The sequence below is a fragment of the Vibrio xiamenensis genome (assembly GCF_900100015.1).
In the GTDB taxonomy this organism is placed as follows: Bacteria; Pseudomonadota; Gammaproteobacteria; order Enterobacterales; family Vibrionaceae; genus Vibrio; species Vibrio xiamenensis.
Genome location: NZ_FNDD01000023.1, coordinates 1 through 57671 on the forward strand (window position 1 = coordinate 1; position 57671 = coordinate 57671).

Consider the following 57671-nt stretch of genomic DNA (forward strand, 5'->3'; position numbering starts at 1 on the left):
CCGCGGTCGCTGCCGCCGTTGCACGCGCCAAAGCCCGTAAAGCAGAGAAACAGCAAAGCGCCGCCGACGCTGAGCCGCAATCGGAAGAGCAAGACGCCGACCCGAAAAAAGCCGCGGTCGCTGCTGCCGTTGCACGCGCCAAAGCCCGTAAAGCAGAAAAGCAGCAAAGCGCCGCCGACGCTGAGCCGCAATCGGAAGACCAAGAAACCGATCCGAAAAAAGCCGCGGTCGCTGCCGCCGTTGCGCGCGCTAAAGCGCGCAAAGCAGAAAAGCAGCAAGGCGCTACCGAAGCTGAGCCGCAAGCAGAAACTCAAGACACTGACCCGAAAAAAGCCGCGGTCGCTGCTGCGGTTGCCCGCGCCAAAGCGCGTAAAGCGGCACAACAACAAGCTAAACAACAACCTAATGATCAGCCTGAGGAGAATAAGTAGTGGCTTTTTTCATCGCGAGTTCCCCGCACGCGCATAATCGCCGTAGCACCGCCGATCTGATGAAATGGGTCGCTCTTGCCGCCCTACCTGGTTTGGCAACCCAAACCTACTTTTTTGGTTGGGGCACGATTATTCAGTTGCTGTTCGCCATCGTACTGGCAATGACGCTGGAAGGTTTAGTCATGCTACTGCGCAGACGTCATCCAATGTCGGCGCTGCGCGATAACAGCGCATTGGTCACCGCTTGGCTACTCGCTGTCGCGATACCACCACTGTCACCTTGGTGGCTGGTCACCATTGGTCTTATTTTCGCCATCTTGATTGCCAAACACCTCTATGGCGGTATTGGACAAAACCTGTTTAACCCTGCGATGGTCGCATACGTGGTGCTGCTGGTATCCTTTCCTGTTCAAATGACCAGTTGGGTCGCGCCAGCAGATCTTCAGCCTGCGCATATTTCTCTTGGCGATTCATTCTCGCTCATTTTTAGCGGTTTCAACCTTGATGGCATGTCTTTGCAGCAGGTACGCACCGGCATCGATGGCGTGACCATGGCAACACCACTCGACAGTTTTAAAACTGGCATTAAGGCCGGCCATACCGCGCAAGAAGTGTTAGCGAAACCGCAATACTCCGGGCTTGCCGGGGTCGGTTGGGAGTGGGTCAACCTTGCCTACTTACTTGGCGGGCTATTACTGCTGCGCCTGCGAGTCATTCATTGGCACATTCCGGTCAGTTTCTTAGTCAGCCTTGGCCTGTTTAGCTGCGCATTTTTCTTGTTTACGCCTGGTGAAACCGCATCGCCGGTGATTCACATGTTGTCGGGTGCGACCATGATTGGCGCGTTTTTTATTGCTACCGACCCGGTCTCGGCTTCAACCACCAATAAAGGGCGCTTAGTATATGGCGCTTTGATTGGCGCTTTGGTGTTTATCATTCGCAGCTGGGGCGGGTTCCCCGATGGCGTAGCGTTTGCAGTATTATTGGCAAACATGTGCGTTCCGATGATCGACTACTACACCAAACCTCGCACTTACGGACACTAAACGATGTTGAAAGCAATTCGAAAAAATGGTCTTACTTTGGCGCTGTTTGCTTGCGCCTCAACTGGGCTGGTTGCAATAACCAACGCGTTAACCGAAGATCAAATCGACCACCAGCAACAGCTGCAACTTAAGTCGATTTTGAGCCAAGTGATTCCTGAGTCGATGCACGATAATGATCTAACCAAATCATGTACACTGGTTGCAGACCCCATGCTTGGCACTCACCAAGTGATGCCGGTTTATATTGCAACCCGTAACGGCGAACCGACTGGGCTTGCGATCGAGTCAATCGCACCGGATGGTTATAACGGTGCCATCAAATTGATTACTGGCATTCGCGTCGACGGCACGATTTCAGGCACTCGCGTGTTATCTCATGCTGAAACTCCGGGATTGGGCGATAAAATCGACCTTAGAATCACCGATTGGATTTTAAGTTTTACCGGAAAAACCGTTACCAAAGATAACGAAGACAGCTGGAAAGTACGCAAAGACGGCGGGCAATTTGACCAGTTCACTGGCGCAACCATTACCCCACGCGCGGTCGTCAAAGCGGTGAAGAAAACGGTACAATACGTTCAAGCCAACCAGCAAAACATACTCAATCAACCTCTCGACTGTGGGAATGACCATGAGTGAAAATAGACAGCTTTTAAAAAATGGCATGTGGAACAATAACCCAGCGCTGGTACAGCTCCTTGGGTTGTGTCCATTATTGGCCGTTTCTTCAACTCTCACCAATGCGTTAGGGCTTGGTATTGCCACCACTTTGGTCCTGGTCAGCTCTAATGTGATTGTCTCTTTAGTACGCGATTATGTGCCAAAAGAAGTGCGTATTCCGGTATTTGTGATGATCATTGCCGCGCTGGTAACGTGCGTTCAACTGCTGATGAATGCCTACGCCTACGGGCTATTTTTGTCGCTCGGCATCTTCATTCCGCTGATCGTGACCAACTGTATCATCATTGGCCGCGCCGAAGCTTACGCATCGAAAAACGATCCGCTGCCTTCAGCCTTAGATGGCCTTTGGATGGGACTTGGCATGACCAGCGTCCTTGTAGTACTTGGCGCAATGCGTGAGATCATCGGCCAAGGCACCTTGTTTGATGGCGCCGATCTGTTACTTGGCGATTGGGCCTCAGCTCTACGCATCGAAGTGTTCCATTTCGATACCAGTTTTCTGCTGGCACTGATGCCACCGGGTGCCTTTATCGGCGTCGGTCTGTTGATTGCGCTGAAAAACGTTATCGACAAGCAAATTGCAGCCAGACAGCCAAAGGCAGAAAAACCCAATATCGAGCGGGTGCGGGTCACTAACTAGATTCGCTCGCACCTTTCACTCGCCATAATAAAAACACGGAAGCAGCCTTAAAAATGAACAACACCAAACGCGTTCAAATATTAGAGCGACTGAGAGAAAACAACCCGAATCCACAAACTGAGCTGAACTGGAACTCACCGTTTGAGCTTTTGATTGCCGTGCTGTTGTCAGCTCAGGCAACCGATGTTAGCGTCAATAAAGCGACCGATAAACTCTACGCCGTCGCTAATACGCCACAAGCGATTTACGATCTCGGTGTTGAGGGTGTGAAGGAGTACATAAAAACCATCGGCCTTTTCAACTCAAAAGCTGAAAATGTCATTAAAACCTGTAAAATTCTGCTGGAACAACACGGTGGCGAAGTGCCTGAAAATCGCGAAGCGTTAGAAGCTCTGCCAGGTGTTGGACGTAAAACCGCCAATGTGGTGCTCAATACTGCATTTGGCTGGCCAACCATTGCGGTCGATACCCATATTTTTCGGGTTTCAAACCGTACCAAATTTGCCATGGGCAAAAATGTTGACGACGTAGAAGAAAAATTACTTAAAGTCGTCCCGAAAGAATTTAAGCTCGACGTACACCACTGGTTAATTCTGCATGGCCGCTATACCTGCGTGGCACGTAAGCCTCGCTGCGGTAGCTGTATTATCGAAGACTTGTGTGAGTACAAAGAGAAAATTTATCCAGAAAACTAGGAGCAAATCATGTCAAACGGTCGTGTTCTACATACTATGTTACGTGTGGGTGATCTTGAGCAATCCATCAAGTTCTATACCGATGTCATGGGTATGAACCTTCTTCGTACCAGTGAGAACAAAGAGTACAAATACACCCTTGCGTTTGTTGGATATGGCGATGAGTCTGAAGGCGCAGTTATCGAGCTAACGTACAACTGGGGCACCTCAGAATATGACTTAGGCAATGCCTTTGGCCATATCGCGATTGGTGTTGACGATATTTACGCGACTTGTGACGCGATTAAAGCGGCAGGCGGTAACGTGACTCGTGAACCAGGCCCTGTCAAAGGTGGCACAACACATATTGCTTTCGTTAAAGATCCTAACGGTTATATGATTGAATTGATTCAAAACCGCCAAGCATCTGCCGGTTTAGAAGGGTAATTTCCCTTTACGAGCCTATAGAGAATTAAGAAAAGGATGGTTGAACCATCCTTTTCTTTTATGCTTTACTTGATAATAATTATCATTTAACATGTTTCCAACTTGCTTCACACGGAGTGGCAAATATGGGAATCCAAAACTGGGAAAAGCACACATTACTGGCTGATATCGCGCGTAAAGAGAATGACCATCTACGCAGTATCCTTCACTATCAACAAGCGTTGGCGGTCAGCGAAGAGTTGTCGGAATCGGTTGATATAGATATCGAAGATCGCTTGATGATTTCGGTCATTTCATGTCATAACCTAGCCAACTTTTGGCGCGGAGTCGGTGACAGCAGTTATGAGCTCAAGTACCTGCAACTCGCCTCGGAAAAAGTCTTAACCGTCGTGCCACAATGTCCAAATAACCAATGTAGCGCATTCATTGATTCCGTTGGCTGCTGCAAAAAAGCGCTGATTGAATTTATGAAGCGCCACCCAAACCCAACGATTGCTCGTTTGGTGCAAGACATTGATACCGCCACCAACTGCAACCTGATTGCTAAATTCAAACTCAATTAAAAAAGCCTGCGTTATGCAGGCTCTTTTCTATATTTGGGTTCGTCCAAGCGATATTACCACACGGCGGTTTTTGTCTTTGCCTATCGGTGAGGAGTTATCGGCCACCGGACGACGTTTACCATAGCCCTGCACTTGGATTCGATCTTCAGGCAATCCCAGCGATTTAAAGTATTTCTGTAACACTTGTGCACGTTGCTCGGAAAGGTCTTGGCTGACGCTTTTACTGTCGACGTTATCGGTATAGGTCGAGACTAATACCAAATCGATATCTTGATTGTAACGAATGTACTCGGCGATTTGCGCCAGACGTTTTTGCGACGCTTTATTAAGTTCGACGCTGCTACGGTCGTAGTGCAGAATCGTAAACGAAATATCTTCAAAACTGTAAGGCAGTAACTTGGCTATGCAATCACTAAACGCATTGTACTGCGGCTGAAATTGCACCGATGACAACGCCACTTCGATACGCTCATTGCGCCCTTGCCACTCTTGGTAACTAAAGGTTGGATAACGACCTTTTTCCAGTTCGGTTAAAATATTCCACGCCGTTTGACCGCCAATATAGCCATCAAACTGTTTAAAAAAGGTAATGTCGGTCAAGCGCTCTGCACTGTCACCCGGGCGCCAGGCTGGCGGCATTGAGACTAAAGTGACGTCACGAGTTTCACCCATTGGGCGGCGCATCTTGAGTTCAAAATCGAGATTGATCTTTTTGCTGGCATGGGAAGAAAATTCAGCATCACCAAAATTTGGAATCGAATGCATCAGCCGACACTCAAGCGGCGTGTCGGTAATCATCTTCCACGTCGATTGTTGTGGGGTCGCCACATAGTGGCGCTCCATTGCCACCGCAGGGCCTAACGCCCAAATTGGCAATGTTGCTGCAATCAGCACAGGCATTCGTGTTAGTCTTAATGTCATCTCTATTGGTACCGCTTAATTCGGCGACTTATTGCCGCTTGACGCATTTCTAGTGCCATGATGCAAGAATCCCGCCAACAACCGAAAAGCAGTTTCTTGCTGCTGGCAGTTTTTCTTGCTTTCAGAATCTGTAATAATGCCGACCCTGTCACATCAACTTGGACTCACATGACCGAAACCAATGATCAACTCGCGTTAAACAAGCGCTTTCGCGGTTATTTGCCTGTGGTTGTCGACGTCGAAACGGCAGGGTTTAACCCCAGCACCGACGCACTGCTTGAAATATGCGCCATCACATTGGCGATGGATGAAAACGGCGAACTTCACCCTGCCACTACTATGCATTTTCATATCGAACCTTTTGAAGGGGCAAACCTTGAACGTGAAGCGTTGGAGTTTAACGGAATCCTTGACCCATTTAGCCCATTGCGTGGCGCGGTCAGTGAAGAACATGCGTTAAAAGAAATCTACAAGCAGATTCGTAAAGAGCAAAAAGCCGCCAATTGCAGCCGAGCAATCATGGTCGCGCATAACGCCAATTTTGACCTAAGCTTTGTCAATGCGGCCAATGAACGTGCCAAACTCAAACGCGTGCCCTTTCATCCCTTCGCCGTTTTTGATACCGCTACCTTAAGTGGCCTCGCTTATGGCCAAACCGTGCTTGCACGTGCGTGTAAAGTCGCGGGAATGGAATTTGATAATAGAGAAGCACACTCTGCGCTGTACGATACCGAAAAAACTGCCGAACTGTTTTGCGGTATCGTCAACAAGTGGAAAGCCCTAGGTGGCTGGCCACTAGAAACTGCCGAATAACCAAGCTTGCTTAAAAATCGCTTAGTGAAAACATAGCGAACAAAAACGATTAGAGCCCAAAATGAACCCTGTTGTTATTTCTGTCTGTGTGATGTTGGTACTCGCCTTAATGCGCGTCAACGTCGTTGTTGCCCTGACTTTTAGCGCCATCGTTGGCGGTTTAGTTGCGGGTATGCCGTTGGTTGAGACCGTCTCAGCCTTTGAAAGTGGTCTTGGTGGCGGTGCAACCATCGCACTGAGTTATGCCATGCTTGGCACCTTTGCGGTGGCGATTTCAAAATCTGGAATCACGGATCTACTGGCGCGTAGCGTCATCAAACGCATTCATGGCAAAGAAGCCGGCGCCGCGACGACTGGCCTCAAATACACGGTATTGATTGCCCTGATTCTGATGACCATGTCATCGCAAAATATCATTCCGGTCCATATCGCCTTTATTCCGATTCTTATCCCACCACTGTTAGGCGTGTTTGCCAAATTGAAAGTCGACCGCCGCTTAATTGCGTGCGTTCTGACCTTTGGCCTGATCACACCTTACATGGTATTGCCGATTGGTTTTGGTGGCATCTTCTTAAATAACATCTTGCTTAAGAACTTGCACGACAACGGGCTCGCCCATGTTGACGCCAGCCAAGTACCGACCGCCATGCTGCTGCCTGCCGCTGGCATGGTGTTTGGTTTATTGACTGCCATTTTCTTTAGCTACCGTAAACCGCGTGAATACCAAGAAACCGACCTGACTCACGTTGACGCCAACCCAAGCCACGAACTGAATCGCAAGAATATTGTGGTTGCGGTGGTTGGGATCATCGCGGCCCTCTCCGTTCAGTTAACCACAGGCTCGATGATTGTCGGCGCGCTGGCGGGCTTCATGGTGTTCACTTTTGGTGGCGTGATTGCTTGGAAAGAAACCCATGATGTGTTCACTAAAGGCGTGCACATGATGGCGATGATCGGTTTTATTATGATTTCAGCGGCAGGTTTTGCCGCGGTGATGAAACAAACCGGCGGCGTAGAATCTTTGGTTCAAGCACTTGCCACCAGCATTGGTGACAATAAACCGATGGCGGCGTTATTGATGCTTGTGGTTGGCTTATTGGTAACTATGGGGATTGGTTCATCGTTCTCAACCATTCCAATTATTGCCACCATCTACGTTCCGCTAGCAGCCGCATTTGGCTTTTCGCCAATGGCAACGATTGCGTTAGTCGGCACCGCAGCCGCACTGGGTGACGCAGGCTCACCAGCGTCAGATTCAACTCTCGGCCCGACGTCAGGTTTAAATGCAGACGGCCAGCACGAACATATTTGGGAAACGGTGGTACCAACCTTTATTCACTACAATATTCCACTGATCGTATTTGGTTGGATTGCTGCGATGACACTGTAATTTCAGAATACTGGCGTTTCACTCTCATTTACTCCCACAAAAAAGGTCTGGCAATTGCCAGACCTTTTCGTTTTAAGCTTTGAGAAATTACCAGCCAGTCACTTCACGTAGACCTTGACCGATTTCAGCAAGCGACTTAACTGTCTTCACGCCCGCCGCTTCAAGTGCCGCAAATTTATCTTCAGCAGTACCTTTACCACCTGAGATAATCGCACCGGCGTGGCCCATACGTTTGCCTGGAGGCGCTGTTACGCCAGCAATGTAAGAGACCACTGGCTTAGTGACGTTTTCTTTAATGAACGCCGCCGCTTCTTCTTCTGCCGTACCACCGATTTCACCGATCATCACGATCGCTTCAGTTTCAGGGTCTTCTTGGAACAGTTTCAGAATATCAATGAAGTTTGAACCTGGAATTGGGTCACCACCGATACCAACACAAGTCGATTGGCCGAAACCTTCGTCAGTTGTCTGCTTAACCGCTTCGTAAGTCAACGTACCTGAGCGAGAAACAATGCCGACTTTACCTTTCTTGTGAATGTGACCTGGCATGATACCAATCTTACATTCGTCAGGAGTGATAACACCCGGACAGTTAGGACCGATCATGCGCACGCCAGTCTCTTCTAGCTTCACTTTCACGTCGATCATATCTGTGGTTGGGATACCTTCAGTGATAGTAACGATAAGCTCGATACCTGCGTCAATCGCTTCTAAAATGGCATCTTTACAGAAAGGTGCTGGTACGTAGATAACCGTTGCGGTTGCACCGGTCGCTTCCACAGCTTCACGGACAGTGTTGAACACAGGCAAACCTAAATGCGTTTGACCACCTTTACCTGGCGATACACCGCCAACCATTTGTGTACCGTAAGCGATGGCTTGCTCTGAGTGGAACGTGCCTTGACCACCAGTGAAACCCTGGCAAATGACTTTGGTGTCTTTATTAATAAGTACCGACATTATTTGCCCTCCGCAGCAGCAACAACTTTCAGCGCTGCGTCAGTTAGCGACTCAGCAGCAATGATATCAACATCAGAATTGGCAAGAACTTCGCGACCTAAGTCTGCGTTGGTTCCTTCCAGACGAACCACAACCGGTACATTTACGCCAACTTCTTTCACCGCACCGATAATACCTTCTGCGATCATATCGCAGCGTACGATACCGCCGAAGATGTTAACCAATACCGCTTTGACGTTGGTATCAGAAAGGATGATTTTGAATGCTTCTGCTACGCGTTCTTTGGTCGCGCCGCCGCCCACATCAAGGAAGTTTGCAGGTTTGCCGCCATGCAAGTTAACGATGTCCATCGTACCCATCGCAAGACCAGCACCGTTCACCATACAGCCAACATTGCCATCAAGTGCTACGTAGTTAAGCTCCCACTGCGCAGCGTGCGCTTCACGCTCATCTTCTTGTGAAGCGTCGTGCATTTCGCGCAGTTTAGGCTGACGGTAAAGAGCGTTAGAGTCGATGTTAATTTTGCCATCGAGACAAAGCAGGTTGCCTTCGCCAGTAATCACCAGCGGGTTGATCTCAAGCAGCGCAAGGTCGTACTGCGAGAACATAGTGCCAAGACCCATAAAGATCTTCACAAACTGCTTGATTTGATCGCCTTGAAGGCCAAGTTTAAACGCCAACTCACGACCTTGGTAAGCTTGAGGGCCTACGAGTGGGTCAATTGCCGCTTTATGAATAAGTTCAGGTGTCTCTTCTGCGACCTTTTCGATCTCGACACCACCTTCTGTTGAAGCCATGAAAACGATCTTACGGCTCGCGCGGTCAACAACCGCACCTAGGTATAGTTCGTTAGCAATATTGGACGCTTCTTCAACAAGAATTTTAGAAACTGGCTGACCGTTTGCATCTGTTTGGTAAGTAACAAGGTTTTTGCCAAGCCATTTTTGTGCGAATTCACGGATGCCATCTTTGTTGTCATGCAGTTCTACGCCACCCGCTTTACCGCGGCCACCAGCGTGTACCTGACATTTAACAACCCATTTTTCTCCGCCGATTTTACCTGCTGCTTCCGCCGCTTCTTGTGGCGTATCGCACGCGTAACCTTCCGGTACAGGCAAACCGAATTCTGCAAACAGCTGTTTGGCTTGATATTCATGCAAATTCATTGTGTTATTCCGTAAGTTTATCCCTTAGGGGATTTATTATTTCCATTGAGCTCAAAGGCGAGCTTATGATTTACGTCTGTAGGGTGCTTCTCAAATTCAGTCGTCAATACGACTCAAATGAAGGCCAGAAGTTGAGCTATCTAGCCAGATAAAGTTTGCAGAGACTAACCTCCTGTTAGCCCCTGCGCACTTTGAATTACACGTCTAGAAGTAGACGTGCTGGATCTTCTAGCAATTCTTTGATCGTTACCAAGAAACCAACTGACTCACGGCCATCGATAAGACGGTGATCATAAGACAGCGCCAAGTACATCATCGGCAGAATTTCGACTTGGCCATTCACCGCCATCGGGCGATCTTGAATTTTGTGCATACCCAAGATTGCTGATTGCGGTGGATTGATAATTGGCGTTGACATCAGTGAACCGAACACACCACCATTAGTGATGGTGAAGTTACCACCCATCAATTCATCAACTGTCAATTTACCGTCACGACCTTTGACTGCAAGCTCTTTGATACCTTTTTCAATATCTGCAAAACCTAAAGTGTCGCAATCTTTCAACACAGGCGTCACCAAACCGCGTGGGGTTGATACCGCCATGCTGATATCGAAATAATTGTGGTAAACAATATCACTGCCATCAATCGAGGCGTTAACTTCAGGGAAACGTTTTAGCGCTTCAGTCACAGCTTTAACGTAAAACGACATAAAGCCAAGGCGAATACCATGACGCTCTTCAAATGCATCTTTGTATTGCTTACGCAGATCCATAATCGGTTTCATGTTTACTTCGTTAAATGTCGTCAGCATTGCTGTGCTGTTTTTCGCTTCCAATAGACGATTCGCCACTGTTTTACGCAGGCGCGTCATTGGTACACGTTTTTGGCTTCGAGCCGTAGCAGGCGCGGCAACTTGCGCTTCTTCTGCTTGAGCTGGCTTGTTGGCCAAGTGCGCTTCAATGTCTTCGCGAGTAATACGACCGCCCACGCCAGTGCCCTTAACTTGGCTTGGCTCTAAGCTGTGCTCAGCCAATAGGCGGCGTACAGCTGGGCTTAATGCGTCATTGCTTTCTTCAGTCAACGTCGCTTTGTGGCGCTTGTCTGGCGAAGATTGCGATTCTGCGGTGGTGTCTTTAGTCGGCTCACCGGCAACAGCGCCAGGCTTAATTTTCGCAAGCAGCTGTTTAGAAAGTACCGTGGCACCTTCTTCTTCCAAAATGGCTTCGAGGACACCCGCTTCTGGAGCTGGGACTTCTAAAACAACCTTATCGGTTTCGATATCAACTAAGACTTCATCACGCTCAACCGCATCACCTGGCTTTTTGTGCCAAGTGGCCACTGTCGCATCTGCAACCGACTCAGGTAAGTCTGGAACCAGAATTTCAATTGTCATATCTGTTTCATCCTTTTTACTTCTAGTTCTTAATCTAGGGTCAGAGCGTCATCAACCAACGCTTTCTGTTGTTTCAAATGTACTGACATATAACCGACCGCTGGAGATGCCGACGCTGGGCGACCTGCGTATTTCAGTTCTGCGCCAGTTGGAATCGCTGCGCGGAAATTGTGTTGGCTGCTGTACCAAGCCCCTTGGTTCTGAGGCTCTTCCTGACACCAAACATAATCGACCACATTGGTGTATTTTGCGATAGCGGCTTGAACATCTTCCAATGGGAATGGATAAAGCTGTTCAATACGTACGATCGCAACGTCGTCTTGTTCGTTATTGCGGCGCTGCTCAAGTAGGTCAAAATACACCTTGCCTGAACAGAATACGACGCGTTTGACTTTATCAGCCGGCAACTCATCAACTTCAGGAATAGCGGCTTGGAAAGTGCCTTCAGCCAAATCTTCAATCGTCGACGTACACATTGGATGACGCAGGAGCGATTTCGGCGACATGACAATCAATGGGCGACGCATTGGTCGCACCACTTGGCGACGAATCATGTGGTAAACCTGAGCCGGCGTGGATGGCACCACGACCTGCATGTTTTGCTCTGCACACAGCTGCAAGTAGCGCTCAAGACGCGCAGAAGAGTGTTCTGGGCCTTGGCCTTCATAACCGTGCGGCAGCAGCATGGTCAAACCACATAAACGTGCCCACTTCTGTTCGCCAGATGAAATAAATTGGTCAACCACCACTTGTGCACCGTTGGCGAAATCACCAAACTGCGCTTCCCAAATGGTTAGGCCGCCTGGCTCTGCTGTCGCATAGCCGTATTCAAATGCCAGTACCGCCTCTTCAGACAATACTGAGTCAAACACTTCAAACGGACCTTGCTTATCATGGATGTTGCAAAGAGGAATGTAAGTGCTGGCATCGGTTTGGTTGTGCAGTACCGAGTGACGGTGGAAGAAAGTACCGCGTCCAGAATCTTGACCAGAAATACGGATGCGCTTGCCATCATCGACTAAGGTTGCGTAGGCCAAGGTTTCAGCCATACCCCAATCGATGCCTTTCTCGCCGTTCATCATCGCTTTACGATCGGTATAAAGCTTGTTAACTCGGCTTTGCAGCTTGTGACTTTCAGGATACTGGCAGGTGCGGTTACCCAGTTCGATAAGACGAGTTGTATCGAACTTATCGGCCCAAGCGTCGTTCCACTCGTGACCAAGATATGGTGACCAGTCAACCGAGTGCATCGCCATTGGGCGCCACTCTTTGACCACGACTTCACCACGATCCAATGCGTCACGATATTCATTTACCAACTGAGTAGCGGTTTCAATATCGCTTTCACCGCGCTCCATCAACACATCTGCGTACAGCTTACGTGGTGTTGGATGCTTTTTGATCTTTTGGTACATCAGCGGTTGAGTCGCGTTTGGCTCATCCGCTTCGTTGTGACCGTGGCGACGGTAACAAACCAAATCGATCACCACGTCACGTTTAAATTCGTTACGGTAATCGAGCGCAATACGAGTAACGAATGCAACCGCTTCTGGATCGTCCGAATTCACGTGGAAAATCGGCGCCTGTACCATTTTAGCAATGTCGGTACAGTACATGGTGGAACGGGTATCTTTTGGATTTGACGTGGTAAAACCAACTTGGTTGTTCACCACGATACGTACCGTACCGCCAACTTGGAAACCGCGCGCTTGGGACATGTTAAATGTCTCAGCCACCACACCTTGACCCGCAATCGCCGAGTCGCCGTGAATGGTGATCGGTAGCACTTTGCTGCCGTCATCGTCGCCTAGACGGTCTTGACGTGCACGTACCGAGCCCATAACTACTGGGTTAACGATCTCAAGATGCGACGGGTTAAATGCCAGCGCCAAGTGAACGTCGCCGCCAGCGGTGGCAAAGTCAGCAGAGAAGCCTTGGTGATATTTAACGTCACCAGTCCCCCAAGTTTCATCATGTTTGCCAGCAAACTCGTCAAACAGATCTTGTGGTTTCTTACCCAATACGTTGACCAACATATTGAGACGACCACGGTGCGCCATACCAATAACCACTTCACGCATGCCGCTAGAGCCAGCGTGGCGGATTAATTCTTTGGTCATTGGAATCAGAGCGTCGCCACCTTCAAGAGAGAAACGTTTCGCACCTGGGAACTTAGCACCTAAGTAGCGCTCTAGCCCTTCAGCTGCAGTTAACTCTTCTAGGAAGGTGTTCTTTTCTTCTGCTGTAAAGGATGGTTGACCAACGACCGATTCAAGACGTTGTTGAATCCAACGTTTTTGTTCGGTGTCCGTCATGTGCATATATTCTGCACCGATCGAGCCGCAGTAAATCTTATTTAACGCAGTATGGATATCTTTGAGCGCCATCGTCTCTTGGCCAATGGCAAAAGAGCCGACGTTAAAGGTTTCTTCGGAATCGTCTTGGGTAAGATTATGAAATGCTGGGTCTAATTCCGCCACAGGAGGACGAATCCATAGACCTAAAGGATCTAATTCAGCTGCTTCGTGACCGCGGAAACGGTACGCGTTGATCAGCTGCAGGACTTTTACTTGTTTCGCATCGACATCAGGATCACTAACTTGGACACTGTAATGCTTTGTCTCTTGTGCGAGTCTCCGGAAGTAGTCGCGTACACGTGAATGCGGCTGTTCAGCTACATTTTCTGAGTTCTTAGGTAACTCATCAAAAACACGTATCCACTCCTCACTTACCAGGTCGGGGTCACTGAGATACTGTTCGTAGAGATCTTCTACGTACGTTGCATTGGCGCCAGCCAAGTGTGAAGACTCGAGCCATGCCTTCATCACGCCGTTGTGCATATTTTCCCTTTACCAGTAGTTTTCACGTTTGCTTCGGTCTACGCCGAGCTCATTTAACGTCGGCGACGATGTCGCCGACAAGAACAGTACTTTTAATTACACCGAGCGGTTAACCAGCATAGACTTAATGTGACCAATCGCTTTGGTCGGATTCAGTCCTTTTGGACACACGCTGACACAGTTCATGATGCCATGACAACGGAACACACTAAAGGCGTCGTCGAGGTTCGATAAACGTTCGTCAGTCGCTGTATCACGGCTATCAATCAGCCAACGATAGGCAGCTAACAGACCCGCAGGGCCAATAAACTTATCAGGGTTCCACCAGAAAGATGGGCACGAAGTTGTACAACATGCACACATGATGCATTCGTACAATCCGTCCAGGTGTGCACGCTCTTCTGGAGATTGTAAGTTTTCTCGAGATGGCGGTAAGTCACCGTCAGAAATCAAGAACGGCTTAACTTTCGCATAGTTATCGTAAAACTGTGTCATGTCAACGATAAGATCGCGTATAACCGGCAGCCCTGGCAAGGGACGAATTACGATTTTGCTTCCAGACAGCGCTGAAAGTGGTGTAATACACGCCAAACCGTTTTTACCGTTCATATTTAGACCATCGGAACCACACACACCTTCACGGCAAGAGCGGCGAAAAGCCAGTGATGGATCTTGTTCTTTTAACAGAATCAAAGCATCCAGCACCATCATATCGGAGCCTTCTTTTACCTCAAGCTCGTAATCCTTCATGTAAGGCTTTTTGTCTTCATCAGGATTATAACGATACACAGAGAAGTTCAATTTCATAGTTCAATCCTCCCTTAGTATGTACGAACTTTCGGTGGGAACGCATCACGATGCACCGGCGTCATATTGACGTCACGGCGGCTCATCTCACCAGTTTCTGGGTTGTAAATCGAGTGACACAGCCAATTGGCATCGTCACGCTCTGGGAAGTCAAAGCGCGCGTGGGCACCACGACTTTCAGTACGGTAGTTCGCCGCAACAGCGGTTGAAATCGCTGTTTCCATCAAGTTATCCAATTCTAAACATTCGATACGTTGAGTGTTGAATTCTTTAGACTTATCGGCCAAATGCGCATCTTTGAGACGTTCGCGAATCACTTTAAGCTCTTCAAGACCTGTTGCCATCGCTTCGCCTTCACGGAATACCGAGAAGCTGTTTTGCATGCAAGTCTGTAGATCCTTACGAATTACCGCTGGGTCTTCACCTTTCGAGCTATTTTCCCAACGCATGGTACGCGCGAGTGACGCTTCGATATCCGATTCCGTTGCCGGGCGAGCTTCTGCTTGTGCAGCCAGAGTTTCACCTAAGTGTAGACCGGTTGCGCGGCCAAATACGACAAGGTCAAGTAGCGAGTTGCCGCCTAAACGGTTCGCACCATGCACAGAAACAGAAGCGATTTCACCACAAGCAAACAGACCTTGAACTTCAACATCAAGACCTTGAGCATTTTGCTTCAACGCTTGACCAGAAACTTGCGTTGGTACACCACCCATCATGTAGTGACAGGTTGGGATAACAGGAATCGGTTCTTTAACTGGGTCGACGTGGGCAAATGTACGCGACAATTCACAGATACCAGGCAGACGCGACTCAAGCACATCTTTACCTAAGTGATCGAGTTTCAGTTTGATGTGTGGGCCCCATGGACCATCGCAGCCGCGACCTTCACGGATCTCAATCATCATTGAGCGAGCAACCACGTCACGACCAGCCAAGTCTTTGGCGTTTGGCGCGTAACGCTCCATAAAACGTTCGCCATCTTTATTGAGAAGGTAACCACCTTCACCACGACAACCTTCGGTGACCAATACACCAGCACCAGCGATACCGGTTGGGTGGAACTGCCACATCTCCATATCTTGCATTGGTACACCAGCACGCAGCGCCATACCAACACCATCACCAGTGTTGATGTGCGCGTTCGTGGTCGATGCGTAGATTCGACCTGCACCACCGGTTGCAAGCACTGTCGCTTTCGATTTGAAGTAACAAATCTCACCCGTTTCCATACAGATAGCGGTACAACCTAAAATTGCGCCGTCTTGGTTTTTCACTAAGTCAAGCGCGTACCATTCTGAGAAAATCGTAGTTTTGTGTTTGATGTTTTGCTGATAGAGCGTGTGCAATAGCGCATGACCAGTACGGTCAGCAGCAGCAGCCGTACGCGCCGCTTGCTCACCGCCAAACTCTTTTGACTGGCCGCCAAATGGGCGCTGATAAATTGAGCCGTTGTCAAAACGAGAAAATGGCAAGCCCATTTTTTCAAGTTCAATGACCGATTCCGGGCCAGTTTTACACATGTATTCAATCGCATTTTGGTCGCCGATGTAGTCGGAACCTTTTACGGTGTCGTACATATGCCATTGCCAATCGTCTTTGTGTGAGTTACCGAGAGCAACGGTAATACCACCTTGAGCAGAAACGGTATGAGAACGAGTAGGAAATACTTTAGAAAGTAGAGCACAGCTTAAGCCCTGCTCAGAGATTTGCAGTGCAGCGCGCATGCCTGCACCACCGGCGCCGATTACAACGGCGTCAAATTCGCGAACTGGAATAGACACTTACACACCCCACAGAGTAAATAGACCAGAGAACAGATAGCCAAACAATACCGCGATAACACCTAACTGAAGAAAGGCTCGTAACTTAGCGCATTTGACATAATCGGTAAGAACTTGCCACAAACCGATCCAGGCGTGGATCAGTACGCAAACTAAGGCAAGCATGGTAAACACTTTGGTAAAAGTGCCACCAAAAAACGCGGTCCAGGATGCATAATTGATATCTGCGAATGCGCAAAAGCAAACCAGATAAATCGTGTAGAGCGTCATAATGATGGCTGTTGCACGAATCAGTAGGAAATCGTGAACACCATTACGACCAAATGAGGAAATACTTTTTACCATACCATTACCCCCGCAAGTACAGACAGAACGGCAGTCGCACCAAATGCCACTTTGGCACTCAATGTACCAGTGTCTAGCTCTTCAAAATGACCAAGGTCCATCAGAAGATGACGAATACCACCAGCAATGTGGTAGGCCAATGCGGTTAGGATGCCCCATAGAATAAATTTCACGAAGAAACCATCGACAATGCTCGATGCTTGCGCGAAACCTTCAGGGGATGAGAGGGAAATGGATAATAACCAAAGCAGTATACCGACCGATACAAACGTTATCACCCCTGACACACGGTGAAGGATAGAAGCGATTGCTGGGATCGGAAAGCGAATGGTCTGCAAATCTAAATTAACAGGTCTTGACTTTCTTTCTTTCACGGGCTTGCTCACTCTGCTCCATTGAGCATTTATAGTTATAAACGAAAATCAGGTCGAAAACCCAAAAAGTTACATTTATTTAACAAGTGGAGAGTCAGTTAACAGCACTTAATTGTAAAAAAAATGTTAACATCAAGATTAAAAACATTGAGTTTTATTTGTTTCTAGCCTTGAATTTATAAGGTTTTCACCATAATTCACTGAGCCACTATACGGCTGGCAACATTCTAATACAATTGATGTAACAATTTTTGCTACACAGAACAGGTTTTTAACTTTATCCGTTCAAAAAATCATAACAAGTGCACACATCCGAGGAGAACGATTGACTTTATCTCGGAACGCACGTAAAAAAATGGCACACAAACATCCTGGACGGATTAATAATAAACAAAGGAGATTGTTATGGCAGATAAGAAAGCGACCCTTCATATTGAGGGCAAAGCGCCAATCGAACTGCCGATTATGGATGGTACATTAGGACCGGAAGTGATCGACGTTCGTAAACTTGGAGCCAATGGTTACTTTACCTTTGACCCAGGTTTTCTTGCCACTGCATCTTGTGAATCTCAAATCACTTATATCGACGGTAACAAAGGTGTACTACTGCACCGAGGTTTCCCAATCGATCAATTAGCCAATAATGCTGATTATTTAGAAGTCTGCTATATCCTGCTTTATGGCGAAGCCCCTACACGTGAGCAATACGAAACGTTCAAGAAAACCGTAACACGCCACACTATGGTTCATGAACAGATCGCGAGCTTCTTCCACGGTTTCCGCCGTGACGCCCACCCTATGGCCGTCATGTGTGGTGTGGTTGGTGCACTGGCGGCGTTCTACCACGACTCTTTGGACATCAACAACGATTCTCACCGTGAAATTGCGGCCTATCGTCTGATTTCAAAAATGCCGACACTGGCATCGATGTGTTATAAATACTCGATTGGCCAACCTTTCATCTACCCGCGTAACGACCTAAGCTACGCAGAAAACTTCCTACACATGATGTTCGCAAATCCTTGCGAAGAGTATGAAGTGAACCCGGTCGTGGCTCGTGCAATGGATAAGATCTTTACCCTACACGCGGACCATGAACAAAACGCTTCAACATCAACCGTACGTTTGGCTGGTTCTTCAGGTGCTAACCCATTTGCATGTATTGCTGCGGGTATTGCATCGCTTTGGGGCCCTGCACACGGTGGTGCAAATGAAGCATGTTTGAGAATGTTGGAAGAAATTGGCAGTGTCGACAACATTCCTGAATACGTTGACCGCGCGAAAGACAAAGATGACCCATTCCGTTTGATGGGCTTTGGTCACCGCGTATACAAAAACTATGACCCTCGCGCAACAGTCATGCGTGAAGCATGTCATGAAGTGTTGTCTGAATTGAACATCGAAGATCCACTTCTAGACGTTGCGATGGAACTTGAACGCATTGCGCTTTCTGATGAATACTTTGTTGAGAAGAAACTCTACCCGAACGTCGATTTCTACTCAGGTATTATTCTAAAAGCCATCGGCATTCCAGTTTCAATGTTTACGGTAATCTTTGCCATGTCTCGTACCATTGGCTGGATTGCGCACTGGAATGAAATGCACAGCGATCCGACCAACCGAATTGGTCGCCCTCGTCAGCTTTATACTGGTGAAAAACAACGTGAATTCAGCCCATTACACGAACGTGAATGAGTGAGATGACGATAAAAAAAGCGAGCTCTAAAGCTCGCTTTTTTATTACCTGATAACTCATTTATTACCTGAAAACTAAACCGGATTATCGATATCGACAAACTCCACATCAAGCTTATATTCACGGCTTAACCACTCCCCTAGCGCTTTCACGCCATAACGTTCGGTCGCATGATGACCTGCAGCGAAATAATGAATATTTTGCTCGCGCGCTGAATAGGTAGTACGCTCTGAAATCTCTCCGGAAATAAACGCATCCAACCCTTGCGATGCCGCCAATTCAATAAAATCCTGACCACCGCCAGTGCACCAACCTATGGTCTCGATCACTTGCTCGGCATTATATTCCGGCTCAATGTGCAGCGGCGTGCGGGTTAGCACTTGCGCGATTTTATTTGCAAGCTCCTTCCCTGTCATTGGATGTTTAAGCCTGCCATACATGGCAACAGATTGTGGTGTTGGCTCAAGGCCGCCAAGCACTTCGATATCAAGTAGCGCAGCCAATTGAGCGTTATTACCAAGGCTAGGATGAACATCAAGCGGCAAATGATAGGCGTACAAATTGATATCATTTTTGACAAGTTGGCGAATCCGCGCTCCTTTCATGCCACGAATTTCCGCCGCTTCGCCCTTCCAGAAATAACCGTGATGAACCAAAATCGCATCAGCCTGAACCTGAACGGCGTATTCAATTAAGGCTTTTGAAGCGGTAACGCCGGTGACAATCTTACGCACTTGCTCTTTACCTTCGACCTGTAGACCATTTGGGCAGTAGTCTTTAATCAGATGCGGTGCCAATTCGGCGTTTAATCGTTTTTCTAACTCGAGATGATTCATTCTTGCTTCCCATCTAGTTCAATGTGAGCCGTTATAACAATTTCACGTTACAATGTCGAAATAATGAATTCAACACAGCGTGCACCATCACCATGAAGGCATTTTTTAATTGGATTGTTCATACCCCTTCCCTATTTCATACCACACCGCCGTTTGAAGATTTCACCGCGTTTGATGCGCCTATCGAGCCAAAACATCCGTTTAGCTATCAAGGAAATCAAAGGCTTGGCTTTGTTTATCAATATTTGTGCTCTCAGGTGTTTGAGTCTTCCGAGCGCTTTGCCATCAGGGAAGAAGAGATTCAAATCAATCAACAAGGCCAAACGCTTGGCGCGGTGGATTTCATTCTAGAAGACCGTCAAAGCAAGCAAATGCAGCACTGGGAAGTGGCGATTAAGTTCTATTTACTGCGCCAAGGGAAATGGTACGGGCCGAATGCGCACGACCGACTGGATAAAAAACTCAACCGCATGCTCAGCCATCAACTGAAACTGACGTATCATCCTCAATTTATCGCGCAAAAACCGCAATACGCGCAGTTATCCGAGCACTTACTGATTCAAGGGCGCTTATACATCAACCCTTTTGAGCCTGAACCTGTGCCTGATGAATGCCAAGGCTACTTGCTCGACAAAAGCCAAATTAGCGGAAAATGGTGTTACTTTCACCAATGGCCTTTGATTAACAAACCGCTCTACCCGCTTGAAAAACAGCAATGGGCAAGCGGATTGGAAACATTTGACCAGCCATTGTCACAGCCAAGCGGACGCTTTATCCACGCCCAGGCCTGCGACGGCGAATTTTGGTTTGTCGTGAATAATAGCTGGCCCAATGACCAATAAAAAAGGCGACGTAGTCACGTCGCCTTTTTCGTATTTCAAGTGAAACGCGAATTACAAACCAGCTTCCGCGAATACTTGATTAACGATATCTTGAGCTTCTTGCTCAATCTGCTTAAGGTGCTCTGCACCTTTAAAGCTTTCACAATAGATTTTGTAGATATCTTCGGTACCTGAAGGACGCGCAGCAAACCAGCCGTTATCAGTAGTGACTTTCAAACCACCAATCGCCGCACCGTTACCTGGCGCATGAGTTAGGCGTGCAGTAATCGCATCGCCTGCTAGGGTATCGGCTTTCACCATTTCAGCAGATAGCTTTTTCAACACATCTTTTTGCGGCCCGTTAGCAACCGCTTGAATACGGCTATATTGCGATTCACCATGCTTAGCGGCCAGTTCTTCGTAATATTGCTGTGGATTTTTACCTGTCACAGCGGTGATTTCCGCCGCTAGCAGACATAAGATAATACCGTCTTTGTCGGTTGACCAAGGCGTGCCATCTTTACGCAGGAAGGAAGCGCCCGCGCTCTCTTCGCCGCCAAAGCCAAAGCTGCCGTTGTATAAACCATCAACAAACCATTTAAATCCAACCGGTACTTCGCACAATTCACGGCCAAGGTCTGCAACCACACGGTCAATCAACGCACTTGAAACCAAGGTTTTGCCTACGGCAACGTTTTGCGCCCAGTTTTGACGATGGCGGAATAGGTAATCAATACACACGGCTAAGTAGTGGTTTGGATTCATCAAGCCTTTTGGCGTAACAATACCGTGACGGTCGTAGTCTGGGTCGTTACCAAATGCCAAATCATATTGGTCTTTGAGCGCTAACAAACCCGCCATCGCGTAAGGCGATGAACAATCCATACGCACAACGCCATCTTTATCGAGCGACATGAATTGGAAAGTCGGATCGATGGCTTCACTGACGAGCGTGATATCTAGGTTGTAAGTCTTAGCAATTTGGCGCCAGTAATCGATGCCGCTACCACCAAGTGGATCAACACCAATTTTAAGACCTGATTTCTGAATCGCTTCGATATCGATAACATTGACTAGGTCATCAATGTATGGCTTAACCAGATCGCGCTCAATAAACAATTCGCTGGCTTTCGCCTTCGCAAGATCCATGCGTTTAACGCCAGCAAGACCTTCGGCAATCAGCGCATTGGCACGATCTTCAATCGCTTGAGTTAACTCCGCTTCCGCAGGACCGCCATGCACTGGGTTGTATTTGATACCACCATCTTGTGGTGGGTTGTGTGACGGAGTAATAACAATACCATCCGCTTTTTCATCATGCGCGAGATTATACTTCAGAATCGCATGTGAAATACCCGGTGTCGGCGTATAACCGCCCTCTTGCTGAGCAATCACTTGAACACCGTTTGCAACCAGAACTTCAACAACGCTGGCGAAGGCAGGTTCAGACAACGCATGAGTGTCTTTACCAACAAACAATGGCCCAGTTGTGCCCTGAGCAGCCCTAACTTCCGCTACAGCTTGAGCAATGGCAAGAATATGATTTTCGTTAAACGTCGATTTATCCGCGCTGCCGCGGTGACCCGAAGTACCAAACAGAACGTTATGTTCTGGATTGCTTGGGTTTGGTTGCAGTAAAAAGTAGTTCGAAACCAACGCAGGAATATTGTGTAGATCTTGCTGCTGCGCTTTTTGGCCCGCTCTAGGGTGGTTAGCCATCATGACATCCTTTTTTGAAATAATGATGAGAAATCAAAAGCCTCATAATAACCAGATGCACTGTATCATTTATGAGGCTTTGATCCGACTTTTCATTAAATCGACAAAGTGACTTTCTCGATCAGCTCCGCAGGAAAGTTCATTCGCGTCATCAATTGATCGATCATTTGACGCTTGCGGCTGGTGTTGGTGTTGGTGATAACCCAAAATGGCGAGTTAGGAATTGCCTTAGGTTTGGTGGTCGTACCGCTTGCCAATAATGTCTGTTCATTATCAGCGAAATAAACACGTTTGCGTCCTTTGACTTGAGTGGCTTCAGAAAAAGCGTCTGAATCCAACTTGTACAGAGTTGATAGAACCAACATAAAGCGATCGATCGCTTTCTTTAGCCCAGCAAACTCATCTGAAATCAGTAGACCGCGCATCTCTTTAACCAAGTCGTAAGTGGTCTCTACGCCAGCATCTTTGCTAACGACAATCCCTTTAGGCTCACTCACTGGTGCGGCAACTGCTACTTCACTTTTACTGTTGTTGGCTTGACCATCGACATTTAAAAGGCGTCTTAGAATATCAGATGCACTTTCACCAATGTGTTGGGTTTGGCCTGCGATGTAACGGTATAGATCCTCATCAACCTCTATTGTTTTCATTCGCTTTTCACAATCTCTATGTTTAAACTCGGGGGAATTATAACGAGATCTTCGCCGAGACTCTACGATAAACCAGTCACGAATAAGATAAAAAATGTCACAACAGCTCAACTATAAACTTCAGGGTGCGGGTCACACCATCGTTTTGATCCATGGATTATTTGGTAATTTGGATAACTTAGGTCTGCTGGCACGTGACTTGGTCAATGACTATCAAGTGCTGAGTATCGATTTACGCAACCACGGGTTATCTTTCCACAGCGCCACTCACGATTACCAATCGATGGCGCAAGACGTCATCGCTCTGCTTGAACATTTATCCCTTGATCGTTACACCCTAATTGGTCATTCAATGGGCGGAAAAGTCGCGATGAAAATCGCCAGTTTAGCCACCTCGAAAGTAGAAAAGTTAGTCGTGTTAGATATGGCGCCAGTGCATTATCAAGTGCGTCGTCACGACAACGTTTTCGCTGGCTTACATGCTGTTGAACAACAAAAACAGACATCAAGAAAGCAAGCGCTAGATGTATTAGCCCAGCATATTGAACTGGACGGCGTGCGCCAATTTCTGAGCAAATCCTTATATAAAGATGGCGATCACCTTGCTTGGCGCTTTAACGTTACATCACTTTTTGCCAATTACACCAATATCCTGGCGTGGGAAGCAGTCGAGCCGACTCCCATCTCGACGTTATTTGTTAAAGGCGCAGACTCAGACTACCTTCAAGCCGAGCATCAAAGTCAGATCCAAGCCCAATTTCCAAATGCCAAAGCGCATGTGATTGCCAATACTGGCCACTGGTTGCATGCCGAAAAACCCGCAGAAGTTTTACGGGTAATTCGCCGTTTTTTGGCCTAATTTAGACTAACAACGTCGCGATAATGTAAAAAGGCGCGGATTACACCACTTGAAGATGCACACCGATTAACTTTGGTCAATAACAGTGGTATAGTGCGGCGCAATAATCTTGGCATAAAGGGATTCTATGCTTTACGACTATATGAACGTCATCGAGTCAATTGGATTAGATTTACTTTTCGCCGCGATCTTCTTTCTTATTGGCATGGCCATCAAAGATGTATTGAAGTCCGGTAACGTTCCTCCCTTTGGGCGTCGTATTGTATGGATGGTACTGTTTCTAGGCTGCGCTGGATTTATCGCCAAAGGCATCATTCAGCTGAGCTGGGAAGGAACAGGACTGGGTTAATCACACTCCCTTTCGCTGATCACTGACAAGAGTAAAGGTAACGAATCTATGGCAAGTGTAGGTATCTTCTTTGGTAGCGACACAGGTAACACCGAAGCCGTTGCGAAGATGATTCAAAAGCAACTAGGCAAAAAATTAGTTGATGTACAGGACATTGCAAAAAGCAGTAAAGAAGACATCGATAACTTCGATCTTCTGTTGCTTGGCATTCCAACTTGGTATTACGGCGAAGCACAATGTGACTGGGATGACTTTTTCCCAGAGCTTGAGCAAATCGACTTCTCCACCAAGCTTGTTGCAATTTTCGGCTGCGGTGACCAAGAAGATTACGCTGAATATTTCTGCGATGCGATGGGCACAGTTCGTGACATCGTCGAAGCGAAAGGCGGTACTATCCTAGGTAATACCTCAACCGAAGGCTACGAATTTGAAGCGTCTAAAGCGGTATTAGAAAGTGACGACAGCCAATTCGTTGGTTTGTGTATCGATGAAGACCGCCAACCAGAATTAACCGAGCAACGCGTTAATGCCTGGTGTGAGCAAATATACGAAGAGATGTGTCTTGCCGAGCTCGAAGACTAACGACTTCGAGAGGAGCGGCCTAAAGGGCTGATTCTCTGCAAAACACATTCCTTTGAGAACCATGATAAAAAGCCCTAGTCTATGCTAGGGCTTTTTATTTATCTCATCCTACGACTCGCTCGAGTTACCACAGCACGGTCCCGATAAGCGGAGCAATTAACACGGTAATCATTCCCGCTATCATCATCACCACACTCGACACCACGCCCTCTGAATTGCCTAATTGATATGCTTTGGCCGTTCCAGCGCCGTGGGCTGAAGCTCCAAGGCTTGCACCTTTACCAAACCGACTACGAATCGAGAAAAACGCCAATACTATCTCGCCAACCGCCATGCCAATCACACCGGTCAATACCACAAATAACGCGGTAAGATCGCTTTGACCGCCAATCATTTTGGTCGCTTCCACCGCAAAAGGTGTGGTGATCGAGCGCATTGCCATGCTGCGCTGCAATAGCTCTGGCAACTCCAACCAGCGCGCAATAAATACGGTACTGGTTACCGCAACCAAGACTGACACCATCACGCCGACCGATAGCGACATCCAGTGACGACGAATCAACTCGCGATTATCGTAAACCGGTATCGCAAACGCCACAGTTGCCGGGCCAAGCATCCATAGTAGCCAATGTGAATCAGCCATGTAGTCACTATAAGGTATACCTAGGCTTAGCACCGCGGCAACCAACAGTACTGGCGCGAAAATCAGTGGCATAAATAGCAGGCTACGTTTTCTCTTATAGATCACTTTGCTTAGGTAGTAAAACGCCAGCGTCATTGCCAAACTGATGATCGCCCAAAACGACAAGTTAAACATCTTGCCTCTCCTTAGCGCGCGATTCGATTGGCTAAAGCACGCGACTTACGCGCTCTCTTTAGTTCAAAGCGATACAATTTATCCACTACCCAAGCCGTTGAGGCGATAACCAAAATGGTACTCACCACCAATACCGTCATGATTTTCAATCCTTGCTGTTCCAGCAAATCTTGATAATTGACCACCGCAACCACCGCCGGCACAAAAAACAACAGCATTTCAGCCAGGAGCCAAGAGGCGCCACGACGAAACCATTCAACATTGACCACTTTGCAAAGCACTAACAGCAAGAGAAATAGCATGCCAGTTAAGTTAGCAGGAATAGGTAAATGCAATGCGCGCACCACCCCATCGGCGCCCAACCAGATAAGCGATAACACCGCAATTTGGCCAATTGTCAGCAACCCATTTCCAACCTTTGTCATTGTCTCCACCATGTTGTTCTGTGAATCTAGTCACAGTATAGAGAGCGCAATAACCTTCATAAAATGACTTTTAATTATCAAAAGTATGCCAAAATGGAATGAATTAAACGATGTAGCACAATGGAGCGCGCATGGATGTCAAAGCATTAAGATATTTTGTTGAATTGGTCGATCAGCAGAGCTTTACCCGTGCTTCAGAAAAGCTATTTGTGACTCAACCGACGATTAGCAAAATGATTCGAAGCTTAGAGCAAGAGATTCACCAACCCTTACTTCATCGCGATGGGCGGCGTTTTTGGCTGACTGATGCTGGCGAAATTGTTTATCAACGTGCGCAGGAAATACTGACGCACATGACACAACTCGAAGCGGAACTGATTGATCTCAACCATCTGCAACGTGGGCATTTGAACTTAGGTATACCACCGATGGTTGGGCACTTATACGCGGGCTTGATCCGTCAATTTCGTCAAACCTACCCCAATATTGAGTTAACGATCGTCGAATATGGCGGACGTAAAATTGAGCAAGCCGTGCTAGATGGCGAAATTGATGTGGCGTTTACCATGCTCTCGGAAACGACGCATACTCATCTCAATGTGATGGAGTTATCCAACTATCCGATCATGGCAGTACTCCCAGACACCGACGAATGGAGAAATTTTGCCAGTGTAGACTGGGCCAAACTGAAAAATGAGCCCTTTTATATCTACACCAAAGAATTTACTTTGAGTGAATGTATTGCAAAACAATGCAGCGACCAAGGCTTCAGCCCTCAAATCGCAGCTCGTAGCAGTCAATGGGATTTTTTAGTCGCACTAGTTAAAAGCGGTGTTGGCGTGGCGTTTTTACCTAAACCTTTATGCCATAGAATTAAAGGTGAAGGAGTCATCGTAAAGCCAACAACGCCCAACATAGACTGGCACTTAGGTGTGATTTGGCATGGTGACCGCTACGTATCAAAAGTTGCCGAAGCATGGATAAATATGTGTAGAGATCACCAACACAGGTTCATACCTTAAGATTGGTCGGTTAATGCCGAATTGGGCGATTGGTCATCTCGAAACGGGCTTTTTTTACGTACATAAAGCTTACGCTGTACGTGAGAAACCACTTCTCCATCGGCATTTTTAATGTGAATATCAAAACATGGAAAATGTTTGTCGCCACTCATCGTCTGGCTCAATATTGCGTCGAGTTGAGGTTGAGTGATCAAAAATTCAGCGAACAGATCCGTCTGTCCTGGTTTAATAAAATTAATACTCGCCTCTTTATCCCACACATAGTACTGCTCACCGAGAATACGCATTAACATCAGCGCATAGATGGGGTCAGTGAGAGAAAAGATGCTACCGCCATATTGGGTACGATTGGCGTTTTTGTTCCACCAACGAAGCTTTAATTTCACTTTAACTTGACGAAAATCTTGGCCTATTTCGGTTATTTTAATTCCCGCGCCCCAAAACGGCGGCCAAGCGTTTAATAAGGTTTTCGCCACTCTTGGTGTTAAAAGCTTTGATAGCGAAGAATTCATTCACGTGCTCCATCACAATTTGATTAAGTTAACGAATTGTAACTGGTCGGATGTTTAATATCAGTGATATCGCACGATTTTATGATAACCCTCTAGTAACCCTTTGAAGTTCGTGGTTTATTGTTCCTCTATACTAACCTATAATATCCGGAATAATGAATGCTGTTAATCGCTGCAGATCATCAACAGGAACGTATATGTCAGACAACAACCAAGCGTTGAAGGATGCTGGTCTTAAAGTTACCCTTCCAAGGCTAAAGATTTTAGAGGTACTTCAGCAACCTGAGTGCCAACACATCAGTGCTGAAGAACTGTATAAGAAGCTGATTGATCTCGGCGAAGAGATTGGCCTTGCCACGGTCTACCGTGTTTTAAACCAATTTGATGATGCGGGTATCGTAACCCGTCACCACTTTGAAGGCGGAAAGTCCGTTTTCGAACTCTCGACCCAACATCACCACGACCATCTCGTGTGTCTTGATTGTGGCGAAGTGATTGAATTTTCAGATGAGTTAATCGAAAACCGCCAGAAAGAAATTGCGGCTCGTTATAACGTCATCTTAACCAACCACAGTTTGTACTTGTACGGCAAATGCGGCGACGGTTCATGTAAAAACAATCCTGACGCTCATAAAGAGAAAAAATAAAAAAGGCGCTTTAAGCGCCTTTTTTGTTACTGACATTATCGAATCGATAAAACGAAACGATGATTAAATGGGTGACGCCAAAGCGTGACCCATTTTTTATCTTGATTAATCAGCAATTTTTGCCCAAGTATCACGCAGGCCAACCGTGCGGTTAAACACTGGACGCTCAGCACTTGAATCCTTGTCGGCACAGAAATAACCGATACGCTCAAACTGATAACCTTCTTGAGGCGCTGCAGTCGCTAGGCTTGGTTCAACATAACCTTGTTTCACCACTAACGATTCTGGGTTGATGGTTTCAGAGAAGTTATCTGACGCTGCAGGATTTGGCACCGTAAATAGGCGGTCATACAATCGGATTTCAGCGGCAACTGATTTTTCAGCCGATACCCAATGAATAACACCTTTCACTTTACGGCCATCTGCCGGATTCTTACCTAACGTATCCGCATCGTAGCTACAGAAAATCGTGGTGATATTACCTTGCTCGTCTTTTTCAATGCGTTCAGCTTTAATCACATAAGCACCGCGCAGACGAACTTCTTTGCCAAGCACCAAACGCTTATATTTCTTGTTCGCTTCTTCGCGGAAATCTTCGCGCTCAATCCAAACCTCGCGGGTAAATGGCACATCACGCGCACCCATTTCTGGTTTGTTTGGATGATTGGCAACCGTTAAGGTTTCCACTTTGCCCTGCTCGTAGTTTTCAATCACGATTTTAACCGGATCGATCACTGCCATAGCACGTGGTGCATTGTCGTTAAGGTCATCACGAATACACGATTCAAGAGAGCTCATCTCAATCATGTTGTCTTGCTTAGTTACCCCAATTCGCTTACAGAATTCGCGAATTGAAGCAGCTGTGAAACCACGACGACGCAAACCAGAGATGGTTGGCATACGTGGGTCATCCCAACCGTTAACCAGTTTTTCAGTCACCAACTGATTCAATTTACGTTTAGACATCACGGTATATTCAAGATTCAGACGACTGAACTCATACTGATGTGGCTGACAATCGATGGTAATGTTTTCCAATACCCAATCATACAAACGACGGTTATCTTGGAATTCCAGCGTACATAGCGAGTGGGTAATGCCTTCTAGCGCATCAGAAATACAGTGAGTGAAATCGTACATCGGGTAGATGCACCATTTATCACCAGTTTGGTGATGTGAAGCAAATCGAACCCGATATAGCACAGGATCGCGCATCACCATAAACGATGATGCCATATCAATTTTTGCACGTAAGCACGCGCTGCCTTCGGCAAATTCACCGGCGCGCATTTTTTCAAATAGCGCCAAGTTTTCCTCAACACTGCGATCGCGGTATGGGCTTGGTTTACCTGGCTCTTTTAGCGTGCCACGGTATTCACGAATTTGTTCTGGGCTTAGCTCTTCAACGTACGCGAGACCTTTGTTGATCAGCTCAATGGCATAATCATACAATTTGTCAAAGTAGTTCGATGAGTAGCAGATATCACCGCTCCACTGAAAGCCTAACCAGCTTACATCGTTTTTGATCGATTCAACGTATTCGACGTCTTCTTTCTCAGGGTTGGTGTCATCAAAGCGAAGGTTGCACTGTCCCTGGTAGTCTTCGGCAATACCAAAGTTTAAGCAAATTGACTTAGCGTGGCCAATATGAAGATAACCGTTTGGTTCTGGTGGAAAACGAGTATGCACGCTTGTGTGTTTGCCATCCGCTAAATCTTTATCAATGATTTGGCGAATGAAATTCGATGGACGAGCCTCAGCTTCACTCATCAATAGCACCTCAATTATTGTAGTATTGTCGAAGAAAGGGTGTTGCAACTGGTGGGGGTAAAAACACCACGACCAGGCTGCAAAATATAATAGCGGTAATGATCCACAATTCTTTGCGAATGCACAACTATATCTCAAGTTTTATTGAAAAATAATCGCCGTTAATGGTCATTCTATAACCAAGTTGGTGATCGCGCTGCAAGTCTTGCCCTATCAAGCTCAGACTACAATGATCCAAGAATTTTATTTGCCGCACAAAAACATAAAGCCTCCCAATGGGAGGCTTTGATTTTATAGTATTCGATATTATAGCTATGTGCGTAAGTTACGCGTTAGAAACATCGTCTGATGGGTGAATATTTTTCATCTCACCGGCAATGATTTCAGCCAAAGGACCAAGAATCACCTGCAGGTTATTCGAACCGAGTTTCACAACCCCCATCGCACCAAGATCTTTTAACTGCTGCTCGTCAATCACAGACATATCTTTCACAGTGAGACGTAAACGGGTAATACATGCATCGATATTGGCAAGATTCTGGTGTCCGCCAAGTACTTGCAAATATTGTTTCGCCAATTTTGCTGAGTCGGTAGAACCTTGAACTTTTTTACCTGAGCTTGCAGTCTCATCTTCACGGCCAGGTGTTTTGAGGTTAAAGCGCAGAATAACTGCACGGAACACCACATAGTAAATCGCAAAGAACACCAGACCTTGAACAATCAGCATGTACCAGTTCACAGCTAATGGGTTACGTGTTGATAACGCCATATCCACAAGACCTGCCGAGAACCCAAAGCCCGCCATCCAGTGCATTGATGCTGCGATAAACACTGAGATACCAGTCAGCACTGCATGCAATACATAAAGTAGCGGTGCAAGGAACATGAATGAGAATTCCAAAGGCTCAGTCACACCAGTGAAGAAAGAAGCAAAGCCTGCTGCAATCATGATCGATGCCACTTTCGCTTTGTTCTCAGGTTTCGCGGTGTGGTAAATCGCCAGCGCCGCGCCAGGAAGACCAAACATCATGATTGGGAAGAAACCTGCTTGGTACATACCTGTTACACCAGGTGTCGCCACGCCTTCAGCAATCGATTTGGCACCACCTAAGAAGTTTGGAATGTCGTTGATGCCAGCCACATCGAACCAGAACACTGAGTTCAGTGCATGGTGCAAACCAACAGGAATCAGCAAACGGTTAAAGAATGCGTAGATGCCCGCACCTGTTGCGCCGAGACCTTGAATCGACTCACCAAAGTTAACCAATGCGCCATAAATTGCAGGCCACACATACATCAGAACAAATGCGATAACGATACCAGCAAAAGAGGTCAAAATAGGAACTAAACGTTTACCCGAAAAGAAAGCCAGCGCTTTGTGCAATTCAACACTTGAGTAGCGGTTATAAATCTCAGCTGAAATAATACCAACCAAGATACCAACAAACTGGTTGTTGATTTTAGAAAATGCTGCTGGAACAGCAGTCGGATCAATACCTTGAATTTGTGCAACCGCTCCTGGTGATAACAACGTTGTGACGACAAGGAAGCCAACAAAACCGGAAAGCGCCGCTGCGCCGTCTTTGTCTTTTGACATACCAAACGCAACACCCACGGCAAACAGCACCGACATGTTATCTATGATTGCCGCACCCGCTTTAATTAAAAATGCGGCTAAAGCGGAATTCGCCCCCCAACCATTTGGGTCGATCCAGTACCCGATACCCATCAATATGGCCGCCGCTGGCAAGGTTGCCACGGGTACCATCAGCGCTTTACCTACGCTTTGAAAGTAACCAAGAATATTCACCTTATAGTTCCCCCTATAGGATATTATTTATTATTGAACGACTTTTTTTGGTCGCACAATTTAGTTGAATTCAGTTTATGGTTTTAATTTTGCTCCGCAAATTAAAACCTTATCTTTTGTGATCGCAATCACCTGAAGTTAGCCCAGTTCGGTTTTTTTGCTAGCAGCATCATAAAACTTATTTTACAATACAAAAAATGATAAACCTTGTGGAAGTCTCGGGCTATTCTCAATGACAAGAGCAATATTACCCAAGTAAAATCAAAGCTTAATGGTAATATTTCTCTGTTTAGATACAGAGATAAGCTTGTCTGCCAATAAAAATAACAAGCTATTGACCCGGCTTATGGCAACTCGTTTTATTGTATTTTCGCCTCCTAAATGAACGACACGAATAAAGTTTCATCATCGTTCATGCTTTCCATACGGGGCTTTAGCAACAACAACTCGAATCAGAGAAGGATTAGCTAACTATGTACGCGCTAACAAACTGTAAAATTTTCACCGGTAGCGACGTGTTAACTCAACACGCAGTTGTGATTAAAGATGGGCTGATTGATGCCGTTTGCCCGATTGGCAAATTGAAATCAGACATCAAAACCCACGATCTCGCTGGCGCGAACTTAAGCCCGGGATTCATTGATTTGCAGTTAAACGGTTGTGGCGGCGTGATGTTCAACGATGACATCAGTGTTAATGGGCTGCACACGATGCATCAAGCAAACTTGAAATCCGGTTGTACTAGCTTCTTACCGACTTTAATCACCTCTTCAGACCAAGATATGAAAGCCGCAATTCAGGCTGCGCGTGACTATCATGCTCAATACCAGCACCACTCTTTGGGGCTGCATCTTGAAGGGCCGTATTTAAACGCTGAGAAAAAAGGCATTCACAATATAGACTACATTCGCCCATCCAGTAGCGACATGATTGATACTATTTGCCAAAATTCAGATGTTATTGCCAAAGTGACGTTGGCACCTGAAAAAAATGACCATAACCATATTCGTCGCCTGACCGAAGCTGGCATTGTGGTTTCTATCGGCCATACCAATGCTACTTATCAGCAAGCTCGTCAGGGGTTTGAAGCCGGCATTAGTTTTGCGACCCACCTGTTCAATGCTATGACACCAAGTGTCGGACGTGAACCCGGCGTAGTAGGCGCCATTTACGATACCCAAGATGTCTACGCTGGCATTATTGCGGACGGCTTTCACGTCGACTACGCCAACATTCGAATCGCGCACAAAATTAAGGGCGAAAAATTAGTATTAGTGACGGATGCCACAGCTCCCGCAGGCGCTGAAATGGATTACTTTATTTTTGTTGGTAAGAAAGTATATTACCGTAATGGTAAGTGTGTTGATGAAAACGGCACACTCGGCGGCTCAGCGCTCACCATGATTGAAGCGGTGCAAAATACCGTTGAGCACGTCGGCATCGCGTTGGATGAAGCATTACGCATGGCTACATTGTACCCTGCGAAAGCGATCGGTGTGGATCATAAGCTTGGCCGAATTCGTAAAGGGATGGTGGCAAACTTGACCGCATTTGACCGCGATTTCAACGTCCTTAAAACGATAGTTAACGGACAATACGAGTAAAAATAGAGCATGAATGGCGGACAAATAGGTAACGTAGATTTAGTAAAACAACTCAACAGTGCGGCTGTCTACCGCCTGATTGATCAACAAGGGCCTATTTCTAGAATTCAAGTCGCGGATGTCAGCCAATTGGCGCCGGCAAGCGTCACCAAAATAACCCGCCAACTTCTTGAGCGCGGCCTAATTAAAGAGGTCGCGCAACAGGCATCAACCGGTGGTCGCCGAGCCATTTCCCTCACCACCGAAGTTGAACCTTTCCATTCTGTCGCTGTGCGCCTTGGCCGCGATTATATTCAAATCAGCTTATACAACTTAGGTGGCAAGGAGCTAATCTCCGAGCATCTCGAGTTTTACTACACTAAGCAAAGTGAATTAGTTGATGGTCTTATCGAGCACATAGCCAACTTTATCGACCACCAACAAGTTCTGATCAAGCAACTGATCGCGATTGGTGTTTCACTGCCTGGTTTGGTCAACCCTGAAACTGGCGTGGTTGACTACATGCCCAATATCTCAGTCAATAGCCTAGCGATTTCAGATTTAATTCTTGAAACCTTCAAAGTGCCGTGTTTTGTCGGTAATGACGTCAGAGGCATGGCACTTGCTGAACACTATTTTGGCGCCAGCCAAGATTGCCAAGATTCGATTTTAGTCAGTGTGCATCGCGGAACTGGCGCTGGAATTATCGTGAATGGTCAAGTGTTTCTAGGCCATAACCGCAATGTGGGAGAAATTGGTCACATTCAAATCGATCCACTGGGTGAACAATGCCAATGTGGCAACTTCGGCTGCCTTGAAACTGTGGCGGCCAACCCCGCCATTATCGAGCGAGTGAAAAAACTCATCGCTCAAGGGTACGAATCTAGCCTGGCAAATGTCGAAAGCCTTAATATCGTGACTATTTGTGAACACGCCAATGCAGGTGATGAACTTGCGAAACAAAGTTTGGTTCGAGTTGGTAACCAACTGGGTAAAGCGATTGCGATCACCATTAACCTGTTTAATCCACAAAAAGTGATTATTGCCGGTGATATCACGCGCAGCAGCGACATTATCTTCCCCGCCATTCAGCGCAATGTGGAAAATCAGTCACTTAAGACTTTCCACTCACAGTTGCCGATCGTCGCATCAGAAATTGACCAGCAACCCACCATTGGCGCTTTTGCGATGATCAAGCGTGCCATGCTTAATGGTGTTTTACTGCAAAAATTACTCGAAGAATAGCCGCATCAGGTACGGTTATGAGATAAACTTCAGGGCTAAGTTCGACAACCTAGCCCTTTTTTATATTTAGCGAGAACAACTCATTCATGGACCTTATTCTTATTAGTGCCGCCTTTGTGGCGGGGTTTATCGCATTAAAATGTCACCTTCCTCCGTTAGTTGGATTTCTACTCGCTGGGTTTGGTCTGCACGCCTTTGGCCATACGAGCAACGAAACTATCGTTGAACTTGCCGACCTCGGTGTGACTTTGTTGCTATTTAGCATCGGCCTTAAGCTCGACATCAAGGTGCTGATGTCCAAAGAGATCTGGGGTGGTGCAACGCTGCATAATCTGCTCTCCACATCGCTTTTTACCCTTATCCTTGGCTGCTTCAAACTGCTCGGTGTCAGTTCGCTCGCCTCTATGGATTATTCGCAGCTCGCACTACTTGGCTTCGCTCTGTCGTTTTCAAGCACCGTATTTGCCGTTAAATCGCTGCAAGAAAAGGGCGAGATGAATGCCACCTTTGGTAGCATCGCGATTGGCATCTTGGTTATGCAAGATATTTTCGCAGTAGTATTTTTAACCGCTTCAACCGGTAAGCTGCCGCATTGGTATGCCATCGGGCTATTTATTCTCCCCTTCCTGCGCCCGCTGTTTTATCGCCTACTTGATAAAGTCGGCCATGGTGAGATGTTGATTTTGATCGGCATTTTTTTCGCACTCGTCGTCGGTGCTGGGCTATTTGAACTGGTTGGAATGAAAGCCGATTTAGGCGCATTGATTCTCGGTATGCTACTGGCTGGGCATAGCAAGGCATCAGAACTGTCAAAAGCCTTATTTAACCTCAAAGAAATTTTTCTGATCTGCTTTTTCCTTAACATCGGGTTATCGGTTCAGCCAACTCTTGCAGGCCTTGCACTCGCCGTGTTGATCCTACTGTTATTACCACTCAAAGGCGTACTGTATTTCTGGGTGCTTAACCGCTTCAAATTTCGAGTTCGAACCTCATTAATGGCATCGTTTAGCCTGCTTAACTACAGTGAATTTGGTCTGATTCTCGGCGGTTTGGCCTACAAGATGGGTTGGATGGGCGATGATATTCTCGTGGCTCTCGCGCTTTCTGTGTCGATGTCATTCATTGTCGCAGCACCGATTAACCGCAAAGGTCACGAGTTGTATCAGAAATCGGCCAAGTGGCTCAAAGAGCAAACCGCAGAAAATCTCCACATCAAAGACCGACGCATTAACCCAGGTCACGCTCAAATTTTGATTTTAGGTATGGGTCGAATTGGTACCGGGGCGTACGACGATCTACGCGAGCGCTATGGAAAAATCAGCCTTGGGGTTGAAGTTCGTGAAGATGCGGCTCATGAGCACCGCGCTCAAGGTCGAAACGTGATTGCCGGTGACGCGACCGACTCCGATTTTTGGGAGCGCATTCTTGATACCGCCAACGTCAAGTTAGTCTTGCTCGCTATGCCCCACCACCAAGGTAACCAAATTGCGCTAGAGCAGCTAAAACGCCGCGCGTTTAAAGGTCAAATTGCCGCGATTGCTGAGTATCCGGATCAGGTCGATGAATTGATGGAAAGCGGAGTGGACGCCGCCTTTAATATCTATCGCGAAGCAGGAAGCGGTTTTGCCCGCCACGTGTGTGATCAACTCTCACCAAACTTTACCAAAGTCTGACCACAACGCGGCTTTCGAGCCGCTTTTTTTTCTTTAAAATCTAAGACAATTAACGCATATGCGCTCAAATTATGACTTAAAGTATATTTTATTTAAAATAATATAGATTTAATTAAATTTTATTCACCTTAAAGCGATTAATGTTTTATTTTGCCTACTTCTGGGTTGCATTTATTAATCAAAGTGGCAGATTAACCCCATCGCCGTAAAAAATAAATTTAACAAAGGAATTGGTTATGTGTTCTGTCTTTGGAATTTTAGATATTAAAAGTGACTCGCAAGCGCTTCGCCCTATCGCGCTGGAAATGTCTAAAAAATTACGTCACCGTGGTCCTGACTGGTCAGGTATCTACTCATCGGAACGCGCCATCCTTGCGCACGAACGCTTGGCCATCGTCGGTCTCAATAGCGGCGCGCAACCAATTTACAGCCCAGATAAAAAATTAGTCCTTGCCGTCAACGGCGAGATCTACAACCACAAAGAAATCCGTCAACGTTACAAAGACAAGTACGACTTTCAGACCGATTCTGACTGTGAAGTAATTCTTGCGCTTTACCAAGAGATGGGCGCAGACCTGCTGGAAGAACTCAACGGCATTTTCGCTTTTGTGCTTTACGATGAAGAGAAAGATCAGTACCTCGTTGGTCGCGACCACATTGGTATTATTCCTCTTTATCAAGGTTATGATGAACACGGTAACTACTATGTCGCATCTGAAATGAAAGCGTTAGTGCCCGTTTGTCGCACCATTAGCGAATTCCCTCCAGGCTGTTACTACGGCTCACAAGATGCTGGCCCAGTACGCTACTACATTCGCGATTGGAACGAATACGCAGCAGTACAAGGTAACACCACCAGCAAAGAAGAGCTGAAAGAAGCGTTGGAAGCGGCGGTAAAACGCCAACTGATGACTGATGTACCTTACGGTGTATTGCTATCCGGCGGTTTAGATTCATCGATCACTTCTGCTGTGGCTAAACGTTATGCGGCAATGCGCATTGAAGATGACGAAAAATCAGCAGCTTGGTGGCCACAACTGCACTCGTTTGCCATTGGTTTGGAAGGCGCGCCGGATCTCAAAGCCGCTCGCGAAGTCGCAGAGCAAATCGGTACCGTTCACCACGAAATGACTTACACCATTCAAGAAGGCTTGGATGCAATTCGTGACGTGATTTACCACATTGAAACTTACGATGTCACCACCATTCGTGCATCCACGCCTATGTTCCTTATGGGGCGTAAGATCAAAGCGATGGGCATTAAGATGGTGTTGTCTGGCGAAGGTGCCGACGAAATCTTTGGTGGCTACCTGTACTTCCACAAAGCGCCAAACGCTCAAGAATTCCACGAAGAAACCGTGCGCAAACTGCTGGCACTGAACATGTTTGACTGTGCGCGTGCCAACAAATCTTTGGCTGCATGGGGTGTAGAAGGTCGCGTCCCATTCCTGGATAAAGAATTTATCGATGTGGCAATGCGCCTTAACCCAGCTGACAAGATGTGTGGCAACGGTAAGATGGAAAAACACATTCTACGTGAGTGTTTTGAAGACTACCTTCCAGCTTCTATCGCATGGCGTCAAAAAGAGCAATTCTCGGACGGTGTTGGCTATGGCTGGATCGATACGCTTAAAGCTGTTGCGGCTGAACGTATTTCCGATCAACAGATGGAAACCGCTGAGTACCGCTTCCCATACAACACACCAAGTACCAAAGAAGGTTATATGTACCGTGAAATCTTTGAAGAGTTGTTCCCACTGCCATCTGCAGTAGAGTGTGTTCCTGGTGGTCCTTCTGTGGCATGTTCTTCAGCAAAAGCGATTGAATGGGACGAATCATTCAAAAACTGTGTTGACCCATCAGGTCGTGCGGTACAAACCGTTCACAACGACGCATATACCGCATAATGCGATAAACAGAGAACATTAAAAAGGCGCAGGATTCTGCGCCTTTTTTTGACTCTATAAATAGAGATTAAAATTCAATATCTTGGTTATCAACACTCATTTCCACTGGTGTATTCAGCAACGTAACCAGCAAAATCGATCGTGTTTCACCATCGGGTTCTTGATAAATGGCATCAATACCAGCGAACTGACCACTTCTCACCCGTAACGTTTGGCCTTTTTCGGGCCCCTGTGATTGCGGCGCGACTTCTTGCTGTTCAACGTTTTTTAGCGTATCGATTAACTCGCTTTGCAAAACTTGCGGCGTTGCGCCTTGACGCACAAAATCTACCACGCCACGAGTTGAACGCACCGTAGTAAATGTCGGCCCTTTTTCGCAATCAAAACGAATAAATACATACGAAGGAAACAGAGGCTCAAGCTTTGATTGGCGCTTGCCTCGAACAATTTTCTCAATGGTGATTTGCGGGTAATAGCATTCGACGCCTTGATGCTCAAGATGCAATTTCGCTCGCGCCTGTTCACCACGTTTGCAATACAACAAATACCAATTATTCATCTGCCTAAACCAACTCTTTTTTGGCCATGCTAACATTTATCGTCAAACCGTTAAACCGCACACCACACTTATCTTTGTAAGGCGATAACTACACCGCATTTATGAAATCATAGTTTTCATTACATAAATTTCGCGATGCACATCACTAAAATATTTTTCCGTTTCAATACGTTATACCCAAACATACAGAAAATCCCTACAAAATCATATTTTTAACATATTTATCCGGTGAGAATAAATAAAGTAAAATATTCACCTCACATAAGATCTAATAGCAGAATTATATGGCAAACCGACATCATCAAATCTTAGGCCACCCTCGCGGCTTATTCCTTCTTTTCGGTACTGAACTATGGGAGCGCTTTTCCTACTACGCAATGCGCGCGATTTTAGTACTGTATTTAACAGACGCTACTATCAATGGTGGTATGGGCTGGAGCACTAAAGATGCCCTTGACCTTTATGGTATCTATACCGGCCTTGTCTACATTACACCACTTATTGGTGGTTGGTTAGCAGATAACTACCTTGGTCAGCGCCGCTCTGTCCTAATTGGTGGTGCGCTGATGGCCATTGGTCAGTTTACTCTCGCTTTGCCACACGGTGCGCTATTTGGCCTTGATGAACTTCATGCCTTCTATTTAGGCCTGTGTCTACTGATTCTTGGTAACGGTCTATTTAAGCCCAATATCTCGACTATGGTTGGTGACCTTTACGATGAAGGCGACCACCGCCGTGACGGTGCCTTCACTATTTTCTACATGGGTATCAACCTTGGCTCTTTGCTTGCGGGCGTGATTGCCGGTTCGGTTACCGACAGCTTTGGTTGGAAATACGGTTTCGTCACTGCCGGTATCGGTATGGTGATTAGCCTAGTCATGCAAATGATGTTTGCGGGACGTTGGCTTGGCAAAATCGGCGTGGTTCCAGCGGCGAAACGCGACTTGGCGAAAAAGCATAACGTAACCAAACAACCACTGACCAAACAAGAACGCGATCGCCTCAAAGTGATTATGATCATGGGTCTGTTTGTGATTGTCTTCTGGGCTGGCTTTGAACAAGCGGGCGGTCTGATGAATATCTACACTCAAGAATATACTGACCGTATGATTGGCAGTTTTGAAGTTCCAGCGGCTTGGTTCCAATCTCTTAACCCATTCTTTGTTATCACACTGGCGCCTGTTCTTGCTGCGCTTTGGGTAAAAATGGGCAAACGTGAGCCTAGCTCACCGGTTAAATTTGCGGTTGCACTGTTTTTCCTTGCTCTTGGCTTTGTGTGCATGATTGGCGCTGTGATGGAGCAAGGCGGTGATACTACCGTGAAAACCTCGATGTGGTGGCTTGTGGGTGCGTTCTTCTTCCATACTTTAGGTGAACTGTGTCTATCTCCAATCGGTCTCTCTATGGTGACCAAATTGGCGCCGCTTCGCCTAGCGTCACTTATGATGGGTGCTTGGTTTGGATTCACTGCGATCGCCAACTATATTGCGGGACTGATCGGTTCACACGTTGGTGAATTGGGCGCCACGGCTATCTTTGGCGGAATCGCCATCGCCGCAGCCATCAGCGGAGTGCTGCTATTGTTGTTCTCGAACCAGTTAGTGAAATGGATGCACGGCGCTGAAGGCAATGCGGTGGAAGAAACGCCGCAAGCTGAAACGCAAACAGCATAATCACTAAGAATCGAAAAAGGCACCCATGGGTGCCTTTTTTATTGCGCAGAAACGGATGATTATGCGCTTTTTTCTCGAACTAGTTGCGCCATCAAGGCGACATGAGCATCGTCTGCATTCAAGCACGGCACATAATGAAAAACCTCACCGCCCGCTTCCATAAATGCCTCGCGGTTTTGCTCGCAGATTTCTTCAAGCGTTTCTAAACAATCGACTGAGAATGCTGGACAGATAACATCAATGTTCTTAATACCTTGGCTTGGTAACGCTTCGATGGTTTTATCCGTATATGGCTGCAACCACTCTTCTTTACCAAATTGAGATTGGTAAGTCATCTTGATTTGTTGCTCAGAAAGCCCCAGTTCAATGCCGAGTAAACGCGTCGTCTCTTCACAGTGGCGAGGATAGACATCGCCGTTATCGGCGTAGCGTTTTGGAATACCGTGATAAGAACACAGCAGTAAATCGCCCTTTCCATGCTGCTGCCAACTGTCACGCACCTTCGCCGCTAGAGCTTTAATAAACAGCGGGTGATTATGATAATCGCCAACAAAATAGAGTTCGGGGATGTAGGACGCTTGTTTGAACGCGTTAGCAACTGCATCAAAAACAGCGGCTGTAGTGGTCCCAGAATATTGCGGATAGAGAGGCAGTACCACCAAGCGCTCCACTCCCTCGGCCAGCAGTGCTTCAATTCCGCTCTGAATACTTGGGTTGCCATAAGTCATACCCAGTTCAACGGGAACACCAAGCTGCGCGTTAAGCGCTTCACGTTGGCGCTTTGAATACACCATTAGCGGCGAGCCGCCATCCATCCAGATGGTTTGATAAAGTTTGGCCACTTTCGGCGAACGAAATGGCAAGATTGCGCCATGAAGAATCGGACACCATAACCATCGATTCATATCAACGACGCGATGATCATGCAAAAATTCGCTTAAAAATTGTTTAACCGCCGGCGCGGTAGGTGATTCCGGTGTACCTAAGTTGGCCAGCAACACACCAGTTTTTTTATTCTCGTTCATTGCACCCTTACTATTTAGACTCAACAACTGCCTTTATCTATGCGGATGTATTGATTTAAATTTGTGTTTAAAACTCCGCATCAACTTATAGGCGTAAACGCTTAACTCAGATCAAAAAAGCGACTCTTTCGAGTCGCTTTCACTATAACAAGTTCGTTATCGAGCCGATAGCCGAATTACGCTAGCGCCTTCTCAATATCAGCACTTACTTCAGTTACAGGCTTAGTACCATCAAATTGAAGGTACTTAGTGTTACCAGCTTTCGCTTCTTTACCGTAGTACTCGATAAGCGGTGCAGTTTGCTCATGGTACACACCTAGACGAGCGCGAACGGTTTCTTCTTTGTCGTCATCACGAATCACCAGATCTTCACCCGTGATGTCATCTTTACCGTCCACTTTTGGCGGATTGTAAACTAAGTGGTAAGTACGACCAGAAGCCAGGTGAGCACGACGGCCTGCCATACGCTCAACGATTACGTCGTCTGCAACGTCAAATTCAATCACGTAATCGATATCAACGCCCATCTCTTTCAAGCCATCTGCTTGAGGAATTGTGCGTGGGAAGCCATCCAATAGGAAGCCTTTCTCACAATCATCTTGCGCGATACGCTCTTTGATCAATCCGAGAATAATGTCATCTGAAACTAGCTGACCTGCATCGATAACGGCTTTAGCTTGTTTGCCTAACTCAGTTCCTGCTTTGATTGCTGCACGAAGCATGTCACCGGTTGAGATTTGTGGAATACCAAATTTCTCTTGGATGAACTGAGCTTGTGTGCCTTTACCTGCACCTGGAGCACCTAGAAGAATGATGCGCATGTGTAATCCTCTTTAGATAAAAGTATTATACCGAAGCTCACTGCGAGGCATGTTCACCAACAGAGGCTACGATAAGTTTCGGTATAAGATGACTAAAAGTAGGCGTGCAAAATACACGCGTTGTTATTGACATTCAAGTCTTGGATTTTATCACAACTTCAGGTAAAGAAGCTGCGACTACGACTAAAGAATGTCCTGATATGCCATTTTCACGACACAGCGCTCAACGATAAAGACCGTTCAACGAATTTCGGCAATTTAGCACTGAAAAGCCCGCATCTTGCGGGCTTTATCTTTAAACGTCAGGTTACGCTTTCGCGAGCAGTTGGTTAATCGCCCCAACAAACTGAGTTGGGTCTTCCATTGAACCGCGTTCTGCCAGCATTGCCTGACCAAGCAATACCTCAACCCAGCGACCAAAGGCTTGCTCATCAGGTTCATCGGCCATGCGTTTCACCAAATCATGATTTGGGTTAATTTCCAGAATGTACTTCACTTCTGGTACCGCTTGACCCGCAGCTTCCAGCAGTTTGGCCATTTGGGTACCCATTTCAAAATCATCCGTCACCACTACCGCTGGCGTTGACGCCAGTTTGAAGGTGGTGCGGACTTCTTTGACGCGATCGCCCAAGTATTCTTTGGTACGTTCCACAACAGATTTAAACTCTTGTTCAGTTTCTTTCTGTTTCTCTTTTTCCGCTTCGTCTTCAAACTGACTTAAATCGAGACCCGCTTTAGTGATCGACTGGAACTGCTTGCCATCAAACTCAGTTAAGTAGTTCATCAACCACTCATCGATGCGATCATACATCAGAATCACTTCCAGACCTTTGGCTTTGAACTGCTCAAGGTGCGGGCTGTTTTTCGCCGCCGAGTAGCTGTCTGCAGTGAGATAGAAGATCTTATCTTGGCCTTCTTTCATCCGTGCAACGTAATCAGCAAGGCCAACATTTTGCTCCGATGAGGTGTTTTCGGTCGATGCAAAGCGCAGCAATCCCGCCACTTTTTCTTTGTTGGCAAAATCTTCCGCAGGGCCTTCCTTCATTACCAAGCCAAATTCTTTCCAAAAACTTTGGTATTTTTCTGGCTCATTTTTCGCAAGGCGCTCAAGTGTGGTTAACACACGCTTAGTACAAGCACTGCGCAGCGATTGAGTTACTTTGTTGTCTTGCAGAATTTCACGTGACACGTTAAGTGGCAGATCATTTGAATCGATCAAACCGCGTACAAAACGCAGGTAAGAGGGCATGAACTGCTCTGCGTCATCCATAATGAACACACGTTGAACATAGAGCTTCAAACCGCTCTTATGGTCGCGGTTCATCATGTCCCATGGTGCTTTTGAAGGAATGTACAACAAGCTGGTGTAATCATTTTTACCTTCAACACGGTTGTGCGCCCACACTAGTGGCTCGGCAAAATCGTGAGAAACATGCTTGTAAAACTCTTGGTATTCTTCGTCGCTAATGTCTGACTTAGAGCGAGTCCACAACGCTTGGGCTTTGTTAACCTGTTCCCAAGTTTTTTGTTCGGTTTCGTTACCTTCGTCATCACGCACTACGGTTTGAATAAACACCGGAATGCCGATGTGATCCGAATATTTACTGATCACTTCACGCAGGCGCCATTCATTTAAGAACTCTTTGCCTTCTTCGCGCATGTGCAGCACGATATCGGTACCACGCGATTCTTTATTAACCGTTTCAATGGTATACTCGCCTTCACCAGCCGAGTGCCATTGCACTGCTTGATCGCTTGCGACGCCCGCAGCACGAGTACGTACCGTCACGGCATCAGCGACGATAAACGCCGAATAAAAGCCCACACCAAATTGACCAATCAACTGTGAATCTTTTGATTGCTCTTCCGATAACTTAGAGAAGAAATCGGCGGTGCCTGATTTTGCAATGGTACCTAGGTGTTCAATGACATCATCGCGGCTCATACCAATCCCGTTATCCGAGATGGTTAAGGTATTGGCTTTTTCATCAAACGATAGCTTCACACCAAGGTCCGCATCGCCTTGATAAAGTTCTGAATTGGATAACGCTTGAAAACGCAGCTTATCCGACGCGTCTGACGCGTTTGAAATCAACTCTCGTAAAAAGATCTCTTTGTTGGAATAAAGAGAATGAATCATTAAATGAAGCAGTTGCTTCACTTCTGATTGAAAACCACGAGTTTCTTTATTGTTAGTGACGGTTTCGCTCATGTTTACTCCATAACATCGTTACTAAACTACCGCGGGAAGCCCCTGCGATAAAGGTATGATGAGTTCGAGTTAAAGATGAGGGTAGTAAATGTAAATTCAAGGTCAAAAGGTGTAAAAAACCATGAAAACAATGTTTTTTTGTATTTGTTTTGATTATTCTATCTATCTAAAAAAATATAAATTTAATAAAGAGTACATTTGGTCTTATAAAGACAATATCTACAGCAAATGATACCTAACCACATGTAATGGTCATATCAATGAGTCAAATTGGCAATAAGTTTAATCTAGCAAATCGCTTCATTTTTGATCCTAATAATAACTCTCTGATTGATATAAATAACGATGATGACGTCATCCGTTTAGGAAGCAATGAAAGCCGAATTCTGCTCCTGCTGGCAGAAAACCCAAATCAAGTTGTAACACGTAATGAATTGCACGATTTTGTCTGGCGTGAACAAGGTTTTGAGGTCGACGATTCCAGTCTAACTCAAGCCATCTCAACGCTGCGAAAAATGCTTCACGACTCAACTCGCTCACCTGAATTTGTGAAAACTGTGCCCAAACGCGGCTATCAATTGATCTGTGATGTTGAAACCAATCAAGCGCAGCAAAATCAAGACAAAGAACCGCCACTCGAAGAGCCTGCCCTGCCAGTCCAGGCTGAAGTCGAGGAGTTGGTGAATGACGATGTCTTGCCACTAGAGCCTGTGGTCGCTTCCAGCTCCCCTGTCGTGGAATCGGTTGAACCTACAACACCAAGCATCACTCTAACCGCTCAGCCAAAACAGCGTTGGGGCATGCTAGAAAAACTGATGATACTCGTTGCAATAATACTGCCGATTGCTGTGTTTATGCTCTCAGAGCCCAGTGAATCAGAATTTCGAGATATTGCGGTGTTTGACAACGTGCCGATTCGAACTCCCATCAACCACCCTTCACTGCAAGCCTGGTTGCCGTCAATTGAATTGTGCGTCAATCAATACAAGCAAAAATACCACGGTGACTATAATCCCGTCGAAATCATCGCAACTGGTGGGCAAGGACATCAGTTGGTGCTTAATTATATTCACCCACTTGAACACTCGAGTGAAAACATCACGTTGCGTATTTTCGCAGATCAAAATGGCTTAAATAAAGTGTGTCAATAATGATGAAAAATACCTATCAAAAGATCGCTCTGGTTGCGCTGTTTGCCTCGATTTTATTTAGCGCGTGGTTATATTGGGGAAGCGACTTCAAAATGGAGCAAGTGCTAACCTCACGTGAGTGGCAGTCAAAGATGGTGACTATCATTAGTGATGTCGATAAAGAAAATACCGTCGGTCCACTACGTAAAGCAGTCGTCAACTCCAACGTCAAATATCTGCCTAACGGGCATTACATCCGCGTTGCGATGATTACTCTGTATTCAGAAAACAGCGCCGATTCCAGTACGCTGAATTTTTCAGAAACGGGCGAATGGAGCATCAGCGATAGCTATTTGTTGGTATCACCAACTGAATTCAAAGATGTATCGTCACAACAGTCCAAGAGCTTTACTCGCACACAATTGGCTCTGATTACTCAGCTGTTTAAAGTTGACGCACAGCAAAGTCGCCGTATCGATGTGGTCAACGACAAAACCTTACTGTTAACGAGCTTAAATCACGGCTCGACGATCTTGTCGTCCAATTAATGGTTAAGATGGGACTTAAGCGATGAACACTAAAGCAAGTATCGATATTTATTATTGCCGCCAGTGTAACTGGATGCTGCGCGCCGCTTGGCTAGGCCAAGAGCTTTTACATACCTTCAGTGAAGATCTCGAGCAAGTTGCCCTGCACCCTGATACAGGTGGACGTTTCGAGGTGCTTTGTAATGGTGAGCAAATCTGGGAGCGTAAGCGCGACAACGGTTTTCCAGAAGCGAAGCAGCTAAAGCAACGCGTGCGAGATGTGATTGACCCTGAGCGCAGCTTAGGCCATTCAGATAGCCAATGACATTGTAATTGAAGGGCCGTAATGGCCCTTTTATTTTAATGACCCTTTATTTAAATGGGTAAGAACAGCGCGGCTTACACGGTGTGTTGCAGCAAAACCTCTCCAGCAAAGTTCTTTACTTTGAGCTCTGCGTCTTGCAATTCGCCATAGCTCGCTTCATAAGCTTGGCGCGGAAATGTGGTCGAACCCGGGTTAAATATCACGCAGCCGTCATCCTCATGAGCAAGAGGAATGTGCGTATGGCCATGAACCAAAATATCGCCGCGGCGCAGCATTGGCCGCTTATCACTATGATAAAGATGCCCATGGGTCACAAACAGTCGCTGACCGCTTGCCAACATCACCCAGGCATAATCAGACATCATTGGAAACTTGAGTAGCATTTGATCCACTTCGCTGTCGCAATTTCCGCGCACTGCAATGATTTTGTCCGCATACTCATTGAGTCGCTCGGCCACTTGGGCGGGTTGGTAACCATCTGGGACTGGATTTCTTGGCCCATGATTAAGTAAATCCCCAAGCAAGATCAAAGTATCACAACCACTACGGTCAAACGTTTCAAGCACACATTCCGTTGCTGGCAAACTACCGTGTAAATCGGAGGCAAAAAACAGTTTCATCGCACTTCTCCTTAAATTCAATAAGGATATTGTACAGATTCCACTAATTATCGCTATCCACCGCCATACCATTGAGCACGATATTGTTATAGCTGACCATACCGATCACTTGGCCATTTTCGATAACCGGAGCTCGGCTAATACCAAATCGTTCAAACAAGCGTGCGCAATATTTAACGTTCATGTCCGGTGCAACCGTCAACGCAGGTTTGGTCATAATTTCATAGATATTAGTCCGAGTCGGTGCGCGGTTTTGCGCCAGCACCTTTTTAGCAATATCGTTCATCAGTACAATGCCGTACTCATCGTGCTCATGACGCTTATCCACCACTAAAGCTTTCACTTGGTGCTTTCTGGCCAGTTGAATGCCTTCTTGTACTGTGGTCAAGCCATCGACCATCACATAGCTATTACCCATCACATCGCGAACACAAATTTTTTCGTGTGCCATCATAGTTCGTCCTCGACTACTTTTGTTAAGCGCTCCATTTGATGCGCAACGCCCACTGCATCTTCGATATCAATCTGAATCGCAATCCCCTGCCCTGACTCTTGTTCAAACTCACCAACCTCAGCGATGGTTTCCAAAATATGTCGTGACAGATGCTCTTCAACCACAAACAGCAGCACATCTTTTTGCACCTCTAGGGTTAAACCAAAAAACGTAGTTTTCTGATTCAACCCTTGCCCGCGCGCATTATTAATCACTGTGGCCCCCGTCGCTCCTGCCTCACGCGCCGCATCTAACACCGCATCGGTTTTGCTGTCTTCAACAAATGCCAGTAACAATTTAAATCGCATTATCATTCTCCTTACGACTCGCCCGCTTATTTAACCAATCGGTTAACTGCGCATACGCCATCACAGAAATAATCGGAAATAAGCTCGCAAAAGCAATCAGTCCAAATCCATCCATCACAGGGCTACGCCCCGGAACGGTAGAGGCAAGCCCAAGGCCCAGAGCTGCCACCAGTGGCACAGTGACTGTCGAGGTCGTCACACCGCCAGAGTCATACGCCAACGGGACAATCACCGCTGGCGCAAAACGAGTTTGAATCACCACCACCAGATATCCTGCAATAATGTAGTACTGAATCGGGTCACCAGCGACGATACGATAACAGCCAAATGCAATACCGATCGCGACACCAAAAGCGACCGCAATTCTAAGCCCCTGTACCTTGATACTGCCGCCAGAAACTTGATTGGCTTTCATCGCGACGGCGATCAAAGCTGGCTCAGCAATGGTGGTGCTAAATCCAATACAAAAAGCGAAAATGTACACCCAGTAATAATCGATGTTGGACAACATTTCAGAAGATGAGATACGCACACGGCTCAGAAATTCACTGGCGGTCAACTGTTTGGCCATTTCATTACCCAGCGGAAATAGCGCCTTTTCTAAGCCAACCAGAAACAGCGATAGGCCTAAAATAACGTACACAAACCCCAAAAGAATTTTGCCTAAATTGGCGACTGGTCGACGTAATATTCCCCACTGAAAAATAAAAATGATCGTGATGATTGGCAAGACATCTCCTATGGTGTCGATCAACAAACTCAGCCACTCGCTCATTGGCTAACCACCATGCCGTAAACCATCACAAACATCATCGGCAGCAATGACGCAAACGCAATTAGTCCAAAGCCATCAATCATCGGATTACGTCCCTTGATGGCCGATGACAAACCAATGCCCAGCGCCGTTACCAGAGGAACGGTGATGGTTGACGTGGTGACCCCGCCTGAGTCATAGGCCACACCAATGATGAATTCCGGCGCCACCAGCGTCAGCAACACCACGCCAAGATAACCTCCCATAATCAATCTGGAGATTGGCCAACCTTTTAGAATCCGCAGCACACCGAGCATAATTGCGCAGCCCACTGACAGCGCAACCGTCAAGCGTAATCCAAGTGCATACTCTTCAATATTGGTTTGGGTATTTGCGATGACGCCACCTTGAGCCGCTACTTCTGCGGCCTCTTGGGCGATAGCAGTCAACGCAGGCTCCGCTACTGTGGTGCCAAACCCCAAACAGAAAGCAAACGCCATTAGTGAGCTGAGCGAGCCCTTGCGAGCAAAAGCTTGAGCCATAGTTTCACCGATTGGAAACAGACCCATTTTCAACCCAAAAATAAACAGCGTTAGCCCCAATACCACTAAAAATAGACCGATTAAAATCGACACTAACTGCGGCAGCGGTTCCTGAAGTACCACCAATTGAAAAAAGCTCACCACTAAAATGATGGGCACTAAATCGCGCAAACTTTCCAACATAGCTTTAAATAGCGCAATCATTCCAGACATTTGGCCCTCTCTTATTTGACCTATATAGACTGGCAGCTCAAATTTTTACTCGGTGTGATCTGCTCGAGATCGATGGCATTAGGCTCAACGAATCGACGTTTTTGTGATTGAAGCGAAATTCAAATACCCTATAGTCAGCAAATAAGGCAGACAAACAAGTTGCTCACGAACTCGACTAACTCGCTATAATTGAAACAAAAATGAGGGGGCACGGATGCAAATACTGATAACTGGCGCAACAGGCTTTATCGGCAAAGAACTGCTTAAATTGTTGGCATCCCATCAATTGGTGGTGCTCAGCCGTGATCCAGAGGCCGCCAAAAACAAACTCGCCCATCTCGATCACGGTCATATTCGTTATCTCAACCAATTAGAAGAGCTTAGCAATCTCAACGACTTCGATGCGGTGATCAATCTTGCTGGCGAGCCGATTGCCGATAAACGTTGGCGTAGCGAGCAAAAAAAACGTATCTGTTATAGCCGCTGGGTGACCACTGAAAAATTGGTAGCTCTGTGCGGCGCAAGTCGTCAACCGCCGAGTGTGTTTATCAGTGGTTCGGCGGTCGGCTATTATGGCGATCAGCAGCAAAGCGAATTTGATGAGAGCTTGCAAGTCACGCTTAACACTTTTCCCCATCAAGTCTGCGCTCAATGGGAAAACATCGCATTAGGCGCGCAATCTGAGCAGACACGCGTTTGCTTACTGCGCACCGGAGTGGTACTTGCGCCACAAGGCGGCGCGCTCAAAAAAATGTTGCTGCCCTATCGCTTAGGACTTGGCGGCCCGATCGGCGCTGGAAACCAATATATGGCTTGGATTCATATGCAAGATATGGTGCAAGCAATTGTTTATTTGTTGGAAAATCCGAGTGCTCAAGGTGCGTTTAATCTCTGCGCGCCACACCCAGTAACCAATCGCGAATTCAGTCAAACCCTCGCTCAAACCCTGCATCGTCCTCATCTACTATTTACCCCCGAATGGGTATTGAGGTTGCTGATGGGCGAAAGCTCTATGCTGCTGTTTGATAGCGCCTGCGCCAAACCGAAAAAATTAACTGAGCTTGGCTTTCAATTTACCTACTCGCGAATTCAGCCAGCCCTCAAACACCTATTACAACATAACAGTGGAAAGTGACTTACTTAATGACCTCGCCAAACTCTAATCAGCCATACATTTTCATTACCGGGTGTTCAACAGGCATCGGCTACCAGCTAGCCACTGACCTTAAACAACACGGTTACCGTGTTCTAGCGTCTTGCCGTAAAGCTCATGACGTCGAGCGGCTACGAGAAATGGGGCTAGATTGTATTCAACTTGATTTAAACAGCAGCCAATCGATTCAATCTGCAATTTCGTCAATCAACCAAGTTAGCCAAGGCAAGCTTTATGCGTTGATCAATAATGGCGCATACGGCCAACCAGGCGCATTAGAAGATTTACCCACCGAAGCTCTGCGTGCCCAATTCGAAAGTAACTTTTTTGGTTGGCATGAACTGACTACGGGATTACTGCCAACTTTACTTGCCCAGCCCAGCGCTAGAATCATTCAAATCAGTTCGGTACTTGGCTTTGCCGCTATGAAATATCGCGGCGCATATAACAGTTCAAAATTTGCCTTGGAAGGATGGACAGACACTCTGAGGTTAGAACTGAGAGAAAGCAATGTAAAAGTCAGCATTGTTCAGCCTGGGCCGATTGAAACTCAGTTTCGAGCCAACGGTCTACGCGCATTTAAAAAGTGGATTAATATTGAACACAGTCGCCATCACCAGCAATATCTGCTGCAATTAAAGCGGCTAGAAAAGGAATCCTCAAACAACCCATTTGTGTTGCCTCCACAGGCTTGTGTTGCTCCGGTTATGCATGCTCTACAAGCAAAACATCCCAAACATCGTTATCGCGTGACCAGACCAACGAAAATTTTTGCGCTTTTAAAACGTCTGCTTCCAAGCAAAGCCCTTGACCATATTTTGAACAAGGCCGCATAAATTATGTGCAAAATGTAATCGAAGCGTAATATTGAGCATATAGAGTACATCGCATCACACTTTCAGCGTTTCATTCGGAGACCTCAATGACCCTAACCCAATTAAATTGGCTTGGTGTGGGTGTAGCGCTAACGATTTTGCTATTGCTCTAATTCGGTTCCGTTCTGAGTTAGGTTGGCGAAAGTGCGTTTGACTCACATTCTTGTTCACAAAAACACCGCCTAAGGCGGTGTTTTTACATTTGTTTCCGGCTCTATCCTTGAATCTGGCTGCGTATCCCCCACATTGTTATTAATAGCGACCAACTCAGGAAACACCCATGCAATCACCTTTTATTGTTGAGCTCACCGAGCAGAATTTTCGTGAAGTGCTTGAAGGCTCGATGCAAACCCCAGTATTGATTCATTTCTGGGCGCCGATGAGCCAAGAAAGCGCGGACATCATTCCCGCATTACAGATGTTGACTCAGCAATATAATGGCGCTTTTACTTTGGCTCTACTTAACTGCGAACAGCAACAGATGATCGCCTCGCAATTTGGTGTTCAAGCTTTGCCAACCATCGCATTGTTCGTCAATGGACAGCCAGTTGATGGCCTTGGCGGTCCACAACCGATTGAAGCGGTAGAGCAGATGCTGAGCAAACATCTACCCAGCCAAGATGAGTTGCAAGTCAATCACGCTAAGGAACTGATTGCTCAGGGTAACTACGCCAATGCATTAACGCTACTAAGTGGATTGGGCGAGGAGATAAAAAACACTGGCGATGTAAAATTGTTGCTCGCGGATTGCCTATTGGAGACTCAGCAATTTTCTGAAGCACAAGCCATATTAGAAACCGTGCCTTTAGAATACAAAAACAATGACTACAAACAATTGATGTCAAAGCTTGAGCTTCATCAGCAAGCGGCTGATAGCCCAGAAATTCAAGCCCTTGAAGCTCAACTAAGCGACAGTGAGCACAATCCGCAATTAGCCCATGATTTAGCGGTTCAATACCATCAAGTGAATCGCGATGAAGAAGCCCTTGCGCTGCTTTGGTCTTACCTAGTCAAAGACCTCAACGCATTAGATGGTGAAATCAAAAAAATCTTCATGGATATTTTAAGCGCCTTAGGCCAAGGCAATGCGCTGGCAAGTAAATATCGTCGTCAATTGTACTCTATTCTTTACTAATCATATTGCGCATGGCAGTCAGTAATCGTTAACCTGGCTGCCACTCCTCATCACTGTCGCAGCAAACTTTATTGCGTCAATAGCCAGGTCAAAATCGTTTTTCGCTCGTCAACCGATGCGTTCGCATACCAATAACTCAGCATATTCAACGCTTGCTGATCGGTTTTTAATTGCTCGCTCACCACAGTGCGATGCGTAAACGCCCAATCTTTAAATTGCTCTTGCTGTCCACCATCCGCCTGCTGATACCAATATTGCACCATCTCAAGCGAACGCTGTTTACCATCGCTTTGCTTCTGTTGAGGTGTTTGCTTGGTGAGTTGAGTCGTGTCTGAGTTGCGTAAGTAGTTGGCTTCCTGCTCGGCGCTCAGGAAATATTGCTTCGGAAGCATAAATTTAACGCGATTTTTCCCGGTGGCCGAAGAAAGCGTAAATTCGACCTGATCATTAGGTAATGCCGCTAATTCATTATGAGTAAAAGGAAACGAAAACCACTGAGTCACGGTGCAATGCTCAGTGCAAGTTTCGGCCATCGGTCTATCACTATTTAGAGCCATTTTATGCCCAGCGATATTGACCGTTTCAAAGTGGTCGTAACTCTTAAAAAATGTCACTTCACCGGCGATAGTTGACGACGCAACTTTATCGATATCGATTGAGTCATGCGGATATATACCAACATAATGCAGCTGTGCTTTCACCACATCGGCGCCAACAATGGCATGGGTTTGGGGAGTAATCGGCTTAGTGGTGATTTGGGTATAATGACGCCTTTCTTTGCTGGTTTTTACCACATCATCAAAATTACTAGAACTGTCCAGTGTACTGCATCCAGCGCTGGCAACCATTGCCGAAACAACCAGTAAAGCTCTAAGTTTATTCATCATTTCTATCCTTTATGGTTATTAAAACACCGGCTTTCAGGCCGGTGTTTTGTCAGAAAGACAGAATCTAACTCTTAGAATCCGTATTCAAGCCCAACACGGACAAATGTCACTTTATCATTAGCATCGTAAGCGTCATGCTGACCAACGCGAACGTAAGGAACAAAGCCATTATGAACATACATTAACTGTGCAGATACAACTTCATCGCCATCATCTTGCTTGACACCTTCAAGCTCAGAATCATCATTTGCTGCGTAGCCCAGTTTAAAGCCCCAAGGACCGTTCCAGTATTGACCAACAATAGAATATGAACTCTGCTCAGCATCCAACCCTGTTGTAGCCCAGTCAGTATATTGGGCTCCATCTGCGAATTTATAAGCTCCCGCTAGACCAAAGCCTGATGGTAAAGGCAATTCAAAGCCAATGATGTATGCTGATGCATCAACATCAACACCATCTACTTTGGAGTTATTTTCATAACCACCATGTAACGTCATAATATCCGCAACATTATAGTGGACCGCCGCGCCAAAGTGATTTGACCCATCAGTTCCTGTATCACCTCGCCCCGCAGACAAACTAAACGTCAACCCACCGAACGCTGGCGAATCATAGCGCGCGATGTCGCTTTTACGGTCGTAGTGAGCTTTAACATCCCCCCCCCAATCAAATACGCGCCCTAGACCCGGGTTTGAATATGGCCAGTCAACAATCTCATACAGTGGTGTCAACATGCGTCCAAAGCGCACTTTACCCCAATCGCCTTGCAGACCTAAAAAGGTATCGCGAACCCCCAAACTGCCACTCGCGCCATCATCGCCTACGTAACCAGATTCGATTTGCATAAACACGTTTACATTGTCGAACATGTCTTTGTTGGCACGAAAACCAATGCGCGATTCATTTTCATAATCGTAACCCGTGCTGTCTTCTTGATAGAAAGCAGAAATGGCCGCAACGCCATAAGCTTGTACGTTGAAGTCAGAAAGAACGCCGATTTGTCCAGTTTCTTCTGCTGCAAAAGTGCTTGTTGAAGCCAGTGCGATTGCCGCACCAACCAGAGTGCGTTTAAACATTTTGTCCATGGAAAAGCTCCTAAAAATGGATATAGCTGTTTAGATCGCTCCTCGCCTTAAGTTGGCCGCCGAAGGGAGAAACGCTCTTATTATTGAAAACTCAAAACCGAATGATTTGTTTGAGTTTCATTACCGGTATACATCACGTGTATCCATGCTTAAGAGGTTATCTGGGAGGGAAAAAACATCAACGTAAACTTATTTCTTTTAGAAAAAAATATGAGTCACTACAAATTTTCTAGCAGATAGTGATCCGACTCTTATTTATTTTTAAAAAATAGCAAAACTTACATATATTCATATTAATCAGTCTTTTACATTGGTTTGCTTGCTGATTATTTTGAAGTCACTCGCATCATGACACGAGATTTAAAGGAAAGAATCGACAATACGATGCAAGTCACAGCATCAAAGAGACAAAAAACACTCAACTTAATTATCAAGAAAAAATAAAGGCCAATGCAAAATGCATTGGCCTTTATATCTATACGCTGCGGTGGAAATTAGAGCAGATCGACAAGATCCTGTTCAGTTTTCACTTCGACACCCAGCTCCTGGGCTTTAGCCAATTTCGAACCGGCATTATCACCTGCAAACAGTATGTCGGTATTTTTCGACACACTGCCAGTCACTTTCGCGCCTAAACGCTCTAATGCCGCTTTGGCTTCTTGACGTGTCAATTGCGATAGTGAACCCGTTAACACTACGGTTTTTCCCGCTAGAGGCTGCGGAGTATCTTCGTCCATCTCTTCAATGTCTGGCCAAGTCACACCAAGTTCTATCAGTTGTTGAATGACTTTCTGATTTTGCTCCTGAGCAAAAAACGCGATCACGTGATTGGCGACGATCTGACCGATATCTGGCACTTCAATCAGTTGTTCCAATGTCGCGGCTTGAATAGCATCAAGGGTTTTAAAATGGTTGGCTAAGTTCGCTGCTGTCGCTTCACCCACTTCTCGAATACCCAGTGAATATAGAAACTTAGCGAGCGTAGTTTGCTTGGCTTTATTCAAAGCAGTGACCACATTTTGCGCCGACTTTGGCCCCATACGTTCTAGAACGGTAATCACGCCGGCGGATAAACGGAACAAGTCTGCTGGAGTATGAACCATTTCACGCTCAACCAGCTGTTCAATGACTTTTTCACCAAGCCCATCGACATCAAGCGCCTTACGTGACACAAAATGCTTGAGTGCCTCTTTGCGCTGAGCGCCGCAAACCAACCCGCCGGTACATCTGGCAACCGCTTCGCCTTCAACACGCTCCACTTCAGAGTCACACACTGGGCAGTGATCAGGAAAAACAATCTCTTTCGCATCATCAGGGCGGCGATCGCTTACCACAGACACGACCTGAGGAATCACATCACCGGCGCGGCGAATCACCACGTAATCACCGATTTTCACGCCCAAACGCTCAATTTCATCGCGGTTATGTAAAGTCGCATTACTGACGGTCACGCCGCCAACAAACACAGGTTCAAGTTTAGCAACCGGTGTGATGGCCCCCGTACGCCCAACCTGAAATTCGACATCACGCAGCAGTGTGATTTCTTCCTGAGCTGGGAATTTATACGCTATCGCCCAGCGCGGTGCCCTAGCCACGAAACCGAGTTGTTCTTGAGCTGCAATATCATCAACTTTGATCACCACGCCATCAATCTCATAAGAGAGCGAATCACGGCGCTGCAAAATATCTTGGTAGAACGCTTTAACTTCATCCATCGATGTGACTCGACGCGTCTCTGGGCACATAGGCAGCCCCCAACGTTTGAGCTGCAGAAAACGCTCATAGTGGCTGGCGTTTAGTTCAGCACCTTCCACCACACCGACACTATAGGCATAGAAGCTCAGCGGACGAGTTGCGGTGATGCGCGAATCCAGCTGACGTAAACTGCCTGCCGCCGCATTACGCGGGTTAACAAACACTTTCTGTCCTTTCTTCAGTGCATCACTATTGAGCTTTTCAAAGCCTGCTTTGGGCATAAACACTTCACCACGCACTTCAAGACGTGTCGGCCAGTCACTACCTTGCAACTTAAGTGGAATCGCTTTAATGGTGCGCACATTCTCGGTGATGTTCTCACCATTCGCGCCATCACCGCGCGTCGCCGCACGCACTAAAACACCATTTTCATACAAAATGCTTACCGCCAAACCATCCAGTTTCGGCTCACAGCAGAATGTATCTAAGTTTGCGCTAGGCAGACGATCGCGCATGCGCTTATGAAAACTATCCAGTTCATCGTCATCAAAAGCGTTGTCGAGCGACAGCATCGGGATTTCATGGGCCACTGTTTCAAAGCCATCCAACGGTGCTCCACCAACACGCTGTGAAGGAGAATCAAGGGTTATCAACTCGGGATGTTCTGCCTCGATCGCTTGTAAATCACGCATTAAGCGGTCGTATTCTGCATCCGGGATCTCCGGGCTGTCTTCGACGTAGTAACGAACCGAGTGGTAATGAAGGGTTTCTTTTAAATGATTGAGTTTATCTTGAATCTCTTTGGACATAACGGACTCTAGTCTGAATAGGTGGTTCTAATCTGCTTTGCAGTATCTATGGCAACTCGTGGAGATGCAACTGCTTATCTAGCAGTTTTTGCTGACTTAAAAGTGATAAAAAAGGCCCCATTTATGGAGCCTTCTATGATGCGATATTTATGCGTTTTGGGCTTTAAACTTCTGAATTTGCGCTCGGTAACTATCGAGGCGATCCGGTGTCATCAAATTACGCTTGTCATCAAGGACATTGCCGCTGAGATCGTCTGCAATCTGCTGAGCCGTTTTTAGCATCAATTTGAAGTTTTGTTCCGGGTCACCAAAACACGGCAAAGTCATAAAAAATGAAATACCTTTGGTGGTAAAAGTATTTGGGTCATCGTGTTTTAAAGTCCCCGGCTGCATCATGTTAGCAACACTAAACAGCACTTTACCGGTTCCCGACATATCCGCGTGGCGGTGGAAAATATCCAGCTCACCATACAAAAGACCATTTTGCTGCATACTGTCAAACAGACGGGTACCCACAAAAGGCTCGTTTCCAGAACAATGCACATTTAACACAATGACTTGCAAATCATCTTCAGGTTCATCAGTTTGAGGCTTCGCCTCAACTTTTGGTTCTGGTGTGGTAATCGCTTCTG

56 protein-coding genes and 1 pseudogene (1 of these 57 running past the window's edge) are annotated in these 57671 nt (G+C 46.5%); 27 read left to right on the plus strand and 30 right to left on the minus strand.

The window, feature by feature from the left end:
* The 7 genes and pseudogenes from BLS03_RS25710 to BLS03_RS16835 all read left to right on the plus strand — a co-directional run.
* Positions 1-431: pseudogene (locus BLS03_RS25710) on the plus strand (electron transport complex subunit RsxC); the annotation flags it as partial.
* A complete protein-coding gene (rsxD, locus tag BLS03_RS16810) occupies positions 431-1477 on the plus strand; it encodes an electron transport complex subunit RsxD (RefSeq protein WP_093276578.1) in 1047 nt (348 codons plus the stop codon). The pseudogene BLS03_RS25710 and the gene rsxD, both read left to right, overlap by 1 nt.
* Positions 1478-1480: 3 nt before the next feature.
* Complete coding sequence (gene rsxG, locus BLS03_RS16815) at positions 1481-2116, plus strand: electron transport complex subunit RsxG (RefSeq protein WP_093276581.1); 636 nt, start codon at positions 1481-1483, stop codon at positions 2114-2116.
* The gene (locus BLS03_RS16820; protein ID WP_093276584.1) at positions 2109-2798 is read left to right on the plus strand and encodes an electron transport complex subunit E; all 690 of its coding nucleotides are present in this window, start codon (positions 2109-2111) and stop codon (positions 2796-2798) included. The genes rsxG and BLS03_RS16820 overlap by 8 nt, the downstream gene beginning before the upstream one ends.
* A 53-nt stretch (positions 2799-2851) precedes the next feature.
* Positions 2852-3493 (plus strand): endonuclease III, encoded by a 642-nt coding sequence (gene nth, locus BLS03_RS16825; RefSeq protein WP_093276588.1) that lies wholly within the window; start codon positions 2852-2854, stop codon positions 3491-3493.
* Positions 3494-3502: 9 nt separating this feature from the next.
* Positions 3503-3919 (plus strand): lactoylglutathione lyase, encoded by a 417-nt coding sequence (gene gloA, locus BLS03_RS16830; protein WP_093276589.1) that lies wholly within the window; start codon positions 3503-3505, stop codon positions 3917-3919.
* 125 nt (positions 3920-4044) lie between these two features.
* Entirely contained in the window at positions 4045-4482 is a 438-nt protein-coding gene (locus BLS03_RS16835; RefSeq protein ID WP_093276592.1) for a DUF2753 domain-containing protein, read from the plus strand.
* 27 nt (positions 4483-4509) lie between these two features.
* On the opposite strand, the gene motY is transcribed toward BLS03_RS16835, so the two are convergent.
* On the minus strand, positions 4510-5382 hold the full coding sequence (gene motY / locus BLS03_RS16840; RefSeq protein WP_093276597.1) for a flagellar protein MotY: 873 nt from the start codon (positions 5380-5382) through the stop codon (positions 4510-4512).
* Positions 5383-5571: 189 nt separating this feature from the next.
* On the opposite strand from motY, the gene rnt reads away from it, so the two are divergent.
* The gene (gene rnt / locus BLS03_RS16845; protein ID WP_093276783.1) at positions 5572-6216 is read left to right on the plus strand and encodes a ribonuclease T; all 645 of its coding nucleotides are present in this window, start codon (positions 5572-5574) and stop codon (positions 6214-6216) included.
* A 61-nt stretch (positions 6217-6277) separates the two neighbouring features.
* Positions 6278-7606: a Na+/H+ antiporter family protein gene (locus tag BLS03_RS16850; protein ID WP_093276599.1), complete on the plus strand. Its 1329-nt coding sequence runs from the start codon at positions 6278-6280 to the stop codon at positions 7604-7606.
* Between the two features lie 87 nt (positions 7607-7693).
* Here BLS03_RS16850 and sucD read toward each other — a convergent pair whose 3' ends face one another.
* The 8 genes from sucD to sdhC all read right to left on the minus strand — a co-directional run bounded on the left by sucD (position 7694) and on the right by sdhC (position 17287).
* A complete protein-coding gene (gene sucD, locus BLS03_RS16855) occupies positions 7694-8566 on the minus strand; it encodes a succinate--CoA ligase subunit alpha (RefSeq protein WP_053395190.1) in 873 nt (290 codons plus the stop codon).
* Complete coding sequence (gene sucC, locus BLS03_RS16860) at positions 8566-9732, minus strand: ADP-forming succinate--CoA ligase subunit beta (RefSeq protein ID WP_093276601.1); 1167 nt, start codon at positions 9730-9732, stop codon at positions 8566-8568. Before sucC ends, sucD begins: the two co-directional genes overlap by 1 nt.
* 196 nt (positions 9733-9928) lie before the next feature.
* On the minus strand, positions 9929-11128 hold the full coding sequence (gene odhB / locus BLS03_RS16865) for a 2-oxoglutarate dehydrogenase complex dihydrolipoyllysine-residue succinyltransferase (protein WP_093276603.1): 1200 nt from the start codon (positions 11126-11128) through the stop codon (positions 9929-9931).
* Positions 11129-11157: 29 nt separating this feature from the next.
* On the minus strand, positions 11158-13968 hold the full coding sequence (gene sucA / locus BLS03_RS16870; RefSeq protein WP_093276605.1) for a 2-oxoglutarate dehydrogenase E1 component: 2811 nt from the start codon (positions 13966-13968) through the stop codon (positions 11158-11160).
* Between the two features lie 96 nt (positions 13969-14064).
* Positions 14065-14775: a succinate dehydrogenase iron-sulfur subunit gene (locus BLS03_RS16875; RefSeq protein WP_093276607.1), complete on the minus strand. Its 711-nt coding sequence runs from the start codon at positions 14773-14775 to the stop codon at positions 14065-14067.
* 14 nt (positions 14776-14789) lie between these two features.
* Positions 14790-16556, minus strand: coding sequence for a succinate dehydrogenase flavoprotein subunit (gene sdhA, locus BLS03_RS16880; RefSeq protein WP_093276610.1), 1767 nt, complete (start codon positions 16554-16556; stop codon positions 14790-14792).
* Complete coding sequence (gene sdhD, locus BLS03_RS16885) at positions 16557-16901, minus strand: succinate dehydrogenase, hydrophobic membrane anchor protein (RefSeq protein ID WP_093276612.1); 345 nt, start codon at positions 16899-16901, stop codon at positions 16557-16559.
* Positions 16895-17287 carry a succinate dehydrogenase cytochrome b556 subunit gene (gene sdhC, locus BLS03_RS16890; RefSeq protein ID WP_093276615.1) on the minus strand — a complete coding sequence of 131 codons (393 nt, stop codon included), beginning with the start codon at positions 17285-17287 and terminating at the stop codon, positions 16895-16897. The genes sdhD and sdhC overlap by 7 nt, the downstream gene beginning before the upstream one ends.
* Positions 17288-17680: 393 nt before the next feature.
* Between sdhC and BLS03_RS16895 the strand changes: the two genes are divergently transcribed.
* Positions 17681-18970, plus strand: coding sequence for a citrate synthase (locus tag BLS03_RS16895; protein ID WP_093276617.1), 1290 nt, complete (start codon positions 17681-17683; stop codon positions 18968-18970).
* A gap of 75 nt (positions 18971-19045) precedes the next feature.
* Here BLS03_RS16895 and BLS03_RS16900 read toward each other — a convergent pair whose 3' ends face one another.
* Entirely contained in the window at positions 19046-19807 is a 762-nt protein-coding gene (locus tag BLS03_RS16900) for a Nif3-like dinuclear metal center hexameric protein (RefSeq protein ID WP_093276620.1), read from the minus strand.
* Positions 19808-19899: 92 nt separating this feature from the next.
* Here BLS03_RS16900 and BLS03_RS16905 point away from each other — a divergent pair, with 92 nt between their 5' ends.
* Complete coding sequence (locus tag BLS03_RS16905; RefSeq protein WP_093276621.1) at positions 19900-20649, plus strand: DUF1853 family protein; 750 nt, start codon at positions 19900-19902, stop codon at positions 20647-20649.
* A gap of 51 nt (positions 20650-20700) precedes the next feature.
* Here the strand turns inward: BLS03_RS16905 and pgm are convergent, their stop codons facing one another.
* Positions 20701-22347 (minus strand): phosphoglucomutase (alpha-D-glucose-1,6-bisphosphate-dependent), encoded by a 1647-nt coding sequence (pgm, locus tag BLS03_RS16910; RefSeq protein ID WP_093276624.1) that lies wholly within the window; start codon positions 22345-22347, stop codon positions 20701-20703.
* A gap of 95 nt (positions 22348-22442) precedes the next feature.
* Positions 22443-22997: a replication initiation negative regulator SeqA gene (seqA, locus tag BLS03_RS16915; protein WP_093276626.1), complete on the minus strand. Its 555-nt coding sequence runs from the start codon at positions 22995-22997 to the stop codon at positions 22443-22445.
* A 94-nt stretch (positions 22998-23091) separates the two neighbouring features.
* Between seqA and BLS03_RS16920 the strand changes: the two genes are divergently transcribed.
* The 3 genes from BLS03_RS16920 to fldA all read left to right on the plus strand — a co-directional run bounded on the left by BLS03_RS16920 (position 23092) and on the right by fldA (position 24787).
* A complete protein-coding gene (locus tag BLS03_RS16920) occupies positions 23092-23856 on the plus strand; it encodes an alpha/beta fold hydrolase (RefSeq protein WP_093276629.1) in 765 nt (254 codons plus the stop codon).
* Between the two features lie 127 nt (positions 23857-23983).
* Positions 23984-24205: a DUF2788 domain-containing protein gene (locus BLS03_RS16925; RefSeq protein WP_093276630.1), complete on the plus strand. Its 222-nt coding sequence runs from the start codon at positions 23984-23986 to the stop codon at positions 24203-24205.
* Positions 24206-24253: 48 nt separating this feature from the next.
* The gene (gene fldA, locus BLS03_RS16930) at positions 24254-24787 is read left to right on the plus strand and encodes a flavodoxin FldA (RefSeq protein ID WP_093276633.1); all 534 of its coding nucleotides are present in this window, start codon (positions 24254-24256) and stop codon (positions 24785-24787) included.
* Between the two features lie 124 nt (positions 24788-24911).
* On the opposite strand, the gene BLS03_RS16935 is transcribed toward fldA, so the two are convergent.
* Together BLS03_RS16935 and BLS03_RS16940 are read right to left on the minus strand one after the other, a co-directional pair.
* On the minus strand, positions 24912-25604 hold the full coding sequence (locus BLS03_RS16935) for an LrgB family protein (protein ID WP_093276636.1): 693 nt from the start codon (positions 25602-25604) through the stop codon (positions 24912-24914).
* Positions 25605-25615: 11 nt separating this feature from the next.
* Positions 25616-26029 (minus strand): CidA/LrgA family protein, encoded by a 414-nt coding sequence (locus tag BLS03_RS16940; protein ID WP_093276638.1) that lies wholly within the window; start codon positions 26027-26029, stop codon positions 25616-25618.
* Positions 26030-26160: 131 nt separating this feature from the next.
* Here BLS03_RS16940 and BLS03_RS16945 point away from each other — a divergent pair, with 131 nt between their 5' ends.
* Complete coding sequence (locus BLS03_RS16945) at positions 26161-27051, plus strand: LysR family transcriptional regulator (protein WP_093276640.1); 891 nt, start codon at positions 26161-26163, stop codon at positions 27049-27051.
* On the opposite strand, the gene BLS03_RS16950 is transcribed toward BLS03_RS16945, so the two are convergent.
* Positions 27048-27563: a DUF4442 domain-containing protein gene (locus BLS03_RS16950; protein ID WP_093276643.1), complete on the minus strand. Its 516-nt coding sequence runs from the start codon at positions 27561-27563 to the stop codon at positions 27048-27050. The two genes, BLS03_RS16945 and BLS03_RS16950, sit on opposite strands and share 4 nt — an antisense overlap.
* 197 nt (positions 27564-27760) lie before the next feature.
* On the opposite strand from BLS03_RS16950, the gene fcrX reads away from it, so the two are divergent.
* Positions 27761-28210 (plus strand): ferric iron uptake transcriptional regulator FcrX, encoded by a 450-nt coding sequence (gene fcrX / locus BLS03_RS16955; protein WP_093276647.1) that lies wholly within the window; start codon positions 27761-27763, stop codon positions 28208-28210.
* A 105-nt stretch (positions 28211-28315) separates the two neighbouring features.
* Here fcrX and glnS read toward each other — a convergent pair whose 3' ends face one another.
* The gene (gene glnS, locus BLS03_RS16960; RefSeq protein WP_093276650.1) at positions 28316-29980 is read right to left on the minus strand and encodes a glutamine--tRNA ligase; all 1665 of its coding nucleotides are present in this window, start codon (positions 29978-29980) and stop codon (positions 28316-28318) included.
* A gap of 325 nt (positions 29981-30305) precedes the next feature.
* A complete protein-coding gene (gene nagE / locus BLS03_RS16965) occupies positions 30306-31790 on the minus strand; it encodes an N-acetylglucosamine-specific PTS transporter subunit IIBC (protein WP_093276652.1) in 1485 nt (494 codons plus the stop codon).
* A gap of 473 nt (positions 31791-32263) precedes the next feature.
* On the opposite strand from nagE, the gene nagA reads away from it, so the two are divergent.
* The 4 genes from nagA (at position 32264) to asnB (ending at position 38198) form a co-directional block, all read left to right on the plus strand.
* Positions 32264-33394 (plus strand): N-acetylglucosamine-6-phosphate deacetylase, encoded by a 1131-nt coding sequence (nagA, locus tag BLS03_RS16970; protein WP_093276654.1) that lies wholly within the window; start codon positions 32264-32266, stop codon positions 33392-33394.
* 9 nt (positions 33395-33403) lie between these two features.
* A complete protein-coding gene (nagC, locus tag BLS03_RS16975; protein ID WP_093276657.1) occupies positions 33404-34618 on the plus strand; it encodes a DNA-binding transcriptional regulator NagC in 1215 nt (404 codons plus the stop codon).
* Between the two features lie 86 nt (positions 34619-34704).
* Entirely contained in the window at positions 34705-36291 is a 1587-nt protein-coding gene (locus BLS03_RS16980; protein WP_093276658.1) for a cation:proton antiporter family protein, read from the plus strand.
* A 236-nt stretch (positions 36292-36527) separates the two neighbouring features.
* Entirely contained in the window at positions 36528-38198 is a 1671-nt protein-coding gene (gene asnB / locus BLS03_RS16985) for an asparagine synthase B (protein WP_093276661.1), read from the plus strand.
* Positions 38199-38265: 67 nt separating this feature from the next.
* On the opposite strand, the gene rfaH is transcribed toward asnB, so the two are convergent.
* The gene (rfaH, locus tag BLS03_RS16990) at positions 38266-38757 is read right to left on the minus strand and encodes a transcription/translation regulatory transformer protein RfaH (protein WP_093276664.1); all 492 of its coding nucleotides are present in this window, start codon (positions 38755-38757) and stop codon (positions 38266-38268) included.
* Positions 38758-39041: 284 nt separating this feature from the next.
* On the opposite strand from rfaH, the gene BLS03_RS16995 reads away from it, so the two are divergent.
* Positions 39042-40430 (plus strand): peptide MFS transporter, encoded by a 1389-nt coding sequence (locus BLS03_RS16995; protein WP_093276667.1) that lies wholly within the window; start codon positions 39042-39044, stop codon positions 40428-40430.
* Positions 40431-40489: 59 nt separating this feature from the next.
* On the opposite strand, the gene hemH is transcribed toward BLS03_RS16995, so the two are convergent.
* The 3 genes from hemH to htpG all read right to left on the minus strand — a co-directional run bounded on the left by hemH (position 40490) and on the right by htpG (position 44488).
* Positions 40490-41455, minus strand: coding sequence for a ferrochelatase (gene hemH / locus BLS03_RS17000; RefSeq protein WP_093276670.1), 966 nt, complete (start codon positions 41453-41455; stop codon positions 40490-40492).
* A gap of 176 nt (positions 41456-41631) precedes the next feature.
* On the minus strand, positions 41632-42276 hold the full coding sequence (gene adk / locus BLS03_RS17005; protein ID WP_093276673.1) for an adenylate kinase: 645 nt from the start codon (positions 42274-42276) through the stop codon (positions 41632-41634).
* A gap of 307 nt (positions 42277-42583) precedes the next feature.
* A complete protein-coding gene (gene htpG / locus BLS03_RS17010) occupies positions 42584-44488 on the minus strand; it encodes a molecular chaperone HtpG (RefSeq protein ID WP_093276676.1) in 1905 nt (634 codons plus the stop codon).
* 260 nt (positions 44489-44748) lie between these two features.
* On the opposite strand from htpG, the gene BLS03_RS17015 reads away from it, so the two are divergent.
* The 3 genes from BLS03_RS17015 to BLS03_RS17025 are packed head-to-tail and all read left to right on the plus strand — an operon-like array spanning position 44749 to position 46470.
* Entirely contained in the window at positions 44749-45639 is an 891-nt protein-coding gene (locus BLS03_RS17015) for a transcriptional regulator (RefSeq protein WP_093276679.1), read from the plus strand.
* Positions 45639-46166, plus strand: a complete 528-nt coding sequence (locus tag BLS03_RS17020; protein ID WP_281241241.1) for a regulatory protein ToxS — start codon at positions 45639-45641, stop codon at positions 46164-46166. The genes BLS03_RS17015 and BLS03_RS17020 overlap by 1 nt, the downstream gene beginning before the upstream one ends.
* A gap of 22 nt (positions 46167-46188) precedes the next feature.
* Positions 46189-46470: an Rdx family protein gene (locus BLS03_RS17025; protein ID WP_093276682.1), complete on the plus strand. Its 282-nt coding sequence runs from the start codon at positions 46189-46191 to the stop codon at positions 46468-46470.
* 74 nt (positions 46471-46544) lie between these two features.
* Here BLS03_RS17025 and yfcE read toward each other — a convergent pair whose 3' ends face one another.
* The 5 genes from yfcE to BLS03_RS17050 are packed head-to-tail and all read right to left on the minus strand — an operon-like array spanning position 46545 to position 49400.
* Positions 46545-47090: a phosphodiesterase gene (gene yfcE, locus BLS03_RS17030; RefSeq protein ID WP_093276685.1), complete on the minus strand. Its 546-nt coding sequence runs from the start codon at positions 47088-47090 to the stop codon at positions 46545-46547.
* Between the two features lie 43 nt (positions 47091-47133).
* A complete protein-coding gene (locus tag BLS03_RS17035; RefSeq protein ID WP_093276686.1) occupies positions 47134-47544 on the minus strand; it encodes a CBS domain-containing protein in 411 nt (136 codons plus the stop codon).
* Positions 47541-47891: a P-II family nitrogen regulator gene (locus tag BLS03_RS17040; protein WP_093276689.1), complete on the minus strand. Its 351-nt coding sequence runs from the start codon at positions 47889-47891 to the stop codon at positions 47541-47543. Before BLS03_RS17040 ends, BLS03_RS17035 begins: the two co-directional genes overlap by 4 nt.
* On the minus strand, positions 47881-48666 hold the full coding sequence (locus tag BLS03_RS17045; protein WP_093276691.1) for a DUF1538 domain-containing protein: 786 nt from the start codon (positions 48664-48666) through the stop codon (positions 47881-47883). Before BLS03_RS17045 ends, BLS03_RS17040 begins: the two co-directional genes overlap by 11 nt.
* Positions 48663-49400: a DUF1538 domain-containing protein gene (locus BLS03_RS17050; protein WP_093276694.1), complete on the minus strand. Its 738-nt coding sequence runs from the start codon at positions 49398-49400 to the stop codon at positions 48663-48665. The genes BLS03_RS17045 and BLS03_RS17050 overlap by 4 nt, the downstream gene beginning before the upstream one ends.
* A 214-nt stretch (positions 49401-49614) precedes the next feature.
* Between BLS03_RS17050 and BLS03_RS17055 the strand changes: the two genes are divergently transcribed.
* The 3 genes from BLS03_RS17055 to BLS03_RS17065 all read left to right on the plus strand — a co-directional run bounded on the left by BLS03_RS17055 (position 49615) and on the right by BLS03_RS17065 (position 52563).
* On the plus strand, positions 49615-50535 hold the full coding sequence (locus BLS03_RS17055) for a TIGR01777 family oxidoreductase (protein WP_093276696.1): 921 nt from the start codon (positions 49615-49617) through the stop codon (positions 50533-50535).
* An 8-nt stretch (positions 50536-50543) separates the two neighbouring features.
* Entirely contained in the window at positions 50544-51389 is an 846-nt protein-coding gene (locus BLS03_RS17060) for an SDR family oxidoreductase (protein WP_093276697.1), read from the plus strand.
* A 319-nt stretch (positions 51390-51708) separates the two neighbouring features.
* The gene (locus BLS03_RS17065) at positions 51709-52563 is read left to right on the plus strand and encodes a co-chaperone YbbN (RefSeq protein WP_093276699.1); all 855 of its coding nucleotides are present in this window, start codon (positions 51709-51711) and stop codon (positions 52561-52563) included.
* A 68-nt stretch (positions 52564-52631) separates the two neighbouring features.
* Here BLS03_RS17065 and BLS03_RS17070 read toward each other — a convergent pair whose 3' ends face one another.
* From BLS03_RS17070 to zipA, 4 genes are all read right to left on the minus strand, one after another.
* The gene (locus BLS03_RS17070; RefSeq protein ID WP_093276701.1) at positions 52632-53450 is read right to left on the minus strand and encodes a DUF2057 family protein; all 819 of its coding nucleotides are present in this window, start codon (positions 53448-53450) and stop codon (positions 52632-52634) included.
* 71 nt (positions 53451-53521) lie between these two features.
* Complete coding sequence (locus BLS03_RS17075) at positions 53522-54535, minus strand: porin (RefSeq protein WP_093276703.1); 1014 nt, start codon at positions 54533-54535, stop codon at positions 53522-53524.
* A gap of 494 nt (positions 54536-55029) precedes the next feature.
* Positions 55030-57039 carry an NAD-dependent DNA ligase LigA gene (gene ligA, locus BLS03_RS17080; protein ID WP_093276706.1) on the minus strand — a complete coding sequence of 670 codons (2010 nt, stop codon included), beginning with the start codon at positions 57037-57039 and terminating at the stop codon, positions 55030-55032.
* 147 nt (positions 57040-57186) lie between these two features.
* Positions 57187-57671, minus strand: the 3' portion of a protein-coding gene (zipA, locus tag BLS03_RS17085; RefSeq protein WP_093276708.1) for a cell division protein ZipA. The gene runs 385 nt beyond the window's last position; only the last 485 of its 870 coding nucleotides appear in the window; its start codon lies beyond the right edge, outside the window; its stop codon occupies positions 57187-57189.

What these genes read in the sequence shown, in the direction of transcription:
- ligA (WP_093276706.1), bottom strand. Translation starts at nt 57,039, where the DNA reads ATGTCCAAAGAGATTCAAGATAAACTCAATCATTTAAAAGAAACCCTT.
- BLS03_RS16945 (WP_093276640.1), top strand. Translation starts at nt 26,161, where the DNA reads ATGGATGTCAAAGCATTAAGATATTTTGTTGAATTGGTCGATCAGCAG.
- BLS03_RS17035 (WP_093276686.1), bottom strand. Translation starts at nt 47,544, where the DNA reads ATGATGGCACACGAAAAAATTTGTGTTCGCGATGTGATGGGTAATAGC.
- fcrX (WP_093276647.1), top strand. Translation starts at nt 27,761, where the DNA reads ATGTCAGACAACAACCAAGCGTTGAAGGATGCTGGTCTTAAAGTTACC.
- BLS03_RS17060 (WP_093276697.1), top strand. Translation starts at nt 50,544, where the DNA reads ATGACCTCGCCAAACTCTAATCAGCCATACATTTTCATTACCGGGTGT.
- BLS03_RS16980 (WP_093276658.1), top strand. Translation starts at nt 34,705, where the DNA reads ATGGACCTTATTCTTATTAGTGCCGCCTTTGTGGCGGGGTTTATCGCA.
- htpG (WP_093276676.1), bottom strand. Translation starts at nt 44,488, where the DNA reads ATGAGCGAAACCGTCACTAACAATAAAGAAACTCGTGGTTTTCAATCA.
- BLS03_RS17020 (WP_281241241.1), top strand. Translation starts at nt 45,639, where the DNA reads ATGATGAAAAATACCTATCAAAAGATCGCTCTGGTTGCGCTGTTTGCC.
- BLS03_RS16935 (WP_093276636.1), bottom strand. Translation starts at nt 25,604, where the DNA reads ATGTTTAACTTGTCGTTTTGGGCGATCATCAGTTTGGCAATGACGCTG.
- BLS03_RS17070 (WP_093276701.1), bottom strand. Translation starts at nt 53,450, where the DNA reads ATGATGAATAAACTTAGAGCTTTACTGGTTGTTTCGGCAATGGTTGCC.
- asnB (WP_093276661.1), top strand. Translation starts at nt 36,528, where the DNA reads ATGTGTTCTGTCTTTGGAATTTTAGATATTAAAAGTGACTCGCAAGCG.
- BLS03_RS16925 (WP_093276630.1), top strand. Translation starts at nt 23,984, where the DNA reads ATGCTTTACGACTATATGAACGTCATCGAGTCAATTGGATTAGATTTA.
- rfaH (WP_093276664.1), bottom strand. Translation starts at nt 38,757, where the DNA reads ATGAATAATTGGTATTTGTTGTATTGCAAACGTGGTGAACAGGCGCGA.
- BLS03_RS17040 (WP_093276689.1), bottom strand. Translation starts at nt 47,891, where the DNA reads ATGCGATTTAAATTGTTACTGGCATTTGTTGAAGACAGCAAAACCGAT.
- BLS03_RS16875 (WP_093276607.1), bottom strand. Translation starts at nt 14,775, where the DNA reads ATGAAATTGAACTTCTCTGTGTATCGTTATAATCCTGATGAAGACAAA.
- nth (WP_093276588.1), top strand. Translation starts at nt 2,852, where the DNA reads ATGAACAACACCAAACGCGTTCAAATATTAGAGCGACTGAGAGAAAAC.
- BLS03_RS16835 (WP_093276592.1), top strand. Translation starts at nt 4,045, where the DNA reads ATGGGAATCCAAAACTGGGAAAAGCACACATTACTGGCTGATATCGCG.
- yfcE (WP_093276685.1), bottom strand. Translation starts at nt 47,090, where the DNA reads ATGAAACTGTTTTTTGCCTCCGATTTACACGGTAGTTTGCCAGCAACG.
- BLS03_RS16950 (WP_093276643.1), bottom strand. Translation starts at nt 27,563, where the DNA reads ATGAATTCTTCGCTATCAAAGCTTTTAACACCAAGAGTGGCGAAAACC.
- BLS03_RS17055 (WP_093276696.1), top strand. Translation starts at nt 49,615, where the DNA reads ATGCAAATACTGATAACTGGCGCAACAGGCTTTATCGGCAAAGAACTG.
- BLS03_RS16995 (WP_093276667.1), top strand. Translation starts at nt 39,042, where the DNA reads ATGGCAAACCGACATCATCAAATCTTAGGCCACCCTCGCGGCTTATTC.
- BLS03_RS17015 (WP_093276679.1), top strand. Translation starts at nt 44,749, where the DNA reads ATGAGTCAAATTGGCAATAAGTTTAATCTAGCAAATCGCTTCATTTTT.
- BLS03_RS17075 (WP_093276703.1), bottom strand. Translation starts at nt 54,535, where the DNA reads ATGGACAAAATGTTTAAACGCACTCTGGTTGGTGCGGCAATCGCACTG.
- BLS03_RS16920 (WP_093276629.1), top strand. Translation starts at nt 23,092, where the DNA reads ATGTCACAACAGCTCAACTATAAACTTCAGGGTGCGGGTCACACCATC.
- sucC (WP_093276601.1), bottom strand. Translation starts at nt 9,732, where the DNA reads ATGAATTTGCATGAATATCAAGCCAAACAGCTGTTTGCAGAATTCGGT.
- BLS03_RS16850 (WP_093276599.1), top strand. Translation starts at nt 6,278, where the DNA reads ATGAACCCTGTTGTTATTTCTGTCTGTGTGATGTTGGTACTCGCCTTA.
- BLS03_RS16820 (WP_093276584.1), top strand. Translation starts at nt 2,109, where the DNA reads ATGAGTGAAAATAGACAGCTTTTAAAAAATGGCATGTGGAACAATAAC.
- BLS03_RS16900 (WP_093276620.1), bottom strand. Translation starts at nt 19,807, where the DNA reads ATGAATCATCTCGAGTTAGAAAAACGATTAAACGCCGAATTGGCACCG.
- nagA (WP_093276654.1), top strand. Translation starts at nt 32,264, where the DNA reads ATGTACGCGCTAACAAACTGTAAAATTTTCACCGGTAGCGACGTGTTA.
- BLS03_RS17050 (WP_093276694.1), bottom strand. Translation starts at nt 49,400, where the DNA reads ATGTCTGGAATGATTGCGCTATTTAAAGCTATGTTGGAAAGTTTGCGC.
- BLS03_RS17065 (WP_093276699.1), top strand. Translation starts at nt 51,709, where the DNA reads ATGCAATCACCTTTTATTGTTGAGCTCACCGAGCAGAATTTTCGTGAA.
- rnt (WP_093276783.1), top strand. Translation starts at nt 5,572, where the DNA reads ATGACCGAAACCAATGATCAACTCGCGTTAAACAAGCGCTTTCGCGGT.
- BLS03_RS16940 (WP_093276638.1), bottom strand. Translation starts at nt 26,029, where the DNA reads ATGACAAAGGTTGGAAATGGGTTGCTGACAATTGGCCAAATTGCGGTG.
- hemH (WP_093276670.1), bottom strand. Translation starts at nt 41,455, where the DNA reads ATGAACGAGAATAAAAAAACTGGTGTGTTGCTGGCCAACTTAGGTACA.
- motY (WP_093276597.1), bottom strand. Translation starts at nt 5,382, where the DNA reads ATGCCTGTGCTGATTGCAGCAACATTGCCAATTTGGGCGTTAGGCCCT.
- glnS (WP_093276650.1), bottom strand. Translation starts at nt 29,980, where the DNA reads ATGAGTGAAGCTGAGGCTCGTCCATCGAATTTCATTCGCCAAATCATT.
- odhB (WP_093276603.1), bottom strand. Translation starts at nt 11,128, where the DNA reads ATGACAATTGAAATTCTGGTTCCAGACTTACCTGAGTCGGTTGCAGAT.
- gloA (WP_093276589.1), top strand. Translation starts at nt 3,503, where the DNA reads ATGTCAAACGGTCGTGTTCTACATACTATGTTACGTGTGGGTGATCTT.
- sdhD (WP_093276612.1), bottom strand. Translation starts at nt 16,901, where the DNA reads ATGGTAAAAAGTATTTCCTCATTTGGTCGTAATGGTGTTCACGATTTC.
- sucA (WP_093276605.1), bottom strand. Translation starts at nt 13,968, where the DNA reads ATGCACAACGGCGTGATGAAGGCATGGCTCGAGTCTTCACACTTGGCT.
- BLS03_RS16905 (WP_093276621.1), top strand. Translation starts at nt 19,900, where the DNA reads ATGAAGGCATTTTTTAATTGGATTGTTCATACCCCTTCCCTATTTCAT.
- rsxG (WP_093276581.1), top strand. Translation starts at nt 1,481, where the DNA reads ATGTTGAAAGCAATTCGAAAAAATGGTCTTACTTTGGCGCTGTTTGCT.
- fldA (WP_093276633.1), top strand. Translation starts at nt 24,254, where the DNA reads ATGGCAAGTGTAGGTATCTTCTTTGGTAGCGACACAGGTAACACCGAA.
- sucD (WP_053395190.1), bottom strand. Translation starts at nt 8,566, where the DNA reads ATGTCGGTACTTATTAATAAAGACACCAAAGTCATTTGCCAGGGTTTC.
- BLS03_RS17045 (WP_093276691.1), bottom strand. Translation starts at nt 48,666, where the DNA reads ATGAGCGAGTGGCTGAGTTTGTTGATCGACACCATAGGAGATGTCTTG.
- BLS03_RS16895 (WP_093276617.1), top strand. Translation starts at nt 17,681, where the DNA reads ATGGCAGATAAGAAAGCGACCCTTCATATTGAGGGCAAAGCGCCAATC.
- adk (WP_093276673.1), bottom strand. Translation starts at nt 42,276, where the DNA reads ATGCGCATCATTCTTCTAGGTGCTCCAGGTGCAGGTAAAGGCACACAA.
- pgm (WP_093276624.1), bottom strand. Translation starts at nt 22,347, where the DNA reads ATGGCTAACCACCCTAGAGCGGGCCAAAAAGCGCAGCAGCAAGATCTA.
- BLS03_RS17025 (WP_093276682.1), top strand. Translation starts at nt 46,189, where the DNA reads ATGAACACTAAAGCAAGTATCGATATTTATTATTGCCGCCAGTGTAAC.
- nagC (WP_093276657.1), top strand. Translation starts at nt 33,404, where the DNA reads ATGAATGGCGGACAAATAGGTAACGTAGATTTAGTAAAACAACTCAAC.
- seqA (WP_093276626.1), bottom strand. Translation starts at nt 22,997, where the DNA reads ATGAAAACAATAGAGGTTGATGAGGATCTATACCGTTACATCGCAGGC.